The 46606-nt window shown below is 65.4% G+C and carries 48 protein-coding genes and 2 tRNA genes; 36 read left to right on the top strand and 14 right to left on the bottom strand.

Features of this window, described 5'->3' with window-relative positions; genetic code table 11:
• The 4 genes from H8A95_RS17305 to H8A95_RS17290 all read right to left on the bottom strand — a co-directional run.
• Positions 1-469, bottom strand: a 469-nt coding sequence (locus H8A95_RS17305) for an ABC transporter ATP-binding protein (RefSeq protein ID WP_229184205.1), incomplete at its 3' end; no start/stop codon positions are given.
• On the bottom strand, positions 466-1299 hold the full coding sequence (locus H8A95_RS17300; protein ID WP_229184204.1) for an ABC transporter ATP-binding protein: 834 nt from the start codon (positions 1297-1299) through the stop codon (positions 466-468). The genes H8A95_RS17305 and H8A95_RS17300, both read right to left, overlap by 4 nt.
• The gene (gene livM / locus H8A95_RS17295) at positions 1296-2621 is read right to left on the bottom strand and encodes a high-affinity branched-chain amino acid ABC transporter permease LivM (RefSeq protein ID WP_338027865.1); all 1326 of its coding nucleotides are present in this window, start codon (positions 2619-2621) and stop codon (positions 1296-1298) included. Before livM ends, H8A95_RS17300 begins: the two co-directional genes overlap by 4 nt.
• Positions 2622-2631: 10 nt before the next feature.
• Positions 2632-3549: an ABC transporter permease subunit gene (locus H8A95_RS17290; RefSeq protein WP_018272404.1), complete on the bottom strand. Its 918-nt coding sequence runs from the start codon at positions 3547-3549 to the stop codon at positions 2632-2634.
• Positions 3550-3851: 302 nt separating this feature from the next.
• Between H8A95_RS17290 and H8A95_RS17285 the strand changes: the two genes are divergently transcribed.
• Both H8A95_RS17285 and H8A95_RS17280 read left to right on the top strand, forming a co-directional pair.
• Positions 3852-3998: a hypothetical protein gene (locus H8A95_RS17285; protein ID WP_229184203.1), complete on the top strand. Its 147-nt coding sequence runs from the start codon at positions 3852-3854 to the stop codon at positions 3996-3998.
• A gap of 264 nt (positions 3999-4262) precedes the next feature.
• Complete coding sequence (locus H8A95_RS17280) at positions 4263-4790, top strand: hypothetical protein (protein WP_229184202.1); 528 nt, start codon at positions 4263-4265, stop codon at positions 4788-4790.
• On the opposite strand, the gene H8A95_RS17275 is transcribed toward H8A95_RS17280, so the two are convergent.
• From H8A95_RS17275 to H8A95_RS17265, 3 genes are all read right to left on the bottom strand, one after another.
• Complete coding sequence (locus tag H8A95_RS17275; protein ID WP_229184201.1) at positions 4770-5162, bottom strand: carboxymuconolactone decarboxylase family protein; 393 nt, start codon at positions 5160-5162, stop codon at positions 4770-4772. The two genes, H8A95_RS17280 and H8A95_RS17275, sit on opposite strands and share 21 nt — an antisense overlap.
• 115 nt (positions 5163-5277) lie before the next feature.
• The gene (gene pcaD / locus H8A95_RS17270) at positions 5278-6060 is read right to left on the bottom strand and encodes a 3-oxoadipate enol-lactonase (RefSeq protein WP_229184200.1); all 783 of its coding nucleotides are present in this window, start codon (positions 6058-6060) and stop codon (positions 5278-5280) included.
• A 344-nt stretch (positions 6061-6404) separates the two neighbouring features.
• Positions 6405-7760: a 3-carboxy-cis,cis-muconate cycloisomerase gene (locus H8A95_RS17265; RefSeq protein WP_229184199.1), complete on the bottom strand. Its 1356-nt coding sequence runs from the start codon at positions 7758-7760 to the stop codon at positions 6405-6407.
• Positions 7761-7971: 211 nt separating this feature from the next.
• On the opposite strand from H8A95_RS17265, the gene H8A95_RS17260 reads away from it, so the two are divergent.
• From H8A95_RS17260 to H8A95_RS17165, 20 genes are all read left to right on the top strand, one after another.
• Complete coding sequence (locus H8A95_RS17260) at positions 7972-8418, top strand: SRPBCC family protein (RefSeq protein ID WP_016840413.1); 447 nt, start codon at positions 7972-7974, stop codon at positions 8416-8418.
• Between the two features lie 168 nt (positions 8419-8586).
• On the top strand, positions 8587-9072 hold the full coding sequence (locus H8A95_RS17255) for a (2Fe-2S)-binding protein (RefSeq protein ID WP_016840414.1): 486 nt from the start codon (positions 8587-8589) through the stop codon (positions 9070-9072).
• A 37-nt stretch (positions 9073-9109) separates the two neighbouring features.
• Complete coding sequence (locus tag H8A95_RS17250; RefSeq protein ID WP_229184198.1) at positions 9110-9916, top strand: FAD binding domain-containing protein; 807 nt, start codon at positions 9110-9112, stop codon at positions 9914-9916.
• A gap of 99 nt (positions 9917-10015) precedes the next feature.
• Positions 10016-10921: an AAA family ATPase gene (locus H8A95_RS17245; RefSeq protein WP_229184197.1), complete on the top strand. Its 906-nt coding sequence runs from the start codon at positions 10016-10018 to the stop codon at positions 10919-10921.
• 184 nt (positions 10922-11105) lie between these two features.
• Positions 11106-12308 (top strand): vWA domain-containing protein, encoded by a 1203-nt coding sequence (locus H8A95_RS17240; protein ID WP_229184196.1) that lies wholly within the window; start codon positions 11106-11108, stop codon positions 12306-12308.
• A gap of 10 nt (positions 12309-12318) precedes the next feature.
• The gene (locus H8A95_RS17235) at positions 12319-12642 is read left to right on the top strand and encodes an XdhC family protein (RefSeq protein WP_229184195.1); all 324 of its coding nucleotides are present in this window, start codon (positions 12319-12321) and stop codon (positions 12640-12642) included.
• 167 nt (positions 12643-12809) lie between these two features.
• Positions 12810-13511 (top strand): XdhC family protein, encoded by a 702-nt coding sequence (locus H8A95_RS17230; RefSeq protein ID WP_229184194.1) that lies wholly within the window; start codon positions 12810-12812, stop codon positions 13509-13511.
• Positions 13508-15112: an NTP transferase domain-containing protein gene (locus tag H8A95_RS17225; protein ID WP_229184193.1), complete on the top strand. Its 1605-nt coding sequence runs from the start codon at positions 13508-13510 to the stop codon at positions 15110-15112. The genes H8A95_RS17230 and H8A95_RS17225 overlap by 4 nt, the downstream gene beginning before the upstream one ends.
• A gap of 289 nt (positions 15113-15401) precedes the next feature.
• Positions 15402-15752 carry a DUF4189 domain-containing protein gene (locus H8A95_RS17220; RefSeq protein WP_420839402.1) on the top strand — a complete coding sequence of 117 codons (351 nt, stop codon included), beginning with the start codon at positions 15402-15404 and terminating at the stop codon, positions 15750-15752.
• A gap of 203 nt (positions 15753-15955) precedes the next feature.
• Positions 15956-16366, top strand: coding sequence for a DUF2000 family protein (locus tag H8A95_RS17215; RefSeq protein ID WP_229184192.1), 411 nt, complete (start codon positions 15956-15958; stop codon positions 16364-16366).
• Between the two features lie 168 nt (positions 16367-16534).
• Entirely contained in the window at positions 16535-16717 is a 183-nt protein-coding gene (locus tag H8A95_RS17210) for a hypothetical protein (RefSeq protein ID WP_229184191.1), read from the top strand.
• 21 nt (positions 16718-16738) lie between these two features.
• Positions 16739-17464 (top strand): TetR/AcrR family transcriptional regulator, encoded by a 726-nt coding sequence (locus H8A95_RS17205; RefSeq protein WP_233287085.1) that lies wholly within the window; start codon positions 16739-16741, stop codon positions 17462-17464.
• Complete coding sequence (locus tag H8A95_RS17200; protein WP_229184190.1) at positions 17461-18246, top strand: HlyD family secretion protein; 786 nt, start codon at positions 17461-17463, stop codon at positions 18244-18246. The genes H8A95_RS17205 and H8A95_RS17200 overlap by 4 nt, the downstream gene beginning before the upstream one ends.
• On the top strand, positions 18243-19202 hold the full coding sequence (locus H8A95_RS17195; RefSeq protein ID WP_229184189.1) for an ABC transporter ATP-binding protein: 960 nt from the start codon (positions 18243-18245) through the stop codon (positions 19200-19202). The genes H8A95_RS17200 and H8A95_RS17195 overlap by 4 nt, the downstream gene beginning before the upstream one ends.
• A gap of 5 nt (positions 19203-19207) precedes the next feature.
• A complete protein-coding gene (locus tag H8A95_RS17190) occupies positions 19208-20371 on the top strand; it encodes an ABC transporter permease (RefSeq protein ID WP_229184188.1) in 1164 nt (387 codons plus the stop codon).
• Between the two features lie 50 nt (positions 20372-20421).
• Positions 20422-21735 carry an adenylate/guanylate cyclase domain-containing protein gene (locus H8A95_RS17185; RefSeq protein ID WP_420839401.1) on the top strand — a complete coding sequence of 438 codons (1314 nt, stop codon included), beginning with the start codon at positions 20422-20424 and terminating at the stop codon, positions 21733-21735.
• Between the two features lie 73 nt (positions 21736-21808).
• On the top strand, positions 21809-22537 hold the full coding sequence (locus H8A95_RS17180) for a GntR family transcriptional regulator (RefSeq protein WP_229184187.1): 729 nt from the start codon (positions 21809-21811) through the stop codon (positions 22535-22537).
• 46 nt (positions 22538-22583) lie between these two features.
• Positions 22584-23828 carry an MFS transporter gene (locus H8A95_RS17175; RefSeq protein WP_229184186.1) on the top strand — a complete coding sequence of 415 codons (1245 nt, stop codon included), beginning with the start codon at positions 22584-22586 and terminating at the stop codon, positions 23826-23828.
• Between the two features lie 15 nt (positions 23829-23843).
• The gene (locus H8A95_RS17170; RefSeq protein WP_229184185.1) at positions 23844-24743 is read left to right on the top strand and encodes an amidohydrolase family protein; all 900 of its coding nucleotides are present in this window, start codon (positions 23844-23846) and stop codon (positions 24741-24743) included.
• A 99-nt stretch (positions 24744-24842) separates the two neighbouring features.
• Positions 24843-25757 (top strand): PhzF family phenazine biosynthesis protein, encoded by a 915-nt coding sequence (locus H8A95_RS17165; RefSeq protein ID WP_229184184.1) that lies wholly within the window; start codon positions 24843-24845, stop codon positions 25755-25757.
• A gap of 8 nt (positions 25758-25765) precedes the next feature.
• Here H8A95_RS17165 and H8A95_RS17160 read toward each other — a convergent pair whose 3' ends face one another.
• Both H8A95_RS17160 and H8A95_RS17155 read right to left on the bottom strand, forming a co-directional pair.
• Complete coding sequence (locus H8A95_RS17160) at positions 25766-26227, bottom strand: DUF488 domain-containing protein (RefSeq protein ID WP_229184183.1); 462 nt, start codon at positions 26225-26227, stop codon at positions 25766-25768.
• A gap of 10 nt (positions 26228-26237) precedes the next feature.
• The gene (locus H8A95_RS17155; protein ID WP_229184182.1) at positions 26238-27086 is read right to left on the bottom strand and encodes a DUF72 domain-containing protein; all 849 of its coding nucleotides are present in this window, start codon (positions 27084-27086) and stop codon (positions 26238-26240) included.
• Positions 27087-27223: 137 nt separating this feature from the next.
• Here H8A95_RS17155 and H8A95_RS17150 point away from each other — a divergent pair, with 137 nt between their 5' ends.
• The 7 genes from H8A95_RS17150 to H8A95_RS17120 all read left to right on the top strand — a co-directional run bounded on the left by H8A95_RS17150 (position 27224) and on the right by H8A95_RS17120 (position 34834).
• The gene (locus H8A95_RS17150; protein ID WP_229184181.1) at positions 27224-27610 is read left to right on the top strand and encodes a hypothetical protein; all 387 of its coding nucleotides are present in this window, start codon (positions 27224-27226) and stop codon (positions 27608-27610) included.
• A gap of 67 nt (positions 27611-27677) precedes the next feature.
• Positions 27678-27887, top strand: coding sequence for a hypothetical protein (locus tag H8A95_RS17145; protein ID WP_229184180.1), 210 nt, complete (start codon positions 27678-27680; stop codon positions 27885-27887).
• 301 nt (positions 27888-28188) lie between these two features.
• A complete protein-coding gene (locus tag H8A95_RS17140) occupies positions 28189-29322 on the top strand; it encodes a glycosyltransferase (RefSeq protein WP_229184179.1) in 1134 nt (377 codons plus the stop codon).
• 7 nt (positions 29323-29329) lie between these two features.
• Positions 29330-30832: a glycosyltransferase family 39 protein gene (locus H8A95_RS17135; protein ID WP_229184178.1), complete on the top strand. Its 1503-nt coding sequence runs from the start codon at positions 29330-29332 to the stop codon at positions 30830-30832.
• Between the two features lie 78 nt (positions 30833-30910).
• Complete coding sequence (locus H8A95_RS17130) at positions 30911-31606, top strand: DUF899 family protein (protein WP_229184177.1); 696 nt, start codon at positions 30911-30913, stop codon at positions 31604-31606.
• Between the two features lie 426 nt (positions 31607-32032).
• Positions 32033-33205 carry a DUF2778 domain-containing protein gene (locus H8A95_RS17125; RefSeq protein WP_420839400.1) on the top strand — a complete coding sequence of 391 codons (1173 nt, stop codon included), beginning with the start codon at positions 32033-32035 and terminating at the stop codon, positions 33203-33205.
• Between the two features lie 132 nt (positions 33206-33337).
• On the top strand, positions 33338-34834 hold the full coding sequence (locus tag H8A95_RS17120) for an AMP nucleosidase (RefSeq protein ID WP_229184176.1): 1497 nt from the start codon (positions 33338-33340) through the stop codon (positions 34832-34834).
• A 22-nt stretch (positions 34835-34856) separates the two neighbouring features.
• Here H8A95_RS17120 and H8A95_RS17115 read toward each other — a convergent pair whose 3' ends face one another.
• The gene (locus H8A95_RS17115) at positions 34857-35486 is read right to left on the bottom strand and encodes a glutathione binding-like protein (RefSeq protein ID WP_229184175.1); all 630 of its coding nucleotides are present in this window, start codon (positions 35484-35486) and stop codon (positions 34857-34859) included.
• 11 nt (positions 35487-35497) lie between these two features.
• Entirely contained in the window at positions 35498-36091 is a 594-nt protein-coding gene (locus H8A95_RS17110; RefSeq protein ID WP_229184174.1) for a cysteine hydrolase family protein, read from the bottom strand.
• 126 nt (positions 36092-36217) lie between these two features.
• Here H8A95_RS17110 and H8A95_RS17105 point away from each other — a divergent pair, with 126 nt between their 5' ends.
• Complete coding sequence (locus H8A95_RS17105; RefSeq protein ID WP_229184173.1) at positions 36218-37057, top strand: LysR family transcriptional regulator; 840 nt, start codon at positions 36218-36220, stop codon at positions 37055-37057.
• A gap of 296 nt (positions 37058-37353) precedes the next feature.
• Here the strand turns inward: H8A95_RS17105 and H8A95_RS17100 are convergent, their stop codons facing one another.
• Positions 37354-38175, bottom strand: coding sequence for an SEL1-like repeat protein (locus tag H8A95_RS17100; RefSeq protein WP_229184172.1), 822 nt, complete (start codon positions 38173-38175; stop codon positions 37354-37356).
• 265 nt (positions 38176-38440) lie between these two features.
• Here H8A95_RS17100 and H8A95_RS17095 point away from each other — a divergent pair.
• The 4 genes from H8A95_RS17095 to H8A95_RS17080 all read left to right on the top strand — a co-directional run bounded on the left by H8A95_RS17095 (position 38441) and on the right by H8A95_RS17080 (position 40491).
• A tRNA-Phe gene (locus tag H8A95_RS17095) sits at positions 38441-38512 on the top strand.
• A 3-nt stretch (positions 38513-38515) separates the two neighbouring features.
• Positions 38516-38582: transfer RNA gene (locus H8A95_RS17090), tRNA-Ile, on the top strand.
• Positions 38583-38917: 335 nt separating this feature from the next.
• A complete protein-coding gene (locus tag H8A95_RS17085) occupies positions 38918-40069 on the top strand; it encodes a slipin family protein (protein WP_229184171.1) in 1152 nt (383 codons plus the stop codon).
• 134 nt (positions 40070-40203) lie between these two features.
• Complete coding sequence (locus tag H8A95_RS17080) at positions 40204-40491, top strand: GIY-YIG nuclease family protein (protein WP_229184170.1); 288 nt, start codon at positions 40204-40206, stop codon at positions 40489-40491.
• 63 nt (positions 40492-40554) lie between these two features.
• On the opposite strand, the gene H8A95_RS17075 is transcribed toward H8A95_RS17080, so the two are convergent.
• The gene (locus tag H8A95_RS17075; protein ID WP_229184169.1) at positions 40555-41163 is read right to left on the bottom strand and encodes a TetR/AcrR family transcriptional regulator; all 609 of its coding nucleotides are present in this window, start codon (positions 41161-41163) and stop codon (positions 40555-40557) included.
• Between the two features lie 306 nt (positions 41164-41469).
• Between H8A95_RS17075 and H8A95_RS17070 the strand changes: the two genes are divergently transcribed.
• Positions 41470-42270 (top strand): DUF3313 domain-containing protein, encoded by an 801-nt coding sequence (locus H8A95_RS17070; protein WP_229184168.1) that lies wholly within the window; start codon positions 41470-41472, stop codon positions 42268-42270.
• Between the two features lie 178 nt (positions 42271-42448).
• Positions 42449-45808 (top strand): adenylate/guanylate cyclase domain-containing protein, encoded by a 3360-nt coding sequence (locus H8A95_RS17065; protein ID WP_229184167.1) that lies wholly within the window; start codon positions 42449-42451, stop codon positions 45806-45808.
• Positions 45809-45890: 82 nt separating this feature from the next.
• Here H8A95_RS17065 and H8A95_RS17060 read toward each other — a convergent pair.
• A partial coding sequence (locus H8A95_RS17060; protein WP_274617425.1) for a TCP-1/cpn60 chaperonin family protein occupies positions 45891-46606 on the bottom strand: 716 nt, incomplete at its 5' end.

Here is a 46606-nt window from a genome sequence, read left to right as displayed (position 1 = left end):
GGCCGATCGCCAGCATCTGCTGCTCGCCGCCCGACAGCGTGCCGCCGCGTTGTGCGACGCGCTCCTTCAGGCGCGGAAACAGCGCAAACACGCGCTCCAGCCCGGCTTCGCGCTCGGCTTCCGTGCATTCGGTGGCGTCGGCGCCCATCTGCAGGTTCTCCGCGACGCTCATGCGCGGAAAGATCCGGCGGCCCTCGGGCGATTGCGCGATGCGCTGCCGCGCGATCTCGTGGGTCGGCACGCCGGTGATGTCGTGGCCATCATATTCGATGGTGCCGGCGCGGGCGCGCGGCCGGCCGAAGATCGTCATCATCAGCGTCGACTTGCCGGCGCCGTTGGCGCCGATCAGCGCGACGATCTCGCCGGCATTGATCTCGATGTCGACGCCCTTCAGCGCCTCGATCTTGCCATAGGCCGCACGCACGCCGCGTACCGCGAGCAGGGGTGTTGTTGCTTGCGCCGCGGTCACGTGCCGCTCTCCATCACGGCGATCGCCTCTTCCTCGTCGGCGCCGAGATAGGCGGCGATCACCTTGGGATCGTCGCGCACGGCCTGCGGTGTGCCTTCGGCGATCTTGACGCCGTAGTCCATGACCACGACGTGATCGGAGATTTCCATCACGACCGACATGTCATGCTCGATCAGCAGGATCGAGGTGCCCTGTTCGTTGCGGATCGACAGCAGCAGCTCGTTGAGCCCGCCGCTCTCGCGCGCGTTCAGTCCGGCTGCCGGCTCGTCGAGGCAGAGCAGGGCGGGTTCGGTGCACATCGCACGCGCGATCTCGAGCCTGCGCTGGTCGCCATAGGGCAGATTGCCCGCGGCATCGTCGGCGCGGTCGAGCAGCCCGACGCGGTCGAGCCAGGCCCGCGCCAGATCGATCGCGCGGCGTTCCGCCTCGCGCCAGGACGGCAGGCCGAGCAGGCCCAGCACGGTCAGGCCCGAGGCGCGCATCAGCGCGTTGTGCTGGGCGACCATCAGATTCTCCAGCGCGGTCATGCCGGGAAACAGCCGGATGTTCTGGAAGGTGCGCGCCACCTTGGCCTGCTTGGAGATGCGGAAATCGTTCAGCCGCTCGAGCTGGATGGTGCGGCCGTCATCATGGGCGAGACGGATCGCGCCGCCGCTCGGCCGGTAGAAGCCGGTGATGCAGTTGAACACCGTGGTCTTGCCGGCGCCGTTCGGCCCGATCAGCGCGGTGATCTTGCGCCGCTCGGCGGCGAAGGAGAGCTCGTTGACCGCAACGATGCCGCCGAAGCGCATCATCAGGCGGTCGACGGTGAGGATATGGTCGCCGCTCATCCGTGGCCCTCCTTGACGAGGTCGGACGAGATCGCCTGGTTGCGCTCCAGGAACACGGTCGGCGCGCGATGGCCGATCAGGCCGCGCGGCCGCCAGATCATCAACAGCACCATCGCGATACCGAACACCAACATGCGGTATTGATCGAAGCCGCGGAACAGTTCGAAGCCGCCGATCATCGTAAGCGCGGAGAGTGCTACGCCGAGCTGCGAGCCCATGCCGCCGAGCACGACGATCGCCAGCACCAGCGCCGATTCCTGGAAGGTGAAGGATTCCGGGCTGATGAAGCCCTGCCGCGTGGCGAAGAACGCGCCGGCAAAGCCGCCGAACATCGCACCGGTCGCGAATGCCGTCAGCTTGGTGGTCGTGGTGTTGATGCCGAGCGCGCGGCAGGCGACCTCGTCCTCGCGCAGCGCTTCCCAGGCGCGGCCGATCGGCAGCCGCCGCAGCCGGATCGTCACCCAGTTGGTGAGCAGCGCCATCGCCAGGATCAAATAGAACAGGAAGACGAGGCGATGGGTCGGCGAGAACTCGATGCCGAGCCTGGCGGCGAGCCCGCTGTCGCTGTTATCGAGCGGAATGCCGAACATGGTCGGGCGCGGAATTCCCGATACGCCGTTGGGGCCGCCGGTCAGGCTTTGCCAGTTGATGATGACGAGGCGGATGATCTCGCCGAAGGCGAGCGTCACGATCGCGAGATAATCGCCGCGCAGCCGCAGCACCGGAAAGCCGAGCAGTACGCCCCAGAACGCCGCCAGGATGCCGGCGAGCGGCAGGCAGACCCAGAACGACAATCCGAAATTGGTGGCAAGCAGCGCGTAGGAATAGGCGCCGACCGCATAGAAGGCGACATAGCCGAGATCGAGCAGGCCGGCGAGGCCGACCACGACGTTCAATCCCCATCCCAGCATCACATAGGTCAGGACCAGGATCGAGAGGTCGAGAATGTAGCGCTGGTCGTAGAAGATGACCGGCACGAGGAAGGCGAACACCAGCAGCGCGGGCGCCAGCCAGCGGCCGGCGAACGACATCGCTGACTGCACCGGCTTCGGAACGAGGCTGTCCTTGTCGATCGGCCCCCACCATTGCCGCAGCAGCTCGACGATGATGCTGCCGCCGAACACCGTGGCGACGAGGGCCGCGAGGTCGCCGAACCGCGTCCAGTAGATCAGGCCGCCTTGCGGTCCGGCCTCGGTGCGCACGCCGATCATCAGCGAGAACAGCACCAGCGCGACGAGCGCGCTGATCAGGGCTTTCTTGAGAATGAAGGCGCCGCCCGAGGGCTGCGCGGCATGCGAGGGTCGGGCTGAGGTCGCGCTCACGAAGTGCCTGTCAGACTTTTTCGACTTCGGGACGGCCAAGCAGGCCGGTCGGCATGAAGATCAGCACCACGATCAGGATCGAGAACGCGGCGACGTCCTTGTACTCCACCGAGAAATAGGCCGACCAGAACGTCTCGATCAGGCCGATCGCAAGCCCGCCGAGCATTGCGCCCGGCAGCGAGCCGATGCCGCCGAGCACGGCGGCGGTGAATGCCTTGATGCCGGCGACGAAGCCCATGAAGAAATCGACCAGGCCGTAATACAGCAGGTACATCATGCCGGCGACGGCGGCGAGCGCGGCGCCGATCACGAAGGTCATCGAGATGGTGCGGTCGACGTCGACGCCGAGCAGCGCGGCCATGGTCTGGTCCTGCTCGCAGGCGCGCATGTCGCGTCCGAGCCGCGTGCGCGAGACCAGCCAGGTGAACAACGCAAGCACCACGATGGTGGCGAGCACGACCATGATCTGGATGTTGGAGAGCTGAACGGCGAAGCCCTGCGAGCCCTCATGCAGCGTGTAGCCGCCGGTGATGATCGGCGGCACCGGTTTGACGCGCGCGCCCTGCGACACCTGCGAGAAGTTGGTCAGCACGAACGACATGCCGATCGCCGACAGCATCGGCGCCAGCCGGAACGAATGCCTCAGGGGTCGGTAGGCGATGCGCTCGATGGTCCAGCCATAGAGCGCGGTGATCGCCATCGAGACCAGCAGCACGATCAAGAGGATCAGCGGGATCGCGGTGAGGCCGAGCGACACCAGCACCAGGAACGAGATCAGCGCGATGAAGCCGCCGATCATGAAGATGTCGCCATGAGCGAAGTTGATCATGCCGACGATGCCGTAGACCATCGTGTAGCCGATGGCGATCAAGCCGTAGATCGAACCGAGCACGAGGCCGTTGATCAATTGCTGGGCGAAATAATCCATGCGCTGCCGTTAGTCCCCACTTCGCTCGAAAACGCTACGTCGCGAGTGACGCGGCGAGGGCCCCCGGCAGCCTGATCCGTCGCGTCGTGTCATTTTCTAACAGCGGAACCCCGGCGGCGGCAACAGCGTGGCAGCAGCAGAAAGGGCTTGTACATAACTACTTTGGCGGCTGCGGTTCCGATGTCACAGGGGCGACACGTGGTTGCCTTGCAATGATCACGCCGGAACCCGTGTTCCCCGAGCAACTGCGCTCCTGGCGCGCGCGTTGTCCCCAGCTTCATGAAAGCAAAGGGAGTAGCCGCATGAGCAATCAGAACCAGAAGCCGGACCAGCAAGGCCAGAAGCCTGGTCAGAAGCCGGGCCAGCAACAGCAGGGTGGCGGGCAGAAGCCCGGCCAGCAGCAGCAGGATCCGGGCCGGCCGGGCGAGACCCCCGATCCGGAGCGCTAGTCCGGAGACGTTGAGCAAGCGCCGTCAGCAAGTGACGCTGGCAGGAGCAGTTCCGGAAGGGTCTCGCCGCAAGGCGGGACCCTTCTTTTTCGCGCCGTTTTGGCACGGCGCCGACCGTTCCCCGGACCATCCCCAAGCCGGTTAATCCCCAGCCCGATTAAGGTAAACAAAGGGTTTAAATTGCCGCCGGCAATCGATCGGCGTTACCTCGCAGGCTGAACCGTCGCCGATCTGAAAGGCGCCGGAGAGAGACGGGAAGCGGCAATGTCGAACAACTGGCGGATCAGCTCCTTCAACGGCGCGCTGCTTGCGGCCTATTTCATTCCGGTCTGGACCATCATCGCCTTCAGCATCATGGTGTCGCCGATCCACGGTCTCTATGAGCGGCCGAGCGTGTCGATCGCGCTGTATGCGAGCGACTATCTGCACCTCTCGAAGATGGCGACGGTACGGCTCGCATGGCTCCTGGCGCTGGCGCGGATCACCGTGGTGGCGTTCTTCGCTGTCTTCCTCGCGATGACGGCCTTTTCGCCGCTGCGCAAGAAGAGCAGCGGCAGCGACGAGGCGCTTGCGGTCGCGCTCTGCCTCGGCAGCGTGCTGAGCTTCGCCAGCATGATGATGGCCTCCAGGGTCGGCGAGATCGAGGCGCTGCGCATGCATGCCGCAGAGCTTCTGATGCTGCTCGGCACCGCGATCGTGATGCTGTTCGAGACGTCGCCGAAGCGGGCCCTCGAGGCACCCGTCGCCGAGGCGGGCGCGCCGACCGGCGAGCTATCCCTTCAGCAGCCCTAGTTCGGCAATGATCGCGCCGGCTTCCTTGACGGCGTGATTGGCGGCGGGCACGCCGCAATAGATCGCCTGCTGCAGCAGGATCTCCTTGATGTCGTCGGGCGTGAAGCCGCCTTCGGCGAGCGCCGCGCGCACATGCAGGCGGAATTCGTCCCACTGGCCGAGCGCGACCATGGTGCCGATCACAAGCACGCGGCGGGTGCGGTGATCGAAATGCGGCCGGGTCCAGATGTCGCCCCACGCATAGCGCGTGATCAGGTCCTGGAAATCGGTGTTGAACGCGTTGCGGTTCTTGATCGACTTGTCGACCCATTCATTGCCGAGCACCTTGCGGCGCTGCGTCATGCCGTCGTCGCGGCGCTGATCGTCGTCCATTGATGTCTCCTCCTCGTCATTGCGAGGAGCGAAGCGACGAAGCAATCCATGTCTCGGCAGGCGGTGACATGGATTGCTTCGCTCCGCTCGCAATGACGTCCATTGCTGCTTGCGTTTAACGTTGCGTCAGGAAGCCGACCACGGCTTCGGTGAATGCATGCGACTGCTCGACATTGGAAATATGTGCGGCATCGAGCAGCGTCATGCTTGCGCCGGGAATGCCGCTGCGGATCATCTCGCCCGCCGACACTGGCGTTGCCATGTCCTGCTTTCCAGCGATCACCAGGGTCGGGCTCTTGATTTTGGGCAGCAGCGCGCGCTGGTCGAGCGTCGACAGCGCCTCGCAGCAGGCGAGATAGCCCTCGACGGGGGAGGCGACCAGCATCGCCTTCATGCGCGCCGTGGTCTGCGGCTCGCGCTCGCGGAAGTCGGCGGTCAGCCAGCCCGCGATCACGGTGTCGGCGACGGCGGCGATGCCGCCTTCCTTGACCGCCTTGATCCGATTCAGCCAGTTGGTCGGATCGGGATAGTAGCAGGCGGTGTTGGCGAGGATCAGCTTGCCGAACCGCTCAGGCGCGTTGGCGCCGAGCCATTGCCCGACCATGCCGCCCATCGACAGGCCGCACCAATGCACCTTCTCGATGTTGAGGTCGTCGAGGATCGCGAGCACGTCGCGGCCGAACCGCTCCATCGAGTAGGGGCCGGCCGGCACGCCGGACTTGCCGTGACCGCGGCGGTCGTAGCGGATGACGCGGAACATCTGCGTCAACGCCGGCATCTGTGGCTCCCACATCTGCAAGGTGCAGCCGAGCGAGTTCGACAGCATCAGGGTCGGTCCGCCGTCGCGGCCGTCCACCTGGACGTTGAGCAGGCACCCGTCGGCGTTGATCATCGGCATCGTGTGTTCCTTGTCATAAAAGCAGGCCCCGGTCGTTTCGGCTAGCGTCGCGCGGCCAAGAGGTCGGCCAGTTCACGCCATCGCCACTCCATCTCCTGCCTCATTTGCTTGTCGTAGTCAGGGTCCCTGGAGCGTATGTCGATGTCGTCGGCAAAGTTGACTAGCCTCCGCCACGACTTGTTGGCCGCTTTTTCGACATCGCGATCTTGGGGATCGAACGCGATGGTCCTAACGTACTGAACGTCAACGTTCTCGCCAGCTGCTGCGCGCTTCAGGGTTTCGATGAGCTCATCTATCCCTTGCGTCATAAGCCACCTTTGCGCTGTTCCCGCATTCGCCAATTTTCAGGATTCCTCGATCGAGGAGAGCAATCGGTCGATCAGCGCTTGCGAGGCGCCCTGATAGGCCATCGGCTCGAACAGGTCTGCGATTCTCTTGGCGTCGAGATGCGCGGTGACCTTGGCATCCGCCGACAGCACGTCGCGCAAATGCTTCTTCTCCGCGACCGCTTTCTTGCTGGCGGCCTCGATCAGATGATGGGCGTCGCTCTTGCCGATCTTCTCGGCCAGCGCAAAGGTGACGGCCTCCGCCATGATCAGCCCATGGGTGGCATCGAGATTGGCGCGCATCCGCGCCGCATCGACCTCGAGCCCTTCGGCGAGATCGACTGTCGCGGCGAGCGCGCCCGAGGTCACCAGCATCAGGCCCGGCAAGGTCGGCCATTCCGCATGCCACGGGCCGGCGCTGCGCTCATGATCCTGCACCTGTGCGGCAAAGATCGTCGCGGCGAGATTCGGCGCCATGGTCGCAGCTCCCAGCGCGCTCGCGGCGGCGACCGGATTGCGCTTGTGCGGCATCGTGGAGGAGCCGCCGCGGCCGGCGCCCGCGGGCTCGAAGGCCTCGCCGACATCGGTCTGCATCATCAGCGAAACGTCGCGCGCGATCTTGCCGCAGCTGCCGGCGAGGATCGCGAACACCGACGCGGCCTCCGCGATGCGGTCGCGGTGGGTGTGCCAGGGCGCATCGGGCAAGGGCAGGTCGAGCTCTTTCGCCAGTGCTGCGGCGACCGAAAGTCCCTTGTCGCCGAGTGCGGCGAGCGTGCCGGCGGCACCGCCGAATTGCAGCGCCAGCGTTTCGCGGCGCAACCGTTGCAGTCGCTTGCGCGAGCGATGCAGGGCTGCGGCATATTCGGCGAGCTTCAGTCCGAACGGCATCGGCAGCGCATGCTGCAACCAGGTCCGCGCCACCATTGCGGTGTTGCGATGGGCGCGGGCGAGGCCGGCAAAACCCGCAACGGCGCGGTCGAGGTCGGCGAGCAGCGCATCGATGCCGGCGCGCAGCGACAGCATGGTCGCGGTGTCGATGACGTCCTGGCTGGTCGCGCCCCAATGCACATAGCGCGCCGCCTCGGCATCCGCCTTGGCGACATCGGCGGTCAGGGCCTTCACCAGCGGGATCGCCAGGTTGCCGGACCGCGTCGCAGCGTCGGCTAGCGCTGCGAGGTCGAATGATTCGGCTTTGCAGGCCGCGGCAATCGGTCCGGCGCTCGCCGCGGGAATTACGCCGCAGGCCACCTCGGCGCGGGCCAGCGCGGCCTCGAAATCCAGCATGTTCTGCAGCGTGGCGGTATCGTCGCACACCGCGCGCATCACGGCGCTCGACAGCATCGGCGCAAGCAGGGGAGAAATGGCTGTGCTCATGGCGCGCGACCTAACCACTCCCGGGCGTCGCTGCCAATGCCCCGGCGTTGCCGTCATTTTCGGCAGTGTGGATCGCGCGATTTCGTGAACTGCGGGCTCGGCTTGCTGCGGTTGCGAATATGCATCGCTCATCCTCCGAAGGTGCCCTTTCCTTTGCGCCCCGGCTGCTTTACTTGGGGGAAAAGGTTCTTAGCGATCGAGGAGGTCCCCCATGGCCATGACAATGACCGGCGAAGTCCAGCTTGCAGCGCCGCGCCAGGCTGTGTGGGACAAGCTCAACGATCCCGAAGTGCTGAAGGCCTGCATCCCCGGCTGCGAAGAGCTGGAGAAGACCGACGAAGGCGGCTTCCGCGCCACCGCGAAGATGAAGGTCGGCCCGGTCTCCGCCCGCTTCAAGGGCAAAGTTACCTTGAGCGATCTCGACCCGCCGAACGGCTACAAGATTTCGGGTGAAGGCGAGGGCGGGGTCGCGGGCTTCGCCAAGGGCGGCGCCACCGTCGGCCTCGCCGACAAGGATGGCGGTACGCTTCTGAGCTACAACGTGGAAGCGCAGATCGGCGGCAAGCTCGCCCAGCTCGGCCAGCGCCTGATCAATGGCGCCGCCAAGAAGCTGGCCGATGAATTCTTTGCAAATTTTGCCAAGGCGGTGCAGGGTTAGCCCTGCTTTCCGGCTGGATTATCTGGGTCCGGCCAAGTCTTCCCGCTATGTCCTGGATGGGTGGCTCCAAAGGTTGCCCATCGCGGGGCGCGCCCATATTATGCCGTCTGGAATGATTTTAAACCGCCTGCTTCGCCGATATGCGGCGGCGCAGATAAGAGAGTGCTGATGGCCAAGATTTCAATGATCGTGAACGGCAACCCCGTTAACGCCAATGTCGACCCCCGTACCCTTCTGGTCCAGTTTCTGCGCGAAAATCTGCGGCTGACCGGTACGCATGTCGGCTGCGACACCTCGCAGTGCGGCGCCTGCGTCGTGCACCTGGACGGCAAGGCGGTGAAGTCCTGCACGACGCTTGCGGTGATGGCCGACGGTCATGAGGTCAAGACCATCGAGGGGCTGGCGGCCGATGGCGCGCCGCTGCACCCGATGCAGGAGGCCTTCCGCGAGCATCACGGCCTGCAGTGCGGCTTCTGCACGCCGGGCATGATCATGACCGCGGTCGACCTGGTCCATCGCAAGGGCCACGAGCTCTCCGACGAGGTGATCCGCGAGGAGCTGGAAGGCAATCTCTGCCGCTGCACCGGCTACCAGAACATCGTGGCTTCGATCGCCGCCGGCGCCAAGGCGATGGCCAAGTCGGATCTAGCTTAATCAGCCATTCGTCGCGATCTGCGATCAGGACATTCCAATGTACGAATTCAAATATCATCGTCCCGGCACCGTGCGGCAGGCCGCCAACCTGCTGGTGAAGAACGAGGACGCCAAGTTGATCGCCGGCGGTCACACGCTGGTGCCGGTCATGAAGCAGCGGCTCGCGAGCCCGCCGCATCTGGTCGACCTCTCCCACATCGAAGGTCTCAACACGATCGAGATGAAGGGCCGCTCGCTGGTGATCGGCGCTACCGCCAAGCACGCCGAGGTCGCGAACTCCGCGATCGTGGGTGAGGCGATCCCGGCGCTGGCCGAGCTTGCCGGCCTGATCGGCGATCCCGCCGTGCGCCACCGCGGCACCATCGGCGGCTCGCTCGCCAACAACGATCCGACCGCGGACTACCCGGCCGCGGTGCTGGCGCTGGGGGCGACCATCGTCACCAACAAGCGCCGCCTCAAGGCCGAAGAGTATTTCCAGGGCCTGTTCTCGACTGCGCTCGAGGCCGACGAGATCATCACCAAGGTGATGTTCCCGCTGCCGAAGAAGGCGGCCTACGTCAAGTTCCGCAACCAGGCCTCGCGTTATGCGTTGGTTGGTGTGTTCGTGGCCAAGCGTCCGTCCGACGTGCGCGTCGCGGTCACCGGTGCAGGCTCCGACGGCGTGTTCCGCGTCGCCGCGTTCGAGGAGGCCCTGAAGAAGCGCTTCTCGCACAAGGTGCTCGACGGCATCGCGGTTCCGGCCGAAGGGCTGAACAGCGACCTGCACGGCAGCGCCGAATACCGCGCGCATCTGGTCGGCGTTTTGACGCGCAGGGCGGTGGAAGCCGCCAACGCCAAGGACTAAATCCAGGGACTAGATCCAAGGGACTAGATACGACCTAGATCCCAAGGATTAGATCCAAGGCGTGATGTTGCTAACCCCTGTTCGAAGACTGGCTGTTCCATGAGTGCATCGGCGTTACCCACTTCCGTCGATGCGCTCGAGGGGCTGTTGACGTCGCGCGGCTATCTCGCCGAGCGGTCGCTCGCGACCGTCACCTATCTGGCGCTGCGCATGGGCCGGCCGCTGTTCCTCGAAGGCGAGGCCGGCGTCGGCAAGACCGAGATCGCCAAGGTCCTGTCGGCGGCGCTCGGGCGCAAGCTGATCCGCCTGCAATGCTATGAGGGCCTCGACGTCGCCTCCGCCGTCTATGAGTGGAGCAGCGCGGCGCAGATGATCGCGATCCGGCTCGCGGAAGCCTCCGGCGACACCGATCGCGACCAGCTCGCGAGCGACATTTTCGCCGAGCGCTTCCTGATCAAGCGGCCGCTGCTGCAGGCGCTCGAGCCCGACGTCGCTGGGCCCCCGGTGCTCCTGATCGACGAGCTCGACCGCGCCGACGAGGCATTCGAGGCGTATCTTTTGGAAATCCTCAGCGACTTCCAGGTCACGATCCCGGAGCTCGGCACCGTGAAGGCGCCGGCGCCGCCGATCGTGATCATCACCTCGAACCGCACCCGCGAGATCCACGACGCGTTGAAGCGGCGCTGCCTCTATCACTGGGTGGACTATCCCACGGCCGACCGCGAGCTGGCGATCGTCAAGTCGCGGGTGCCGAACATCTCCGCAAAACTGTCGGCGCAGGTCGTCCGCTTCGTGCAGGCGCTGCGCAACCAGGATTTCTACAAGTCGCCGGGCGTCGCCGAGACCATTGACTGGGCCACCGCGCTGTCCGAGCTCGACGCCCGCTCGCTGACGCCGCAGGTGGTCGGCGACACGCTGGGCGCGCTGCTCAAGTATCAGGACGACATCGGGCGCATGCAGGGCGATGCGTTGCAGAAGACATTGAAGGAAGCGACGAGCGACTAGCCGTCATTCCGGGGCGCGCCATCCGAACTCGGGTTTACCCGAGTTCGGCAGACTTAAGCGTCCAAGTCGGCAACAGCCGACTTGGATGGCGCGAGCCCGGAATCCATCGGGCCGCGTTGACGCTGAAGAGTGGATTCCGGGCTCTCGCTTCGCGATCCCCGGAATGACGGGAGTGGATAGTTCGATGCCCATCAACCACCTCGCGCCTCCAACCGGCCACATGGCCGACAACGTGATCGGCTTTGCCCGCGCGCTGCGGGCGGCCGGACTGCCCGTCGGGCCGGGCTCGGTGATCGATGCGCTCGACGCGTTGCAGCTGATCGAGGTCGGACATCGCTCCGATTTCTACGCCACGCTGGAGGCGATTTTCGTCAAGCGCCACGAGCATGCGCTGATCTTCCGCCAGGCCTTCATGCTGTTCTTCCGCGCCGCCGAGGAGTGGAAGAGCATGCTGGATTCGGTGCCGCTGCCCGACCACGCCAGGAAGAAGCCGCCGCCGGCCTCGCGCCGGGTCCAGGAGGCGATGGCGCAGCCGGCGAAGACCGAGGAGCGGCCGCAGGCCCAGGAGCAGGAGCTCAAGCTCTCGGTCTCCGACAAGGAGATTTTGCAGAAGAAGGATTTTGCGCAGATGACCGCGGCCGAGATCGCCGAGGTGACGCGCGAGATCGCCAAGATGCGGCTGCCGCAGGCCGAGCTCGTCACCCGCCGCTACCAGCCGGACGCGCGGGGACTGCGGCTCGACATGCGCCGCACCGTGCGCAACTCGCTGCGTACCGGCGGCGAGATCATCGACATCAGGAAGCTCGGCCGGATCGAGAAGCCGGCGCCGATCGTGGCGCTGCTCGATATCTCCGGCTCGATGAGCGAGTACACCCGCCTGTTCCTGCACTTCCTGCATGCCATCACCGACGCCCGCAAGCGGGTCTCGGTGTTCCTGTTCGGCACCCGCCTGACCAATGTGACGCGTGCGTTACGGGCGCGTGACCCCGACGAGGCGCTGGCGAGCTGCTCGTCCTCGGTCGAGGACTGGGCCGGCGGGACCCGGATCGCGACCTCGCTGCACACCTTCAACCAACTCTGGGCCCGCCGGGTGCTCGGGCAGGGCGCCATCGTCCTCCTTATATCCGATGGACTAGAACGGGAGGCGGATGCCAAACTGGCCTTTGAAATGGACCGTTTGCACCGCTCCTGCCGCCGCCTGATCTGGCTCAACCCGCTGCTGCGCTATTCGGGCTTCGAGGCCAAGGCGCAGGGCATCAAAATGATGTTGCCCCACGTTGACGAATTTCGCCCGGTGCATAACTTGACGTCCATCAAGGGCTTGATCGGGGCGCTGTCATCCCCGCCGCCGGCGCACCACCGCAGCCTGATCCGTTCTGTTGCTTGAGGAGATACTCATGCTCAACCGCGACGAAGACATCCTTCAGGCCGCCGAGACCTGGCAGAAACAGGGCCACGGCGTGGCGCTCGCCACCGTGGTCGAGAGCTGGGGCTCGGCGCCGCGCCCGGCCGGCTCCAGCCTCGTTATCAATGACGACGGCACATTCTTAGGGAGCGTCTCCGGCGGCTGCGTCGAGGGCGCGGTCGTGACGGAAGCGCTCGACGTGATCGCAAGTGGTCAGCCAAAAATGCTCGAATTCGGCGTCGCCGACGAGACCGCCTGGAATGTCGGCCTGTCCTGCGGCGGCACCATCCGCGTGTTCGTCGAGAAGGTCGGGTAGTGCCGCCGATTTGAAGTTCCTGTAGTGTATGCCGCGCGTGCGGTCAGGAACTTCAAATCGATAAGCGGCACTACAATCGTTAAGTTGCAAGTGCCCCTCTTGTTTCCGAAGTTCGTACGAGAGGGCGCCGCGAGAGAGGTACGAACTTCGGAAACGGGGCACTTGCCGTGAAGCTGGAAATCCTCAAAGAGCTGAACGCAGAGCGCGCCGCGCGCCGTCCGGTGATCATCGTCACCGACACCGCCAATGGCGATCAGCGCCTGGTCAAGGCCGCGGACATCGCCGCCGATCCGCTGCGCGCCGAACTTTCAAAACAGCTGCGGATGGGCAAGAGCGGCAACGTCGAAGTTGCGGGCAAGAAGCTGTTCCTCAACGTCTACGCGCCGACCGCAAAGCTCGTGATCATCGGCGCGGTGCATATCAGTCAGGCGCTGGCGCCGCTGGCGCGCTCGCTCGACTATGACGTCACGGTCGTCGATCCGCGCACGGCGTTTGCAAGCCCGGAGCGTTTCCCTGACGTGCCGCTGGTCGCCGAATGGCCGGACGTCGCGCTGCCGCCGCTCAACGTCGATCACTACACCGCGTTCGTCGCGGTCACGCATGATCCGAAGATCGACGATCCGGCGCTGCTGCACGCCTTCGACCGCGACTGCTTCTATATCGGCGCACTCGGTTCGCGAAAGACCCATGCCAAGCGCGCCGAGCGGCTGCGCGCGCAGGGCGCGAAAGATAGCGACATCGCGCGCATCCACGCGCCGATCGGGCTCGACATCGGCGCGGTGTCGCCGTCGGAGATCGCGGTTGCGATCATGGCCGAGATCACCGCGCAGCTGCGTCTGCCTCCCAAAGAAAAAGAAGAAGCGGCATGAAATTCGGTCCCGCCAGTCCGGCCGACGCGATTGGGGGCGTCACCGTGCATACGCTCCGCCAGGGCGCGCTGGTGCTCAAGAAGGGCACCACGATCGGCCCTGCGGAGGTCGAGGCGCTGACCAAGGCCGGCGTCAAGGACGTCGTCGTGGTGCGGCTGGAGCAGGGCGACGTCTCCGAGGACACAGCTGCCGCCAGCATCGCACAGGCGGTGGCGGGCGAGGGCGTCAATGTCGAGCGCGCCTTCACCGGCCGCGCCAATCTGTTCGCGGCGCGCCCCGGCGTGCTGGTGGTCGACCGCGCCGCGGTCGATCGCATCAACGGCGTCGACGAGGCCATCACCTTTGCCACGCTTGCGGCATACAAGCCGGTGGTCGAAGGCGAGATGATCGCAACCGTCAAGCTGATCCCGTTCGGCGTCGAGGGGCGCTTGCGTGATGCCGCCGTCGCGGTGGCCGGCAGGGATACGCTGCGGATCGCGCCTTACGTGATCAAGAAGGTCGGCGTGGTCTCGACGCTGTTGCCGGGCCTTGCACCGAAGGTGATCGACAAGACGCTGCGCGTCACCGCCGAGCGTCTGGCGCCGGCCGGGGCGACCATCATCGCCGAGCGGCGCGTGCCGCATGACGAAACCGTGCTCGCAAGTGCGATCAAGGAGTTGCTCGGCTTAGGCGCCGAACTCGTCATCGTCTTCGGCGCCTCGGCGATCGCCGATCGGCGCGACGTGATCCCCGCGGCGATCACCGAGATCGGCGGCGCGATCGAGCATTTCGGCATGCCGGTCGATCCCGGCAATCTGCTCTTGATCGGCAGCGCCGGCGGCGTGCCGGTCTTGGGCGCGCCGGGCTGCGCGCGCTCGCCGGTCGAGAACGGGTTTGACTGGGTGCTGATGCGGCTGCTCGCCGGCATCAAGGTGACGCGGTCGGATCTCACCGGCATGGGCGTCGGCGGTCTTCTGATGGAGATCGTGACGCGGCCGCAGCCGCGCACCGTGCCGGACACCGAAGGCAACCGCAACGTCGCGGCGATCGTGCTCGCCGCCGGCCGTTCGACCCGGATGGGCGGCCCCAACAAGCTGCTCGCCGAGCTCGACGGCAAGAAGCTCGCGCGCATCGTCGCCGAGCAGGCGCTGGCCTCGAAGGCCTCGGAGGTGATCGTCGTCACCGGGCATCAGGCCGATCTGGTCGAGCAGGCGCTTGATGGCCTCAAGGTCAAGTTCGTCCGCAACCCGGATTTCGCCGGCGGTCTCGCGAGTTCGGTGAAGGCAGGCATCTCGGCGGTCTCCGACAGTGCCGACGGCGCGGTCGTCTGTCTCGGCGACATGCCGCTGATCGATGCGCAACTGATCGACCGCCTGATCGAGACCTTTGCCCCCGATCGAGGCCATCTGATCGCGGTCCCCGTCAGCGAAGGACGCCGCGGCAATCCGGTCTTGTGGTCGCGGCGTTTCTTCAGGGAATTGATGACGCTCGACGGCGACATCGGTGCCCGCCATCTGATCGCCAAGCATGCCGAGGTGGTCGCCGAGGTCCCGGTCGAAGGCAACAGCGCCTTCCTCGACATCGATACGCCGCAAGCGCTGGAAGCCGCAAGGCGCGGTTAGCTCTATCCACCGTCGTCCCGGCCAAGCGAAGCGCGAGCCGGGACCCATAACCACATGTGTGGATTGTCTTGCAGGGCTGGGGCCGCTTCCCCGCCTGTTGCAAAGATCAGTGGTTATGGGTCCCTGCTTTCGCAGGGACGACGCGCGGATGAGGCCCGCCCATCAACCCGTCATTCACCATCTAGCAACGACCCCTGCGTACAGTCCGCGCCGGACTTTGGGGGATTTCCGCTTGATCATTTCGACCGCCGCCGCGCAGCGTCGCGCGCTGACGATTCTCGTCCTGACATTGCTGCTCGGCGCCACGCGTTTCTCCGTGGAAACCTTCGTCCCCAAGGCGCACGCAGCCGGCGCGTTCGCGGTCGGCAAGTGCGGGGCGTATGGCCAGGCCTACGACTATCCGGCGGAAGGTGCTGCGCGTGCCGCGGCGCTGAAACAGTGCAAGGGCGATTGCACGACGGTGACCATGAAGCGCGCCTGTGCCGCGCTCTCGATCGACATGAAAAATCCGTGCGGCGCGCACGGCTATGCGGTCGCGCCGAAGATCTCGGGCTCGCTCAATGCCGCCACCCGCAAATGCTACGAATATGGCGGCAAGGAATGCGTGATCCGCGCCTGGGCCTGCGACGCCAAGGGCTGATCGCGGGCGGCGTGCCAGCGATCAAGGTCTGGAGCCCGGATGAGCGCAACGACATCCGGATGCAACCGCTTCCGCACATAGCCGCACTCACGCGGGCTGCGCTGCTTGCTCTTGCAGGAAACGAACGCCGCTGCTTGACGGGCAGGTGAGGTCTGCACCGTCCGGTCTGGTGTTTGCCGGCTGCCTGCCGCTAGACTTGCGCCATGCAGTTCGACACCAAGATCGCGGTCGTGATCCGCACCGACCTGGAAGTCTGGCAGAAGCTCAACGTGGCGTCGTTTCTGGCCGGTGGCATCGCGGCTTCCTTTCCGGAGTGCATCGGCGAGAATTACGAGGACGGCTCGGGGACGAAGTATCTCTCTTTGATCGGCCAGCCGATCCTGATCTATGGCGCCGACCGCGCGCAGTTGTCACGCGCGCTCGAGCGCGCACTGGCGCGCGATGTGAAACCTGCGCTCTACACCGAGGACATGTTCAAGACCACGCATGATGCCGCCAACCGCGAGGTGGTGAGGGCGGTGGCGCGTAGCGAGCTCAATCTGGTCGGCCTCGCTTTTCGCGCCGAGCGCAAGGTGGTCGACAAGATCCTCGATGGGCTGAAGTTTCATACGTAACGCGCCGTCTCTCTCTCTCTCTCTCTCTCTCTCTCTCGTCATTCCGGGGCTCGCGAAGCGAGAGCCCGGAATCCATTCATCCGGGAGGTATGCGGCTCGATGGATTCCGGGCTCGCGCTACGCGCGCCCCGGAATGACGAAGAGGGTGCTTCTTGTTGCGCGGGACCCATGGGTGCGATCGGCCCCGGCTTTGCCCTGCGTCGTCTGATCGACAGACGGGCGAAAATAACCAGCAAACTCTGGCTTTTAGGTCGCGATAACGCGGCTGCAGGCCCGTATCCAGGATCGACCCCACAAAAGGAACATCTGCTGCCGGCGAGCGTTTTCCTTGATCACATTGACAATGACTGACCAGTCAGTCATAATATCCCTATGACAAAACGCACCGAAAGCACAACCCGCACCCAGCCCGCCAGCCGCCGGACCACGATCCGGGCTGCCGCGGCGAGGATCCCGAAAGTGGCCTCGGCAAAGCTGCCCGAGCCGAGGCCGCCGGCGAACCGTGCGGAGAAATCCGCGGAGCGGCGCGCTGCGATCATCGAGGCGGCGATGGATGAGTTCATCGCGCGGGGCTATGCCGCGACGCGGCTCGACGACGTCGCCAAGCGCGCGGGCGTCGCCAAGGGCACGCTCTATCTCTACTTCAAGGACAAGGAGACGATGTTCGAGGAGCTGATCCGCACCGCGCTGGTGCCGCTGATCAGCCGCATGACCGCGCTGCCGACCATCACCGGTCCGGTGCGCGACGCGGTGGAGGGATTTGCCGAGACCTTCATCCGCGAGGTCGTCTCCACCCGGCGCGGCGACATCATCCGCCTGATCGTGTCCGAAGGGCCGCGCTTCCCGGCGATCGCCGATTTCTATTTCCGCGAGGTGGTGTCGAAGGGCCTGACCGGCATGAAGGCGCTGGTCCAGCTCGCGATTACGCGCGGCGAGATCAAGCACCGCGAGCTAGGAGACTTTCCGCAACTGGTCGTCGCACCGGCCATCGTCGCGGTGATCTGGCAGAGCCTGTTCGCCCGGCACGCGCCGCTCGATGGGCTCGCGATGTTCAAGGTGCATCTCGATCTGATCTTCGGCGAACGGAGGAAGACATGACCGCGTCGCGCCTGATGAAGCTCGTGACAGCCGTTGCGCTGGCGGCGGCGCTGGCAGGTTGCAAGGAGAAGCGGGATCCGGGCTTCCAGGGCTGGGTCGAGGCCGACATGATCTTCGTCAGCCCCGACGAATCCGGCCGCGTCATCAAGCTCAACGTGCGCGAGGGCGACGAGGTCAAGCCTGGCGATCTCATCTATTCGGTCGACGACGATCTGCAGCGCGCCGATCTCAACCAGAACAACGCGACGCTCGCGAATGCCCAGCAGAGCTATGACCGCGCAGCCTCGCTGCGCGGCACCGGCGCCGGCACCCAGGCCAACCTCGATTCCGCGGTCTCGGCGCTGCGCGTCGCAGAGGCGCGCGTCGTCACCTCGCAGACCCGGCTCGATCGTCGCAAGGGCTTTGCGCCGATCGCGGGCTCGATCCAGCAGATCTATTTCCGCGAGGGCGAGATGGTGCAGGCGCAGCGGCCGGTGTTGTCGATCATGCCGCCCGGCAACATGAAGCTGCGCTTCTTCGTGCCGGAGACCGAGCTGCCGAAGCTCGCGCTCGGCGACGAGGTAAGGGTGACTTGCGACAACTGCGCCAAAGACCTCACCGCGAAGATCTATTTCATCGCCACGACGGCGGAGTACACGCCACCCGTCATCTACAGCCTCGATGAGCGCAACAAGCTGGTCTATCTGATCCAGGCGCGGCCGAGCCGGCCCGATGTCCTGCGTGTCGGTCAGCCGATCAGCATCTACCTCAATCCGAAGACGCCGGTGGCGGAGCGCAGATGAACGGCGGCCCCACCAGCACGCAGCCCGGCGCATCTTCCATCGCGATCGATGTGAAGGGTCTGACCAAGTCGTTTGGCGGACGCGAGGTGGTCCATGACCTGTCGATGCAGGTCAAGCGCGGCTCGATCTATGGCTTCCTCGGCCCCAACGGCAGCGGCAAGACCACGACTATCCGCATCCTGTGCGGGCTGCTGACGCCTGACAGCGGCGAGGGCACCTGCCTCGGCTACGACATCCGGCGCGATGCCGACAAGATCAAGCGCAAGGTCGGCTACATGACGCAGCGCTTCAGCCTCTACCAGGATTTGTCGGTGCGCGAGAATCTGGAGTTCGTCGCACGGCTCTACGGCATGCCGGACGCGCGCGGCGCGGCGCGCGACATGATCGCACGGATCGGACTGAAGGGCCGCGAGGAGCAGCTTGCCGCCAATCTCTCCGGCGGCTGGAAGCAGCGGCTGGCGCTCGGTGCCTGCACGCTGCCCAATCCGCAATTGTTGCTGCTGGACGAGCCGACCGCCGGCGTCGATCCCAAGGCGCGGCGCGATTTCTGGAACGAGATCCACGCGCTGGCCGCTGAAGGGCTTACCGTGCTGGTCTCGACCCACTACATGGACGAGGCCGAGCGCTGTCACGAGATCGCCTACATCGCCTATGGCCACCTGCTGGCTCACGGCACTGTGGACGAGGTGATCGCGGCCTCCGCGCTATCGACCTGGACGGTGACCGGCGAGGACTTCAACGGCCTGATGGCCGAGCTCACCGGCAAACCGGGCGTCGACATGGCAGCGCCGTTCGGCACCAGCCTGCATGTCTCGGGCCGCGACAAGGCAGCGCTCGAGGCTGCCATCGCACCCTATCGCAGCAGTCCGAAATGGCACTGGCAGGCGAGCGAGCCGTCGCTCGAAGATGTCTTCATCGATCTGATGGGGCGCTCCACGGATAACTTCCAGGGATAATTGCCATGAGCGCAACGGACACGATCAAGAACAGTGAGGCGAGGGAGCCGGCGTTCGGCTTCTGGCGGCGCAGCTATGCGATGCTGGTCAAGGAATTCATCCAGCTTCGCCGCGACCGCGTCTCGTTCGCCATGATCATCATGCTGCCGGTGATGCAGCTCACGCTGTTCGGCTACGCCATCAACACCACGCCGCGCAATTTGCCGACCGCGGTGCTGACCCAGGAGGACACCGATCTCGGACGTTCGATCCTGAAGGCGATGGAGAACACCGCCTATTTCCATTTCGTCCGCGAGGTCCACACCGTCGAGGAGTTCGACGAGCTGCTGCAGTCCGGCAAGGTGCTGTTCGGGGTCGAGATCCCGCGCGGCTTCGAGCGCGCGGTGCGGCGTGGCGACCGGCCGGCGCTTCTGGTCGCGGCCGATGCCACCGATCCGGTTGCGTCGGGCACGGCGCTTGGCACGCTCGGGCCGCTGGTGCAGACCGCGCTGGCGCATGACCTGCACATCGGCGATCCCCCGGATATGCCGTTCGAGATCCGCGCCCATGCCCGCTACAATCCGGCAGCGGACTCGCGGCTCAACATCGTGCCCGGCCTGGTCGGGACCATCCTGACCATGACCATGCTGATCTTCACCGCGCTCTCGGTGACGCGCGAGATCGAGCGCGGCACCATGGAGAGCCTGCTGTCGATGCCGATCAAGCCGGTCGAGGTGATGTTCGGCAAGATCATCCCCTATGTGCTGGTCGGTTTCATCCAGGCCACGCTGATTATCGCGATCGGCATCCTGCTGTTCGGCGTGCCGGTCCTCGGCAGCCTGACGCTGCTGGCGCTGCTCACCACGCTGTTCATCACCACCAATCTGTCGATCGGCTACACGTTCTCGACCATCGTGCAGAACCAGCTGCAGGCGATGCAGCTCTCGATGATGTTCTTCCTGCCGAGCATCCTGCTGTCCGGTTTCATGTTTCCGTTCGCAGGCATGCCGGTCTGGGCGCAATATATCGGCGAGGGGCTGCCGCTGACCCATTTCGTGCGCATCGTCCGCGCCATCATGCTGAAGGGCGCGGCGATGCAAAACCTGCAATACGACACCATCGCGCTGGTGGCACTGATGCTGTTCGCCATGACCGTCGCCGTGACGCGCTTCCGCCGCACGCTCGATTGAGGCAGAATGATGCAAGGAGCCATTCTGGCGTGGTGACCGAGGCGATGACGATGGCTGGCTGGTGGGGCCGCGGGAAGACAATGCAGGCGACGACCGTATCCGCCGATTTCCACCATGCCCTGATGCGCGAGGTGATGACCACCGAGCTGCTCCGCGTCAAGGTGCTGATCGGTACCGCCGTGATGCTCGGCGCGATCAGCCTGCTGGTGTATCTGTTCGCGCCGGAGGCGGTCAGCCGGGTCTGGCACGGCAACCTCAGCCCGGTCTACATTTTCTACGTCACCGGTCCGCTGATCCTGTTCGAGATCTGGGTGCACGGTGCGATCACCTGGTACATGCGCAAGGACCGCGACCTGCCGGTGATCCGGCGCTACATCGGCGTGCTGGTCGAGACCTCGCTGCCGACCGTGGTGCTGGCGCTGCATATCGACAGTATGGGACGCCAGGAGGCGCTCGGCTTCGTGGCGCCGCTGATCTATTTCGTCTTCATCATCCTGTCGACGCTGCGGCTCGACTTCTGGCTCTCGACCTTCACCGGCTTCGTCGCGGCGACCGAGCTGTTCTACATGGCGGTGTTCTTCCACGCGGCGGATGGTGTCGCGGCCGATCAGGGCATCTACTATCACGCAGCGCGCAGCACGATCATCCTGATCTGCGGCGTGCTGGCCGGGGCGGTCGGCCTGCAGTTGCGGCGACAGTTCGCCGCCAGCATTGCCGCTGCCACCGCGCGCGATCGCATCACCAATCTGTTCGGCCAGCACGTCTCGCCGCAGGTGGTCGAGCGCCTGATGGCTGAGGGCACCTCTACCGGGAGCGACATCCGCCGTGTCGCGGTGATGTTCGTCGATTTCCGCAGCTTCACGGCCGGCGCGCGCACGCGTTCGCCGCAGGAGGTGGTGGATCGGCTCGACGGCGCCTTTGCCGTGCTGGTCGATATCCTCGATCGCCACGGCGGCATCGTGAACAAGTTTCTGGGCGACGGCTTTCTCGCGCTGTTCGGCGCGCCGTTCGAGGCAGGCGATGCCGCGCATCAGGCGGTCGCTGCCGCCCGCGAGATGCTGGCGGCCAATGAACGCACCAACGCGGCGTCGAGCTGGCCGCTGCGCATCGGCATCGGCATCCATGTCGGCGAGGTCGTCGCCGGCAATATCGGCTCGCCGCGACGCAAGGAATACACGGTGATCGGCGACACCGTGAACTTCGCCGCACGGCTCGAGGCGCTCAACAAGGAGCTCGGCTCGCAATTCCTGATCTCGGCTGCCGTGCGCGATGCGCTCGGTGACGACTGCAAGGACGCCGTCTCGCGCGGCGAGATCCCGGTGCGGGGTTACGAGCACCCGGTGCCGGTCTGGCAATTGGGATAGGCCGTAACATCGTGAGGCCAAAGGTATCAAGGTAGCTATTGACGCGCTGTCATCTACTCATATAGATGACTAGATGAATTCAGCTCTCGACGACCGCCTGCCGCGCTACCAGCGTCTCCGCGACGATCTCGCGGCGCGCATCAACCGCAATGAATGGCGTCCGGGGGATCCGATCCCGTCGGAGGCCGAGCTCGGCGCGCATTACGGCGTCGCGATCGGCACCGTGCGCAAGGCGATCGATCAGCTCGTCAACGACGGCGTGCTGGAGCGCCAGCAGGGCCGCGGCACCTTCGTGCGTCGCGCGCGGTTCAATTCCTCGCTGTTCCGCTTCTTCCGCTTCCAGTCCGAGAGCGGCGAGCGCCGCGTGCCGCAAAGCCGGATCCTGCGGCGGAAGACGATGCCGGCGACAACAGCGGTGGCGTCGGCGTTGCGTATTTCCGTCGGCGAGCCCGTCATCAGCCTGTCGCGCCTGCGTTTGATCGACGACGTGCCGCTGCTCGCGGAGGAGATCTGGCTCGAGAGGTCGCGCTTCGAGGCGATCCTGTCGCTCGACACCGCCGAGTTCGGCGACTTGCTGTATCCGCTCTACGAGGATCGCTGCGGCCAGGTCGTGGTCTCCGCCGATGAAATCCTCACCGTCGAGATCGCGAACGAGATGCAATCGCGCCTGCTGCGGCTGGAAGCCAACGCGCCGCTGATCATGGTCGAGCGCCTTGCCTTCGATCTGGAGCGGCGGCCGATCGAATGGCGCCGCTCACGCGGGCCGGCGGATCGCTTCCGCTACCACGCCGAGATCAGATGAGCGCGGCAACCAAATAAAACAACACAAGACGTTTCAGGGAGGAATGATGGCAAACTGGTACAGCGAATGCTCGCCGCTCGAACGGCGCACCTTCTGGGCAAGTTTTGGCGGCTGGGGGTTGGATGCACTCGACGTCCAGATGTTCAGCCTTGCGATCCCGGCGCTGATCGCAGCGTTCGGGATCAGCAAGGCCGATGCCGGACTGCTCGGCTCGGTCACGCTGTTCTTCGGCGCGTTCGGCGGCTGGCTCGGCGGCGCGCTCGGCGATCGCTTCGGGCGGGTGAAAGCGCTGCAGATCACGGTCGCGACCTTTGCGCTTGCGACCTTCGCCTGCGCGTTCGCGATGAGCTACACCCAGCTCCTGGTCCTGAAGGCGATCCAGGGCGTCGGCTTCGGCGCCGAATGGGCCTGCGGCGCGGTGCTGATGGCCGAGATCATTCGCGCCGAGCATCGCGGCAAGGCGCTCGGCGCGGTGCAGAGCGCCTGGGCGGTGGGCTGGGGCGCGGCGGTGCTGCTGTCGGCGCTGGTGTTCACCTATGCGCCGGCCGAGATCGCCTGGCGCATCCTGTTCGCCGTCGGTCTGATCCCGGCGCTCTTGATCCTGTACATACGCCGCGGATTGAAGGAGCCGCCGCGCGCCGCATCGCGCGCAGCCGAGCCGCCGTTCTTCGCGACGCTCGCCGGCATCTTTCACCGCGATGTGCTGCGGTCGACCTTGATCGGCGGCCTGTTCGGCATCGGCGCCCATGGCGGCTACGCGGCGCTGACGACATTCCTGCCGACTTATCTCCGCGAGGTGCGGCATCTCTCGGTGCTCGGTTCCAGCGCCTATCTCGCTGTGATCATCGTCGCCTTCTTCTGCGGCTGCGTGGTCTCAGGGATCATCAGCGACCGGATCGGGCGGCGCGCCAACGTGACGCTGTTCGCCGCCGCATGCGTCGTGACGGTGCTGGTCTACATCTTCGCGCCGCTCTCCAATTCGCAGATGCTGGTGCTGGGCTTTCCGCTCGGCTTCTTCTCGGCGGGCATTCCCGCCAGCATGGCGGCGCTGTTCAGCGAGCTGTACCCGGCGGGCGTGCGCGGCACCGGCGTCGGCTTTTGCTACAATTTCGGCCGCATCGTCTCGGCGGCGTTTCCCTTCCTCGTCGGCTACCTCAGCGATCACATCGGCCTTGGTGCGGCGATCGGGATCGACGCGGCGTTTGCTTATTCGCTGGTTCTGGTCGCGGTGCTGATGCTGCCGGAAACCCGCGGCAAGGTTTTCGAGCAGGCCGCCGCCACGCGCGCGTGATGATGAGGAATGATCATGACATCGTACGAACATGGGTTGACGCGGCGCCAGTTTGCCGCGGGAGTAGCCGCCGCGCTGTCGGCAGGCGGATTGGCGAGCAAGGTGAGGGCTGAGGTGCCGCGATTGGCGATCGATACCCACGCCCACGTTTTCCATCGCGGGCTGAAGCTCGCGCCGGGCCGCCGCTACGCGCCCGACTACGACGCGCCGCTCGCGCTCTATCTGCAGCAGCTCGACCAGAACGGCATCACCAATGGCGTCCTCGTGCAACCGAGTTTTCTCGGCACCGACAATTCCTATCTGGTGGAATGCCTGAAGGCGACCAATGGCCGCCTGCGCGGCATCGCCGTCGTCGACCCCACCATTGCGGCTGACGAGCTGCACGCGCTCGATCGCGCCGGCGTGGCCGGTATCCGCCTCAACCTGGTCGGCCAGACGCTGCCCGATCTGACGTCGCCGGAGTGGACCGGCCTGCTGGCACAGATCAGGACGCTCGACTGGCAGGTCGAGATCCAGCGCAACGCCAGCGATCTTGCTGTGCTCGCGCCTAGATTACTCGATCAGGGCGTAAAGGTTGTGCTCGATCATTTCGCCTTGCCCGATCCGAAGCTCGGCATCGACGATCCCGGATTCCAGTCGGTCCTCAAGCTTGGCGCGACGCGAAATGTCTGGGTCAAGATCTCGGCGCCGTATCGCAACGGCGCCGCCGGCGGGGCATTCGCGAAGCAGGCCTATCCGTTGCTGCGCAATGCCTATGGCGTCGATCGGCTGCTGTGGGGCAGCGACTGGCCGCACACGCAATTCGAGTCGACGCAGAGCTACGCCAAGAACCGCAAATTCCTCGACGAGCTCGTCACCGATGCCGGTGAGCGCGCGCGTGTGCTCGCATCACCGCGCGAGGTGTTTCGGTTCTAGCTCGCGGGCGATTGTACCGAGTGCTCTGATGGGCGTCATTGCAGCTGTGCTACGATGATGCCATCGGTCGCGGATGACCGGAGCACAAGGACACGCAAGATGCAGCGGCGCTATATCACCGTCGACGTTTTCACCGACCGCGCCTTCGGCGGCAACCCGGTCGCCGTGGTGCTCGACGCCGAGGGGCTGTCGACGGCGCAGATGCAGGCGATCGCGACCGAGTTCAACTATTCCGAGACGACCTTCGTGCTGCCGCCGCAGGACAAGGCCAACGACGCCCAGGTTCGCATCTTCACGCCGGTCAGAGAACTGCCGTTTGCCGGACACCCCAATGTCGGTACCGCCTTCGTGCTGGCGCAGCTTGCGAAGGAGCCGAAGTCGCGTCTGATCTTCGAGGAGAAGGCGGGGTTGGTGCCGGTCGATATCGCGCGAGACGGCGGCAGGGTCGTTGCCACTGAGCTGACCGCGCCGCAGCCGCTGTCGCGGCTGGCGCAATTCTCCGCCGCGGAGGTCGCGAGCCTGATCTCGCTCACGGCAGACGATGTCAGGACGGACCGTCAAGCCCCGCAGGTGGTCGGCGTGGGAACGCCGTTCCTGGTCTTCGAGGTCGCATCGCGCGATGCGGTGCGGCGGGCAAAACCCGATGCGGCGGCGTTCGGCCGCTTCTTCCCGCGTGACGGCGCATTCTCCGCATACTTCTACACGCGCGATGTCCCCGCCGCGGAGCAGCCTTGCGATATACAGGCGCGGATGTTCTTTCCGGGATCAAGCGGCCTGATCGAGGACCCCGCCACCGGCAGCGCCACGGTCGCCGCAGCCGCGCTGCTTGCGGCGCTCGATCCGCTGCGTGACGGCACCCTGAAGCTGACGGTCGGCCAGGGCTTTGACATGGGCCGGCCGAGCCTGTTGCTCACACGGGTGCGCAAGCAGGACGGTGCAGTCATGTCAGCGCATGTCGGCGGCGCCTGTGTGCAGATGATGCAGGGGACGTTGCGCCTGGAGGGGGAAGGCTAGAGCGTTTTCTAGACCTGCGGCGCGGCCAGATTCTCGATCTTGACGCCGTCGCGCTCCTCGATGATCTCGGCGATCCAGCGGCGGTGGCAGTGCTCGTGGTCGCGCTCGTAGCAGAGGATGCAGACCGGGCCGGACTTCTTCACCAGCGCCGACAGCTCGTCGAGCTCTTCCCTGGCCTGCACTGTCTTGAGGTGCGCCGAGTAGATCTTGTGCAGCAAGGCATATTGGCCGCTGCGCGCCGCCTCCCGTCCGCTCTTCGGGGTGCCGAGGCCGCGGAGGTGGACGTAGCCGATGCCGCGCTCGTCGAGGCCTGCGGCGAGCTGGGTCTTGGAGAAGCCCGGCCGGCGCGAGGAGGCGATCGCGCGGACGTCGACCAGGAGTTTCACGCCGGCATGCTGGAGCTCGTCGAGCACGGCCTTGGACGGCGTCTGCTCGTAGCCGATGGTGAACAGCTTCCGCGCCTTCGCCATCGGTTCTCGCTCACTTCACCCGTTCGATCAGTTCCATCGCGCCCGCGGGCGCGCGGATCTTGCCCTCGTGGATCACGTAGGCGAACACGTCGCGCGGCGCCTTCTTCGGCGCTGATTTGTCGACTTTCGGCAGGTCGTCCGGCTCGCTGCCGCCGGCCCAGTCCTGAAACCGCTTGGCCCAGGCGTCGAGCTGCTTCGGCGGATAGCAGGTCTTCAACTCGTCATTGCCCTTCTGCAGCCGGGCATAGACGAAGTCGCTGGCGACATCGGCGATCGCCGGATATTTGCCGTGCTCGGCGAACACCACCGGCACCTCGTGCTCGCGAATGAGGGCGACGAACTCGGGCACGCAAAAGCTGTCATGGCGCACCTCGACCACATGGCGCAGCGCGCGGCCGTCGAGCTTGCGCGGCAGCAGTTCGAGGAACTTGCCGAAATCGGCGCCGTCGAATTTCTTGGTCGGCGCAAACTGCCAGAGCACGGGCCCGAGCCGGTCCCTCAGCTCCAGCACGCCCGAATCATAGAACCGCTTCACCGAATCGCCGGCCTCGGCGAGCACGCGGCGGTTGGTGGCGAAGCGCGGCCCCTTCAGCGAGAAGATGAAGCCGTCGGGCACTTCGCTGGCCCATTTGCGAAAGCTCTCCGGCTTCTGCGAGCCGTAATAGGTGCCGTTGATCTCGATCGAGGTCAGCTTGGAAGCCGCATAGGACAGCTCCTTCGCCTGCGTGAGCTTCTCCGGATAGAACACCCCGCGCCATGGCTCGAAGGTCCAGCCGCCGATGCCGATGTAGATGTTGCCTGCGTCTGTCTTGGTCGTCTTGGTGTCTGTCTTGGTCGCCTTGGTGGGAGCTTTGGCCACGACTGCACTCATCGCGAGGAGGGAGGGGATCGAGATTAGTCAAAATAATCGTGATTGGCCAGTTTGCCAGATCTGCGCGGCGATGCTTATCGTGCTCGCCGGTGTTGGCTAGGATGCGGAAAAACGGGAGAACAACAATGCGCATGCTGGTTGCGGCCGCCCTTTTGATCACGTCCTCCGCCGCTATTTCGTCCGTTGCCATATCCTCCGCCGCGATGGCCGACGACGTCGACGATGCGCACAAGCTCGCGATCACCGGCCGCGACGCCTACTGGAATTGTCTCGCCCGCGAATATCCCCGCGACAGCAACAAGACGATGTCCGACCAGGAGTTCACCTCGCTGATCGCCAATGTCTGTCCCTCGGAGCGGCAGAACTTCCGTGTGTCGCTGATCGACTTCCTGTCGCTGCAGTTTCCCAAGCAGGATGCCGACGTCAACCTGACCACCGCCAACCGCGCGATCGAGCTGGCGCAGAAGGACATCGTCACCGCCTTCACCCGGCGCAAGGCCGCGGCGAAATAGGTTCCCCGAATCCTGTTGCGGCCGGCCGATTTTTGATATCAATCCGCGCAGGCGAGGGATGATCGGCATGCGCTCAAAATCGACGGCAGGCTTCTTGGGCGCAGTGGTCGCAGCGCTCGCGCTGGCGGCGGCGTTCATCTATGGGCCGTCGCCCAGCCAGCTCCGTAACCCGACCCAGCCCGCCGCAGCTCAGCCGCACGCGGCTCCTGCCGCTGAGGCCGCACCAGCGGCCCCGGTGCCGCGCGGCCCGGTGATCCGGGAAGTCCCGAACAACTAGCGCCAAGACGCTAACGCCAAGACCTCACGCCAAGACGCCTTCCAGAGCGCCCCTTGCAGACCACCCCCTTGCGGACCGCGTGGGGGCTTCCTATCTAGCCCCTAACGGCGACGTTGCAGCTTAAGGGCTCCGGCGCTGGGACGACCACGACAATGTCGGCTGCGCCGGATGTACGCGCGGCCCTTGTTCGTGGTCGTTGGCATTTTCAGGGGTATTTTGCCCCGTTTTCCCGCTTCCTGAGAGAGCGTACGGGCCGGCCTGCCTTGGCAGGGGCGGAGGCTGCGGCTATACGCTGGCGCTCATGAATGACGCCATCAAGCCGGGCCCCGAAACCTCGTCGCAGGCAGCAAGTTTGCCGCAGCTTTCGGTGGTCGTCCCGACCTTCAACGAACGCGACAACGTCACGGTACTGTACCGTCGGCTCGATGCGACCCTGAAGGACGTGTCCTGGGAAGTCATCTTCGTCGATGACAATTCGCCCGACGCCACCTGGGACGTGGTGCGTGCGCTGGCGCGGAAGGATTCCCGCGTGCGCTGCATCCGCCGAATCGGCCGGCGCGGCCTGTCCGGCGCCTGCATCGAGGGCATCCTGGCCTCGAGCGCGCCCTATGCCGCCGTCATCGATGCGGACCTGCAGCATGACGAAACCCAGCTCCCGAAGATGGTGGCGCTGCTGCAGAGCGGCGAGGCCGAGCTCGTGGTCGGCAGCCGCTATATCGAGGGTTACAAGGCCGAAGGCTTCAACAAGCAGCGCGCCGGCGCCAGCGCCTTCGCCACCGAGATCGCGCGCCGCGCGCTGAAGGTCGAGATCGCCGATCCCATGAGCGGCTTCTTCATGATCCGCCGCGACCGCTTCGAGCAGCTCGCACCGCAGCTCTCGACCCAGGGCTTCAAGATCCTGCTCGATGTGGTGGCGACCGCGGAGGGTAAACTGCGCGCGGTCGAAATTCCCTACACCTTCGGTGCGCGCCAGCATGGCGAGAGCAAGCTCGACTCGATGGTCGCGCTCGACTTCCTCGGCCTGGTGCTGGCGAAGCTGACGAATGATCTGATCTCGCTGCGCTTCATTCTGTTCGCAGCCGTCGGCGGGCTCGGCCTGGTGGTGCACCTGATGGTGCTGTTCATCGCGTTGGAACTGTTCAAGGCGCCGTTCCCGGAGGCCCAGGCCGCCGGCGCGATCGTCGCCATGACCAGCAACTTCATCCTCAACAATTTCCTGACCTACCGCGATCAGCGGCTGAAGGGCTTCGGCATCCTGCGCGGCCTGCTGCTGTTCTATCTGGTCTGCAGCGTCGGCCTGCTGGCCAATGTCGGCGTCGCGTTCTCGGTCTACGACCAGGAGCCGATCTGGTGGCTTGCGGGCGCGGCCGGCGCGCTGATGGGCGTGGTGTGGAACTACGCGATGTCCGGGCTGTTCGTCTGGCGCAAGCGATGACGGTGGCATGAACCCGAACGAGGCGCGGCTGGCCCGGAACACCGCTCTTGCGGTGTGCGCGCTGGTCGGGTTGCGGCTGGCCGCTGCCGCATGGACGCCGCTCACCTTCGACGAAGCCTATTACTGGATGTGGTCGAAGGCGCTCGCCGGCGGCTATTACGACCATCCGCCGATGGTCGCGGTCGTGATCCGGCTCGGCACCATGATCGCGGGCGACACGGCGTTCGGCGTGCGGCTGGTCTCGATCCTGCTCGCGTTGCCGATGAGCTGGGCGATCTACCGGGCGGCCGAAATCCTGTTCGGCGGCCGGCGCATCGCCGCGAGTGCAACCATCCTGCTCAATGTCACGCTGATGGCCGCTGTCGGCACCTTGATCGTGACGCCGGACGCGCCGCTGCTGGTTGCGGCCAGCTTCCTGCTGTACGCGCTCGCAAAGGTGCTGGAGAGTGGCCGCGGCGCCTGGTGGCTTGCGGTCGGCGCCAGCGCCGGTGCGGCGCTGCTGTCGAAATACACGGCGCTGTTCTTTGGTCCGGCGATCCTGATCTGGCTTGCGACGGTGCCGAAGCTGCGGCGCTGGTATCTCTCGCCATGGCTCTATCTCGGCGGCCTGGTTGCGGCCGGCCTGTTTGCGCCGGTGATCCTCTGGAACGCCGATCACCAATGGGTGTCGTTCATCAAGCAGATGGGGCGCGCCCGGATCGAGGACTTCCGGCCGAACTACATCGCCGAGCTGATCCCGACACAGTTTGCGTTCGCGACGCCCTTGGTCTTCATCCTCGGCGTGATGGGCCTTTATGCGCTCTACCGGCGTCGTGCCGGCGCGATGCCGGCCCGTGTGCTGGTCAACACGATGTTCTGGACCATCGTGGTCTACTTCAGCTGGCATGCGCTGCATGCGCGGGTCGAGGCCAACTGGTTTGCGCCGGTCTATCCGGCCTTTGCCGTGGCGGCTGCGGTCGCCGCGATCCAGGTGCAATGGGCGCCGCGCCAGCAGCGTACGATCGATTTCTGCCGCCGCTGGGCCGCGCCCACGGGCGTCGTGCTGTTCGCGCTGCTGATCGTGCAGGCCAACACCGGCATGCTCTCGGGTTACCGCCGCGACGCCACTGTGCGCAGCGTCGGTGTCGGCTGGCAGGAGCTCGCGGACGAGATCGAGGCGGTGCGCGCGCGCACCGGCGCGAGCTGCGTGCTCTCGCCGGACTACGGCACCACCGGCTGGCTCGCCTTCTATCTCCCCAAGGGCACCTGCGTCGCCCAGCAGGGGCAACGCATTCGTTGGGTCAACATGCCGGAGCCGAGCCCTGCGCAATTGTCCGGCAAGCTGCTGTATATGCATGAGGTCGACCAGGCGATGCCGGCCGCGGTGCGCGACAATTTCGCCCACGTCGAAACGGTGGCCGGGGCCAAGCGCATGCGCGGGCCGCTGGTGATCGAGACCTACGCGCTCGATCTGCTTGAGGGTGCCAAGGGCGAGGTCCTTGACCGCTCGCCGCCGCCGGAACTGCAGTAAACTACCGCCGTTGAATGTCGGATCGTCCGGGTCCGGCTCGTCTTCCAGGGAGCCCGTCAACCACGCGAGGTTCCAACCATGACCAGTTCCGTCCTGAAGCCTGCTGCCGAGCTCGCCGAGACCAATGTCAGGCGCTTTCCCAATGAAAGCGCCGAGTATCGTCGGGCGCGCCAGCAGCTGCTGGTCGAGGAGATCGAGTTACGTCGTCACATCGAGCGCGTCGCCGCGCTGCGCCGCGCGTTGCCGCCGGGCGGCGAGGTGACCAAGGCCTACGCGTTCACCGGTGAGTCCGGCGCGGCGTCGCTCGCCGGTCTGTTCGGCAACAAGCAGACGCTTATCGTCTACAGCTACATGTTCGGCCCCCAGCGCGAGAGGCCGTGCCCGATGTGCACATCGTTCATGAGCACATGGGAGGAGAAGCTGCCCGATATCGAGCAGCGGGTGTCGTTCGTGTTCGTCGCGCGCTCGCCGATCGCACGGCTGATCGAGGCGAAGCGGGCGCGCGGCTGGTCGCGTCACAAGGTCTATTCGGATGCGTCGGGAGATTACACGCGCGACTATGTCAGCAAGGATGACAGCGACGTGCCCGGCTACAATGTCTTCACGCGCCACGACGGCACGATCCGTCATTTCTGGGCCGGCGAGATGGGCGCGGGCACCATGGACCCCGGCCAGGACCCGCGCGGCGCGCCGGACATGGATCCGCTCTGGACCTTGCTCGACACCACGCGCGAGGGACGCGGCGCGGACTGGTATCCGAAGCTTAGCTATTGAGGAGATGATTCTTGCCCGGTCCCCGCGCGATCACGGGGCGATCGGCAAGGAAATTCTCCCTAGGATTTATCCCGGTATGCGGCGGCGGAACCGCGCGCCGGAATGTCCCATCATGGGACAGAAAAGCCGTTTTGGCGGTCCAATGCCATCTTAAAAAAGCCCTATGCCACAGGCACTTCCCGCGTTGCAGGGGATCGCATCCGGTTAAGTCGCATTTAACTAAAAGTCGCCTTAATGGCCGTCTGTGCCCCCGCGCGACGTTGAGCCGAACACCGTTCGACCACGCGTCGAGTGAGGGACAAAGGTGGACCTGTTTTGAGCGCCGGGCGTATGGGTACGAGTACAAGTGCGTATGTTCTTGGGGCACCGAGCCGCAAGAAAACCTCCCGAAAAATTCTCCCACAGCATTTCCTCGGCAGCGCCGCGGTGGCGGGGCTGGTGCTTGGTTGTGCCTGGACCGTCTACGCCAACATCTTTGCTGCGGGCGTCTATCCGTCAGTGGGCAATGCGTCGTTTGATGCGCCGGTGGTGAAGCGGCCCGTGGCCGCCGCCGCACGGCCGACACCCGCGTTCAACGAGGTGTTCGCGTCGCTGACGCCGGCGCCGGTGGCTCCCGCCAAGACCGAAGTTGCCAAGACCGAGGTTGCCAAGACCGAGGTGGCGAAGTCGGAAGCGCAGGCACCTTCGCTTATGTTTAACGATCGGTTTGCGGCTGCCTCGCCCGAGGGCGTGGCCTCCAGCGTCGTGGCCGACGCCGCATCGCAGATCGATCCGATCAAGCAGGCCGCCGCGCCCAAGGCCGCTGAAGCGGCGAGGGTGGTCGCCAGCGCGGAACTCGCCGAAACATCGAAGCCGCTGCCGGCGCCGAAGTCGGTGGAGACCGCCAGGAAGCAAGCCGCCGCCAATTTGAAGGTGGCGCTCAACGATCCCGCTGCCAATGTGCAGCCCAAGGCGGCCGAGAAGGCTTCCGAGCCGAAGCCTGCCGAAGCCAAGCAAGCTGCGAAATCCAGCGGCGTCCGCGACATGGCTGCGCGCGCCAAGGCCGCGGTGATGTCGATCGCGTCGAGCGAGCGAGCGACCATGGTCGAGAAGCTGTGGGGCAAGCGCGAGTCGGGCGGCGGGCTGCTCTCGTTCGCCTCCGCCGACGCCAATGTCACCGGCAGCATCCCGTCGACGCTGGACCAGAATCCGATGCTTGGCGGCTCGCCGCCCTATGACCGCCAGACCGCGGTGTACGACATCTCGGCCAAGACCGTGTATCTGCCCGACGGCACGCGCCTCGAAGCGCATTCGGGCCTCGGCTCGAGGCTGGACGATCCCAGGTCCTCGCACATGAAGATGGTCGGCGTGACGCCGCCGCACATCTACGAGCTCAAGCCGCGCGAAGCGCTGTTCCACGGCGTGCCGGCGCTGCGGCTCAATCCGATCGGCGGCGAAGGCAAGATCTTCAACCGCGACGGTCTGCTCGCGCATACCTTCATGCTCGGCCCGAACGGCGACTCCAACGGCTGCGTCTCGTTCAAGGACTATTACGCGTTCCTCGACGCCTACCGTAACAAGGGCATCCGCCGCCTCGCGGTGCTCGCGCGGGTTCAGTAAGGCAGAGCGGTCAGCGCGCAGGCATCCCGCGGCTGCGGCCTGATCGACGTCTAGAACTAGGTGCCATTGTCGCTATACTGCGCTGATCCAGGGCGAGTCCAAGCTCGGCAACGGATCCGGTGCAAAGCGAACATGTCTCCGACACACCCCATCGAAACTCCGCCGCCGATCACGACCGAAGCGTTCGTCGATGCCGCGGCCGCCGTTGCCCGTCTCGAGGAGATCTACGAGCGCAACACCGGATTCCTGCGCAGTCGCTTCGAGGCCTATGTCAACGGGGTGCCGTGCACGACCCGGGTGCGGGCGCATTACCCGTTCGTCCGCATCACGACCTCCTCGCATGCCCGGCTCGATTCGCGGCTTGCCTACGGTTTTGTCGCGGGACCCGGTGTCCACGAGACCAGCATCACGCGGCCGGACATCTTCCGGACCTACCTCACCGAGCAGATCGGGCTCCTGATCAAGAACCATGGCGTGGCGGTCGAGATCGGCGAGTCGAACGAGCCGATTCCGATCCATTTCGCCTACCGGCGCGACATCAATATCGAGGCAGCGCTGACCATCGCCGACAGCTCGGCGTTCACACGATCGCTGCGCGACGTGTTCGATACGCCAGACCTTGCGGCGATGGACGATGCGATCGCGGACGGGACGTTCGAGCTGACGCCGGGCACGCCAGAGCCGCTGGCCCTGTTCCGTGCCGCGCGCGTCGATTATTCGCTGCGCCGGCTCTATCACTACACCGGCACCGATCCCGAGCACTTCCAGAATTTCGTGATCTTCACCAACTACCAGTTCTATGTCGACGCCTTTGCGCAATCGAGCCTGCAGCGTCTCGCGTCGGGCGAGGAAGGCCTCGAGGCGTTCGTCGCGCCCGGCAACGCGATCACGCACAACGCGCTGGCAGGCGGCGGCACCATCGGGACGGCCTCGGATCGCGTCCCGCAGATGCCGGCGTTTCATCTCGTCGAGCCCGGCTATCGCGGCATCACCCTGATCAATATCGGGATCGGTCCATCGAACGCGCGCAACATCACCGATCACGTCGCGGTGCTGCGGCCGCATGCCTGGCTGATGATCGGGCATTGCGCCGGCTTACGCAACACGCAGCGGCTCGGCGACTATGTGCTGGCCCATGGCTATGTCCGTGAGGATCACGTGCTCGATCACGAGCTGCCGCTGTGGGTGCCGATCCCCGCGCTTGCCGAGATGCAGGTCGCGCTCGAGGAGGCGGTCGGCGAGGTGACCGGGCTCAGCGGCTTCGAGCTCAAGCGCTTGATGCGCACCGGCACGGTCGCCAGCGTCGACAATCGCAACTGGGAAATCAGCGGGCCGCAGGTGATCCGGCGGATGTCGCAATCGCGCTCCATCGCGCTCGACATGGAATCGGCAACGATCGCTGCCAATGGCTATCGCTTCCGCGTGCCCTACGGCACGCTGCTGTGTGTCTCGGACAAGCCGCTGCATGGCGAGATCAAGCTGGCGGGCATGGCGAGCGAATTCTATCGCCAGCGCGTCGGCCAGCATCTTCAGATCGGGCTGAAGGCGCTGGAGCGGCTCAAGCAGCAAGAATCCGAGCGGCTACATTCGCGCAAGCTGCGCAGCTTTGCCGAGGTCGCGTTTCAGTAGCGTCGAACGACGCTCGCCTCTCTCACGCTGCGAGCGATTTCCACAGCTGCGTTTCGACGCCGATGGCCGCCTTGATCTGCGGCCGTGCCTGAATGCGTGAGAGATAGGCTGCCAGTGGCGGCCATTCCGCGACGTCGACACCGGCGGCGCGGAGCAGCAGCAGGGCCCAGGCAAGGTGCGCGTCCGCGACCGTGAAGCGGTCCCCGACCAGAAATTCGCGGTGCGCGAGATGCGCTGATGGCACCGACAAGGTCTGGCCGATCCTGGCGCGAGGTTTGGCAAGCGATGCGTCGTCCTTGTACCAGAAGGTCGGGAACAAAAAGCCTTTGTGGATCTCGGTGCCGACGAAGCTCAGCCACTCCTGCAGGCGGTAGCGATCGGGATGGCCAGGTGCCGGCGCGAGGCCAAGCTCGGGTTTGAGGTCCGCGATGTATTGCAGGACCGCCGCGCTCTCCGTCAGGTGTTCGCCGTTCTCGAGCACCAGCACCGGCACCGCGCCCTTCGGTGCGATCGAGCGGAAGTCGCCATCGTCCTCCAGCACCTTCTTGGCCCAGAGATGGACGAGGTGATAGCGCGCCTCGATCCCGGCTTCCATCAGTGCCATGCGGCTGGCCAACGAGCAGGCCATCGGCGAGAAATAGAGCTGGAGCATGGCGATGTCTCTCAAGCGAGGGCGTTGCCGCGGGCGATGATCGCGAAACGGTCGGACAGTTCGGCGAGCGCGACGTCGTGAATGAGTTTTGCGGCAATCGTGCCGCCGACACCGTCGGGCAGGTCGCGGGTGGCGCAGCTGTCGGCGTCGATGGTGGTGCGGAAGCCGAGATCGAGCGCGGCGCGGGCGGTCGAGCTCACGCACATATGCGTCATGAAGCCGGCTAGCACCAGCTCCTTGCGGCCGGTCGCGGCAAGTTGTGCATTGAGATCGGTGCCGGCGAATGCGTTCGGCAATTGCTTCTCGATCACGATCTCACCCGGCCGCGGTACCAGCGGCGCGACGATCGCGCCACGCTCCGCGGCACGATCGAACAGGCTTCCCGGCGATCCCTTGTGCGCGATGTGGATGATTTTGGCGCCGCTTTCGCGCGCGCGACCGAGCAGTGCAGTGGCCCGCGCGATAGCCGGGCTGGCGTCGGGCAAAGCGAGGGGACCGGCGAGATACTCGTTCTGGATATCGATCAGCACGAGGCAGGCATCGCCGAGGCGGGGCGGGGTGAGGTCGATACCGGCAAGCTGCATAAGTGTCTTGGCTGCGGTCATGGTCGTGAGATCTCCGGCGGATGTGTTGCCGAAATATAGCCGCGGACCGGCCTGCCGTTATGCAGGGATATTGCAGCCGGTGGCTGCGTTATTGCAGGCAGGCGGGATGCGATGTAGCCTGACGCCATGAACTGGGACGACCTTCGCATCATCGCGGCCGTCAGGGACGAGGGCACCTATGCCGGTGCCAGCGCGCGGCTGCGGATCGACGAGACCACCGTCGGCCGCCGGCTGGCGCGGATCGAGCGCGCGCTCGGCCTGCGGCTGTTCGAAGCGGCCGACGGCGTCCGCAGGCCGACCCGGCAGTGCGACGTGGTGCTCGCGCACATCCAGGCGATGGCGGCGCATGCCGAGGAGATCGGCCGGATCGGTGAAAGCCTGCCCGGCCCGGTGGGGCGGCTGCGGATCGCCTCCACCAATGCGATTGCGGAGGAAGTGCTGGCGCCGCGCACCAGCGCGTTCCTGCGCGCCCATCCGGGCCTGACGCTGCAATTCCTGACGTCGAGCGACAATGTGAAATTCTCGCGCTGGGAAGCCGATCTTGCGATCCGGCTGCGCAAGCCCGACAAGGGCGACTTCGCGATCTCGAAGCTCGCCGAAGTCAGGCTGTATTTCTTCGAGCCGGCGGCGACGGCGGCGGGAGAGCCTGTGACATGCGCGTATCCCGACGAGCTCGGCGCAATTCCGGAAATGCAGTTCCTGCGCGCGAAGCGACTTCGCGCGCGCTGCGTCACCGACAATGTCCGCATCATCCACAAGCTGATCCAGTCGCATCATGCAGTCGGCGTGCTGCCGGAGCACAGTTGCGTCGACCTGCTGACCGACCGCCGTCTGCGCGCCACGCCGCTGCCGAAGCGGCGCGACGTCTGGCTCCTGGTGCAAAACCATCTCAAGCGCGACGCGGCAACGCGCGCCACCATCGACTGGCTGCGCGGCTGCTTCCAGGACGTCGCGCGCAGCGGGTGAGGCGGTAACAGGCCCACTTGCTCTTCGTCATTCCCCGGTGCGCAATTGCGCACCTGAGGGCGGCGCGCAGCGCCGAGCCCGGAATCCATTCCTCCGCGCGTGATGTGGCCCGATGGATTCCGGGCTCTCGCTTCGCGAGCCCCGGAATGACGGGTTGCGCGTCGTTGCAGGGGTGCCGCAGCGGCCGACTGCATCGAAAAATTCGTGGGCATGGTCGGTGAGAGTGCAACACTGCCGCCGGATTGGACCGATAGGGGGCCGGTGGCGAAGGCGGATGAGCCGGCCCGGTCCCCGGATCAGTGATCGATCTCCTTCAATAAGGCCTTTCCATAGATGCAGGCTTCGTCGTCTTCGCCGAGGTGACATGATTGAGCGAGAGCATTTCGCGCACGGTCAATATCCCTGTCGACGCCGATACCGCGGATCAGATGAAACGCACTCATCGTGCAGGCCCAGGGGTCCTTGCGGTCGCATCCCAGCTGAAATGTTCGGACAGCGCAGCTGGTTCCCTGACCGGAATCCATCCCGGCAGCGCGATTGGTGCAGCCGGAGACGATGCCAAGTGCACAGGCCTTCAGGAAGAGCGCCTCTGACACACGGCTGCCGCCGGCCCTCTGCAGCACGAGTGCCGCCGCGTAGCAGTCGTTGCCGTCGCCCACGCGGCAGCGGTCAAGGCATTGATCCGTCGAAGCGGTGCAGCGTTCGACCGAGAAATCGGACGGGCCGGCTCGAGACGGCATAAGATCAGCAGGACATTGATCGAGGTTTGGAAGCCAATCCGGCCAGGACGCTTCCAGCTGCTCCACGATTTTCGCGCCGTCAGTCGCGCCCGCAGGCGAGGTCACGAGAGGGCTTGTGAGAAGGGCGATCGAGAGCGCTGCCTTGAGGACGTCTAGCGTGCGTTGCGACATAGCGGCTCCCTTCCACGACGCGATGTTATTGCCGGTCCGCGAAAGAAGTAAGTCGTCCGACGCAAAAACCTCGGCATCGCTGCCGGGGTTTTGCATTTCGTGGATTGCCCTAAGGGGCTGGATTTGGAAGTCCATGCCGTCCACGGGCGGCCCTTCGAATTTGCCTGTCATTCCGGGGCGGCGCGCAGCGCCGAGCCTGGAATCCATTTGTCAGCAAGCCCGCGGCTTGATGGATTCCGGGCTCTCGCTACGCGAGCCCTCAGGTGCACAATTGCGCACCGGGGAATGACGGGGTGAGTTGTGACGCCACATCGCCGCCCCGCCATGAAAAAATCACACGCGACCCTCTTGCAACCCGGGCGTGCTTCGTTTATTAGCCCGCTCCTTCGCTTCGGCCATGGGTTCGGGCTCGTTGAGATCCCGACTGGCGCGTGCCGCTCTGCGGTGTCGTGTTCCGCTGAAATGAAGATCACGAGAATGAAGCTCATGGGCGAGCGTCGGGGATGAAACCCCGAAGGTACCGGTTCGAATCCGATCTTCTCACAAAGGATAGCTCAGTTGGTTAGAGCAGGTGAATGATACTCATCGGGTCGCGGGTTCAACTCCCGCTCCAAGCGCTCCGTTCAGCCTGAAAAGCTGATACCTCTGAAGGGGACCGGACGCGCGCTTCAGTCGCAGTCCGGCCGTTCTGCCGCAAGGCTCTTCGTCCGAACATCGACACTGTGAGACCGGCTTTGCGCCGCGGTGGATACCGCTTGCGCTGATGCCGGGTGGCTCCGCACGGCCGCGCGACTTTTGTCGCGCGAACGCGCGCGTGCGCCCGTCGTCACGCAAGCTGAAGCCACGGCCCGCTTGGCTGACAGGAAGCCGCGTTCGCGTCCTCACGTCCTTTGCAAAATGAAACCAGCTTTCAGGCCCATGGGCCTGAAGCAACGATGGAGGCGTGCCAATGACTTGGCATATCTTGACGACCAAGTTGACGGTGAAGGATGGCGAGCGCGCGTTGCTGACGCGCGACGGCCGGCTCGAGCAGGTGCTCGCGCCGGGACGTCACCGCCTGTTCGATCCCCTGCATGAGCTGAAGGCCGAGCTGTTCAGCGTCGTGCGGAGCGAATTCCCCGCGGATCGCTTCGCAGTGATCAAGGCCGCGCGTCCCGATCTGGCCGGCGAGCTGTTCGAGGCGGTCGAGACCAAGGCAAACGAGATCGCGATCGTCAGCCTCGATGGCCGTCCCGTTCAGCTGATGACGCCCTGGCAGACGCGCGTGTACTGGAAGGTCGCGACGTCGGTCGAGGTCGAGCGCATCGATGTGACGAGCGATCCCCGTGTGACCGCACGCCACCTCGCGATGATCCAGCCCAACCGGGCCGGCGTCATCACCGAGGCGGTGGTCGAGAACCACGAGGCCGGTCTGCTCACGGTCGAGGGCAAGCTGGTCGAGCGGCTCGCGCCCGGCCGGCACGCGTTCTGGATCGCGGGTCGCAAGATCGAGGTCAAGCGCCTCGACCTGCGTCCCCAGGCGATCGAGATCACGGCGCAGGAGATGCTGACCAAGGATCGCATCGCGCTGCGCGTGACGCTGACCGCGTTCCGCCGGATCGTCGATCCCGAGCGGGTCGTGGCAACGGTGCCCGACGTGGATGCGTGGCTGTATCGCCTGGTGCAGTTCGCGATCCGCGAGGCGGTGGCCGGTCGCACGCTGGACGAGGTGCTGTCTGCGAAGACGGCGCTCGACGAGGAGCTTCGCGACTACGTCCGCGCGCGTGTCGCGGAGTCCGGTGTCGAGGTCACCGAGCTCGGCGTGAAGGACGTGATCCTGCCCGGCGAGATCCGCGAGCTGGTCAACAAGGTGGTGGAGGCGGAGCGGGTGGCGAAGGCCAACCTGATCCGCCGGCAGGAGGAGACCGCGGCGACGCGTTCGCTCCTGAACACCGCCAAGCTGATGGAGGAGAACCCTCTACTGCTGCGGCTCAAGGAGCTGGAGTCGCTCGAGCGTCTGGTCGAGAAGGTCGGCCGCATCGACCTGCATGCGGGCGAGGGCCAGGGCCTCGATGCGCTGCTGACCAAGCTGGTCCGCCTCAAGGCGCCCGAGAGCGCATAAGACAGAAGGGCCGCCCACGGGCGGCCCTTCGAGTTTTGGGAGTGATGTTGATTGCTCGGTAGCGGAAATCTAACCTCCGGCATTCCGGGGCGGCGCGGAGCGCCGAGCCCGGAATCCATAACGACGGCTGCGAGATGGCCTACTACGTCTACCGCCTTGCAAGCAGGAAGCACGGCACGCTCTATCTGGGCGTCACGAACGACATCGTGCGTCGCGTCCACGAGCATCGAACAAAGGCCGCCCCAGGTTTCACGTCGCGATATGGCGTCAACAAGCTGGTGTGGTTCGAAATTTACGACGATGCGGTGACTGCCATCGCTCGCGAGAAGGAATTGAAAAAGTGGCGACGGGATTGGAAGGTACGGCTGATTGAAGAGCAAAATCCCGGATGGGTGGATCTCTTTCCGGGGATATCCAAATGACGTTCGTGGTTATGGATTCCGGGCTCGCGCTGCGCGCGCCCCGGAATGACAGGGGGAGGAAGCTCAGATCGCGGCCTTCAGATTGGTGAAGGCGTCCTGGACGAATTTGGTGAGCTGGCGCTTGCCGCCTTGCTCGAGCCAGGCGTCGACCGCGATGCGCAGTGCGCCGCTCGAGGCCATCGCGACCAGACGGAGGCGGTCGCGGCGGTCCTTGCCCGGCCATAGTTCGCAGAGTGCCTCGTAGACGATCCGTTCGCGGTGCAGATCGTTCCTGGGTCGGCGCGAGCTCAGCACTTCGCTCTCACGGATCAGGCGCGAAATCGCAATGGTTCGCGACGTCTGGAAGCGGGCGGACATTTCCAGCAGCGCCTCGCGGACGACGTCGATCGGTGCGCCGGCCGAGGCGTGGTCGCGGATCGACGCCCTGAGCGCGTCGTCATAGCCTGAGATATGTGCGAGCAGGATCTCGTCCTTGCTCTTGAAATAGTAGAAGAAGGTCCTGCGCGAGATGCCGGCCGCCGCCGCGATCTCGTCCAGCGTCGTGGCCTCGTATCCATTGGCCAGAAACAGCTCCATGCCGACATCGGTGATGCGTTGCAGCGTCTGGCGACGATTTCGCTCGCGCAGGCCTTCTCCTGCAGGCGTTCGGGACTTCGTCAATGTGTCGGGCATCGGCCGCTTCTCTCATGAACAGGCAATCAGGGCAAAAGCACTTCGTGGCCTCGGGGTCGCGCGGCCGTCGGCGTCAACGCGCAGAGCAGCGCGACGAGACATGCGTCTTTCGGTCGCACGCCGGCGGTCACGCCATAAAACCGCCCAACACGATAATTACACCGAGTGTAATAATTACACTAAGTGTAAGTCAGTGGTGCCCCGATGACAACCTGCTCGCGCGTATGCCGGATCAAGCGGACTCCGGCGGCAAATGGATTTGTGAGCGGGCGGGGGGCGCAGCTCCGTGGCTGGGCCGCGGCGAACTTGCTCGGTCTGCTGGTCTCGGGCTGCGCGACCGCGACGCTGGATCAGGCCGGCTCGCTCCGCTCTTACGACAACATGGTGCAGTCGGACGGAATGCTGACCCGTTCACAGCTGCGCGTGAGCAAGGAAGAGGTGCTGGCGGCGAAGACGGTCAGGATCATCCCCACCGTGTTCTCCGAGAAAACGCCGGCGCCGTTCACGCCCGCGCAACGCAGGCTCGTCACCAACGCCGCCGACCGTGCATTGTGCGCGGGCCTCAGCGAACGCTTCTACGTGGTTGCGTCGGAGCCGGCCGATCTGACCGTGCAGGCCGTCATCACGCATGTGGTGCCGACCGACCCGACGGCGGTCGGCGTCTCCAAGGGCGTATCGGTCGCGAAGACGATTCTGTTGCCCGGCGTGCCCGTGCCCGTTCCGCGCATTCCGGTCGGGCTCGGCAGCCTGTCGCTTGAGGCCGAGGCGCGCGATTCTGCCGGACAGCAAAAGGCGGCGATGGTCTGGGGCCGCGCTGCCAATGCTTTCGATACCGGGCGGATGTCGGAGGAGGGCGATGCGTACGGCCTCGCGGCATCGTTCGGGGGCGATTTCAGCCAGATGCTGGTCACCGGCGTGACGCCGTTCGGCGGGGTGCCATCGATGCCCTCGATGCAGCGGCTGGGCTTCCTGCTCGGCGGCGCGCCGAAATATCCGGCCTGCGAAGCATTCGGGCGCGCGCCGGGCCTCATCGGCATGGTCGGCGATAGCGCCGGCGTGCCGCCGGACTGGACCGACAAGGGGCCGGTTGCGGCGCGGACGGAGTGAGCCAGCGGGCACGCGTACGAATGTTCGCGTGCACAGGGCTGTAACGGAACACCGCCGTGGCACAATTTGCTGTTCCGAACGGACTGCCTAAAGAGAGAAGGTGCCAGCACAGACAGATTGCGCTAACGTCTGTTCGCCGTGGTCCATTCGGCCAGCCGTCAACCCGTCGGTGAAGCCAATGCAGCAGATTGCGGAATGGCTCGGGAAGCTGGGGCTTGGGCAATACGCGCTGCGTTTTGCCGAGAACGGCATCGACGTAAGTGTTCTTCCCGAATTGACGGATGAAGACTTCGACAGGCTTGGAGTCCTGCTCGGCCATCGCCGCAAGATGCTGCGTGCCATCGCCGATTTAAATCAAGCCGAACTCATCGCCGCGCCGGTTTCATCGCACGATGCCGAGCGACGCCATCTCACCGTGATGTTCTGCGACCTGGTCGGCTCGACCGCCTTGTCGGCGCGCCTCGATCCTGAGGACATGTGGGAGGTGATCCGCGCCTATCGCGCGGCCTGTGCGCGGGTGATCGCGACATATGATGGCGTCGTTGCCAGATTTATCGGCGATGGGATCCTCGCATATTTCGGCTACCCCCGAGCGCATGAAGACGATGCGGAGCGCGCAGTGCGCGCCGGCCTCGATGTCATCGCCGCGATCGGCAAGCTGGAGACGCGAGCTGACGAGGGCGTAGCGGTGCGGATCGCGATTGCGAGCGGGCTTGTCGTGGTCGGCGACCTCGTCTCCGGCGACGCGTCGGAGGAGCAGGCGCTGGTCGGCGATGCGCCGAATGTCGCTGCGCGGTTGCAGGGCCTGGCGGAGCCGGGCGTGGTCGTCGTCGCCGCTTCGACCCGCCGATTGCTCGGCAATCTCTTCACGCTTCGCAACCTCGGTCGCCGCGAGGTCAAGGGCATCTCCGAGCCGATCGCGGTGTGGGCAGTCGAAGGCGAGCCGGCGTCGGAGAGCCGTTTCGAGGCAGTGCGGACCGCGCGTTCGATCGGTTTCGTCGGCCGCAAGGCGGAGATCGAATTTGCGCTGTCGCGCCAGCAACTGGCGTGGCAGGGCCGGGGCCAAGCGTTGCTGATATCGGGCGAAGCCGGGATCGGCAAATCGCGGATCGTGGCAATGCTCTCCGACAGCCTCGCGCCGGCGACACACCTCCGTGTGCGGTATCAGTGCTCGCCCTATCACACCAACAGCGCGCTGCACCCCTTCGTCGCGCAGCTCGAGCGTGCCGCCGGCATCAGGCCGGATGATCTGCCGGAGCGGAAGCTGGATAAGCTCGAAGCCATGCTGGCGCTCGGGACGCAGCAGTTGCCCACCGTAACTCCGCTGATCGCGGCGCTGCTGTCGATCCCGACCGGCGATCGCTATCCGCCGCTCGGCCTCAGTCCGACGCAACAACGGCGGCAGACATTTGCAGCGCTGCTCGACCAACTCGAGGGCCTCGCCCGGCAGCAGCCGGTGCTTGTCGTCTGTGAAGACATCCACTGGGTAGACGCCACGTCGCTCGAACTGTTGGACCTTGCGGTCGACCGGATCAGGGGGCTTCCGATCCTCATGCTCATGACGTTCAGGCCCGAGTTCGAACCGCCCTGGGCGGGCCTGGCCAATGTGAGCCTGCTGCGGCTGGATCGGCTCGACCGACAGGACACTCGCGCGCTGATCGAGCAGGTGACTGTCGGCCGGTCGCTGCCGGGCGAGATGATGACACAGATCATCGAGCGGACGGACGGTGTCCCATTGTTCGTCGAGGAACTGACCAAGATGGTCATGGAGTCGGGGCTGCTTGTCGAGAATGCCGGGCGCTACCGCCTCGACAATCCGCTGCCACCACTCGCGATCCCGGCGACACTGCAGGACTCGCTGATGGCCCGGCTCGACCGCCTGGCGCCGGTCAAGGAGGTGGCGCAGATTGGCGCGGCGATCGGCCGTGAATTCTCGTATACGCTGCTGCGCAGCGTGGCCGGGCGAGATGATCTAACGCTTGCGGCCGCGCTCGCCCAGCTCGAAGAGGCCGAGTTGCTGTTGCGCCGGGGCACGCCGCCGGACGCAAGCTACAGCTTCAGGCACGCATTGGTCCAGGAAGCGGCTTACGAGAGCCTGCTCAAGAGCCGCCGGCAACTGCTCCACAAGCAGATCGGCGATGTGCTGCGAGCCAAGTTTGCCGAGATCGCGGAGATCGAGCCGGAAGTCGTTGCGTATCATTTCACCGAGGCAGGGCTCGGCCAGACTGCGCTGGCATGGTGGCGCAAAGCCGGTCAGCAGGCGCTGAAGCGCTCGGCCTATTGCGAGGCGATCGCACATCTCGGCAAGGCGGTCGCCATCGCCGACGAACTGCCCGATGAGCCGGGCCGGATGATCGGTCGGCTCCATCTGCAAATCGCCTATGGCCGCGCGCTGCGCGGCAGTCTTGGGCACAGCGCCCCCGAGACGGTGGCCGCCTGGACGCGCGCCCGGCAGTTCGCCTCTGACATCGATGATCCAATCGAGATGGCGCCGATCCAGTCGGGCCTCTTCAACGCCTGCTTGACCCACGGCGAGCTCGCGCCGATGCGCGAGTTGGCGGAGGCCATCATGGGTGCGGCGGAACGGCATCCGGATTCGCCGGTGGCGACGATCGTCGCGCACTGGACCAGCGGGGTGACCTCGTGGTTCGCGGGCGAGTATCTGAACGCGGGCGTCCATCTGGAGCAGGCGTTCGCGGCCTATACGACCGAGTCCAATCCGGCAACCTTGAAGGCATCGACGCTCGACCTGCCGTTCGTCATCATGCGATTTCTGGCGCTCGTGCTCTGGCCGCGTGGCGAGATCGATCGAGCCCGACAGCTCGCGGGCGAAGCGGTGAGCGTTTCCGGGGAACAGCGCGCGCTCGCGCGTGCCAATGCGCTGGTTCACAAGGCCGTTTTCGACGGGCTGTGCGGCAGCCGGTTGCGGCAGACCGAGACGATCCTTGCCCTGGGCTTGGCGCAGGACCACACGATGCCGCTGTACGTCGCTGCCGGCACCTATCTCAACGGCCTGGCGAAGTGGCGCGCCGGCGATCGGGCGGCAGGTCTCGTGGAGATGCAGCGTGGCTGGACGTTGCTTCACGAGAACGACTGCTACCTCTGCGATCCTTTCTGGGGCTTGCAGATCGCGGTGGCGAACGCGGAGGCCGGGCATGTCGAGGCGGGACTCGACATCGTCAACGAGCTGATCGACGCGACGGAGCAATCCGGGCAGCACTGGCTGGACGCCGAGCTATACCGCGTGCTGGGCGAGCTGCGGTCGCGTCGCGACACCCCCGACATTACCGGCGCCGAGGAGGCCTTCCACCGCGCCATTGAGATTGCGCGAAGGCAGCAGACGAAGACTTTCGAACTGCGCAGCACGTTGGGACTTGCACGCCTGTATGCCTGCAGTGATCGAGTGGATGCGGTGCCTGAGGTGCTTGCGCCGGTGCGCGCATGCTTCGATGCGAAGCTGGATCTGGTCGAGATCAAGGAGGCCGACGAACTGCTCGGCCGAGTGGGGTGGCCGGCCCGCCACTCTCGTGCGTCCTGACGGACGCCGGCGGCGATAAAACAAAAACCCCGGCATCGCTGCCGGGGTTTTGCATTTCGTGGATTGCCTTGAGTGGCTGGACTTAGAAGTCCATGCCGCCCATGCCGCCGCCCGGAGGCATTGCGGGGCCGCCGGCGTTCTTCTTCGGCAGCTCGGCAACCATGGCTTCCGTGGTGATCAGCAGCGCGGCAACCGAGGCAGCGTTCTGGATCGCGGTACGGACGACCTTGGTCGGGTCGATGATGCCCTTCTTGACGAGGTCGGCATAGTCGCCGGTCTGGGAGTCGAAGCCGTAATTGTAGGCCTTGTTCTCCAGGATCTTGCCGACGATGACCGAACCGTCTTCACCGGCGTTGATCGCGATCTGGCGAGCCGGGGACGACAGCGCCTTGCGCACGATCTCGACGCCGGTCTTCTGGTCGTCGTTCTTGGTGCGCAGGCCCTTGAGCTGCTCGGACGCACGGAGCAGGGCGACGCCGCCGCCCGGGACGATGCCTTCCTCGACAGCCGCACGGGTCGCATGCATCGCGTCATCAACGCGATCCTTGCGCTCCTTCACCTCGACCTCGGTCGCGCCGCCGACGCGGATCACCGCGACGCCGCCTGCGAGCTTGGCGAGACGCTCCTGCAGCTTCTCACGGTCGTAGTCCGAGGTGGTTTCCTCGATCTGCGCCTTGATCTGGGCAACGCGGGCGTCGATGTCGGCCTTCTTGCCGGCGCCGTTGACGATCGTGGTGTTTTCCTTGTCGATCATCACCTTCTTGGCGCGACCGAGCATGGCGAGCGTGACGTTCTCAA

The sequence above is a fragment of the Bradyrhizobium oropedii genome, from assembly GCF_020889685.1.
GTDB lineage: Bacteria > Pseudomonadota > Alphaproteobacteria > Rhizobiales > Xanthobacteraceae > Bradyrhizobium > Bradyrhizobium oropedii.
The sequence above is the reverse complement of the archived record's forward strand: the minus strand, read 5'-3'. Positions and strand labels throughout refer to the sequence as shown.

Coding starts and splice junctions, on each gene's coding strand:
- H8A95_RS17280 (WP_229184202.1), top strand. CDS start 4,263: ATGTCGAACAACTGGCGGATCAGCTCCTTCAACGGCGCGCTGCTTGCG.
- H8A95_RS17195 (WP_229184189.1), top strand. CDS start 18,243: ATGAACGGCGGCCCCACCAGCACGCAGCCCGGCGCATCTTCCATCGCG.
- H8A95_RS17165 (WP_229184184.1), top strand. CDS start 24,843: ATGCAGCGGCGCTATATCACCGTCGACGTTTTCACCGACCGCGCCTTC.
- H8A95_RS17065 (WP_229184167.1), top strand. CDS start 42,449: ATGCAGCAGATTGCGGAATGGCTCGGGAAGCTGGGGCTTGGGCAATAC.
- H8A95_RS17200 (WP_229184190.1), top strand. CDS start 17,461: ATGACCGCGTCGCGCCTGATGAAGCTCGTGACAGCCGTTGCGCTGGCG.
- H8A95_RS17245 (WP_229184197.1), top strand. CDS start 10,016: ATGAGTGCATCGGCGTTACCCACTTCCGTCGATGCGCTCGAGGGGCTG.
- H8A95_RS17210 (WP_229184191.1), top strand. CDS start 16,535: ATGGGTGCGATCGGCCCCGGCTTTGCCCTGCGTCGTCTGATCGACAGA.
- H8A95_RS17110 (WP_229184174.1), bottom strand. CDS start 36,091: ATGACCGCAGCCAAGACACTTATGCAGCTTGCCGGTATCGACCTCACC.
- H8A95_RS17260 (WP_016840413.1), top strand. CDS start 7,972: ATGGCCATGACAATGACCGGCGAAGTCCAGCTTGCAGCGCCGCGCCAG.
- H8A95_RS17215 (WP_229184192.1), top strand. CDS start 15,956: ATGCAGTTCGACACCAAGATCGCGGTCGTGATCCGCACCGACCTGGAA.
- H8A95_RS17140 (WP_229184179.1), top strand. CDS start 28,189: ATGAATGACGCCATCAAGCCGGGCCCCGAAACCTCGTCGCAGGCAGCA.
- H8A95_RS17160 (WP_229184183.1), bottom strand. CDS start 26,227: ATGGCGAAGGCGCGGAAGCTGTTCACCATCGGCTACGAGCAGACGCCG.
- H8A95_RS17205 (WP_233287085.1), top strand. CDS start 16,739: ATGACAAAACGCACCGAAAGCACAACCCGCACCCAGCCCGCCAGCCGC.
- H8A95_RS17235 (WP_229184195.1), top strand. CDS start 12,319: ATGCTCAACCGCGACGAAGACATCCTTCAGGCCGCCGAGACCTGGCAG.
- H8A95_RS17080 (WP_229184170.1), top strand. CDS start 40,204: ATGGCCTACTACGTCTACCGCCTTGCAAGCAGGAAGCACGGCACGCTC.
- H8A95_RS17265 (WP_229184199.1), bottom strand. CDS start 7,760: ATGAGCACAGCCATTTCTCCCCTGCTTGCGCCGATGCTGTCGAGCGCC.
- H8A95_RS17115 (WP_229184175.1), bottom strand. CDS start 35,486: ATGCTCCAGCTCTATTTCTCGCCGATGGCCTGCTCGTTGGCCAGCCGC.
- H8A95_RS17255 (WP_016840414.1), top strand. CDS start 8,587: ATGGCCAAGATTTCAATGATCGTGAACGGCAACCCCGTTAACGCCAAT.
- H8A95_RS17240 (WP_229184196.1), top strand. CDS start 11,106: ATGCCCATCAACCACCTCGCGCCTCCAACCGGCCACATGGCCGACAAC.
- H8A95_RS17175 (WP_229184186.1), top strand. CDS start 22,584: ATGGCAAACTGGTACAGCGAATGCTCGCCGCTCGAACGGCGCACCTTC.
- H8A95_RS17105 (WP_229184173.1), top strand. CDS start 36,218: ATGAACTGGGACGACCTTCGCATCATCGCGGCCGTCAGGGACGAGGGC.
- H8A95_RS17190 (WP_229184188.1), top strand. CDS start 19,208: ATGAGCGCAACGGACACGATCAAGAACAGTGAGGCGAGGGAGCCGGCG.
- H8A95_RS17130 (WP_229184177.1), top strand. CDS start 30,911: ATGACCAGTTCCGTCCTGAAGCCTGCTGCCGAGCTCGCCGAGACCAAT.
- H8A95_RS17085 (WP_229184171.1), top strand. CDS start 38,918: ATGACTTGGCATATCTTGACGACCAAGTTGACGGTGAAGGATGGCGAG.
- H8A95_RS17180 (WP_229184187.1), top strand. CDS start 21,809: ATGAATTCAGCTCTCGACGACCGCCTGCCGCGCTACCAGCGTCTCCGC.
- H8A95_RS17145 (WP_229184180.1), top strand. CDS start 27,678: ATGCGCTCAAAATCGACGGCAGGCTTCTTGGGCGCAGTGGTCGCAGCG.
- H8A95_RS17275 (WP_229184201.1), bottom strand. CDS start 5,162: ATGGACGACGATCAGCGCCGCGACGACGGCATGACGCAGCGCCGCAAG.
- H8A95_RS17150 (WP_229184181.1), top strand. CDS start 27,224: ATGCGCATGCTGGTTGCGGCCGCCCTTTTGATCACGTCCTCCGCCGCT.
- H8A95_RS17120 (WP_229184176.1), top strand. CDS start 33,338: ATGTCTCCGACACACCCCATCGAAACTCCGCCGCCGATCACGACCGAA.
- H8A95_RS17135 (WP_229184178.1), top strand. CDS start 29,330: ATGAACCCGAACGAGGCGCGGCTGGCCCGGAACACCGCTCTTGCGGTG.
- pcaD (WP_229184200.1), bottom strand. CDS start 6,060: ATGCCGATGATCAACGCCGACGGGTGCCTGCTCAACGTCCAGGTGGAC.
- H8A95_RS17185 (WP_420839401.1), top strand. CDS start 20,422: ATGGCTGGCTGGTGGGGCCGCGGGAAGACAATGCAGGCGACGACCGTA.
- H8A95_RS17285 (WP_229184203.1), top strand. CDS start 3,852: ATGAGCAATCAGAACCAGAAGCCGGACCAGCAAGGCCAGAAGCCTGGT.
- H8A95_RS17290 (WP_018272404.1), bottom strand. CDS start 3,549: ATGGATTATTTCGCCCAGCAATTGATCAACGGCCTCGTGCTCGGTTCG.
- H8A95_RS17075 (WP_229184169.1), bottom strand. CDS start 41,163: ATGCCCGACACATTGACGAAGTCCCGAACGCCTGCAGGAGAAGGCCTG.
- H8A95_RS17170 (WP_229184185.1), top strand. CDS start 23,844: ATGACATCGTACGAACATGGGTTGACGCGGCGCCAGTTTGCCGCGGGA.
- H8A95_RS17250 (WP_229184198.1), top strand. CDS start 9,110: ATGTACGAATTCAAATATCATCGTCCCGGCACCGTGCGGCAGGCCGCC.
- H8A95_RS17225 (WP_229184193.1), top strand. CDS start 13,508: ATGAAATTCGGTCCCGCCAGTCCGGCCGACGCGATTGGGGGCGTCACC.
- H8A95_RS17300 (WP_229184204.1), bottom strand. CDS start 1,299: ATGAGCGGCGACCATATCCTCACCGTCGACCGCCTGATGATGCGCTTC.
- H8A95_RS17100 (WP_229184172.1), bottom strand. CDS start 38,175: ATGGATTCCAGGCTCGGCGCTGCGCGCCGCCCCGGAATGACAGGCAAA.